Below are 56,006 nucleotides of genomic sequence, written 5' to 3' on the forward strand. Positions count from 1 at the left end.
TGTTCTTGTCCTCGTCGACGACGTGGCAGGCCTTGCATTTGGCGAAGACCTTCTCACCCGCGGCGGCATCCTGTGCCTGAGATTGGCTCATGATAAACGTCGCAACGGACACGACGGCGAAAAACGCGATTGCACGCATGGCATTTCCTCATTGATCGTCAAGGTGCCCTGGACGATTTGCGCATGCCTTTGTTTGATCATCGGCATGCGTCGATTATGGCAGAGCGAAAGCTTCTCCCCTGTGGAGTTGCGACGCCTGCATCTTGGAAGCTACCCGGCAGATGAGCGATGTCAACCATACAGAGGTCCAGTGAACCGCAGGCACGGCGAGAAGTGCCCGGCACGGGAGATGAGGGCAGCGCAAAACCGGAAGCGATTGCCCTGGTCGCGAGCTCGCGATTCGTTGCTTTGTGGCGGCATTTGTGCTATTGACTTGGCAATGGCGCTGATTTGCGCCAACGACCCGCCCGCCGAGGCGGGTTTTGTGTTTTCAAGTATCGCCGGCGTCCTTCCCGAATTCAGAGGAGCTCGGCTCCGGCGCCCTATCCATTCGACTTTGTTGACGGCCATCGGGCGAACGCGTAGCCTCAAACCATTCCGGTTTTCCACGGGCACCTCGGGACTCCGGCAGATGGCGATTTTGTCCAGGCTCGCAGATCGGGCCGGATCTCGCCGAAGCGGGCGTCTTTAAGCGCGCAAGAGGTGCTGAATGGATATGGTCGACCTCATATTGACGGTTTGCCTGATTACCAATCCGGGCAATTGCCGAGACGAGCATCTCTATTTCGAGAGCCGTGGCTCTCTCGTCCAATGTATGGTCTTGGCGCCCAGCGAAATCGCGAAATGGTCGCAGGAACACCCGACCCTCAAGGTCAAGCGCTGGAAATGCGCTTTCCCGAACAAGGACCGTGCGATCTGATCGGCGCCCCGGCCTGTTACGGCCCCGGGAGGAGACATCATCATGATTTCGCGTCGAGGAACGCTCCGTCTGGCGGCTCTTGGAACGGCCGCAGCGCTTGTCTCAAAACCCTCCTTCGCCACGAGCAAGGTTCGCATCGGCGTGCTGAAGTTCGGCACCGTGAGCTGGGCGCTTGACACCATGAAGCAACACAAGTTCGACGCAGCCAACGGCATCGATCTGGAGATTATCGATTTCGCCGGCGAGGATGCAACCAACGTCGCTATGCTGGCCGGCGCGATCGACAGCATCGTCTCCGACTGGCTGTGGGTCTCGCGCCAGCGCTCGGAAGGCGTCGACCTCACGTTGGTCCCCTATTCGACCGCCGTCGGGGCAATCATGGTGAAGGAGGGGACGCCGATCCGCACGATCATCGATCTCAAGGGAAAAAAGATCGGCGTCGCTGGCGGGCCTCTCGATAAAAGCTGGCTGCTGATCCAGGCGCTGGCCAGACGCGATCACGGCCTCGACCTGCCGGCAACCAGCGACATCGTCTTTGGCGCGCCGCCGCTGATTTCGGAAAAGGCGATGCAAGGCGAACTCGATGCGGTGCTCAACTTCTGGCATTTTTGCGCCCGCCTCGAGGCCAACGGCTTTCGTCGGCTGATCGGCGCCGATGATGCGGCGAAAGCCCTCGGGGCCTCGGGCGCCGTGTCGGCGCTCGGCTATGTCTTTCATGACAAATGGGCGAACGAAAATCCGGCCGCCGTCCGGGGCTTCATCAAGGCTTCGGCGCAGTCCAAGGACTTGCTGGCCAGATCCGACGATGAGTGGCTGCGCCTTGCGCCGATTATCCGCGCACAGGGCAAGGAATTGGCCAAACTGCGTGACCGCTATCGCGAGGGCATTCCCAGACGCCCCGTCGCCGAGGATGCGGCCGACGCCGGCAAGCTCTACCGCGTGCTGGCCGAGATCGGCGGCGAAAAGCTGGTCGGCCGCGCGCCGGAAATGGCGCCAGGCACGTTCTGGCAGGAGCTCCCGCAATGAGCGCACCTGATACCGGCGATCGCCCGCCGGGCGTCGTGGCCGATATCTCCAGCCAATCCAGCCTTGCAACGGCGCTGACACCCGTGCTGACGGTCGCGGTCTCTCTGCTCGGGCTTTGCCTGCTGTGGGGTCTTGCGGCAAATGCCTGGCCGAGCCGTGCCTTTCCAGGGCCGGGACAGGTTTGGCAGGTTTTGCTCGCAGAGGCGGCGAACGGCGACCTTTTCTACCATCTCGGCGCGACACTCGGCCGGGTTGCCGCGGCATATGTCGTCGCGATGGTTGTTGGCTCGGTCATAGGCGTTCTCCTCGGCAGCCACCGCAGCGCAGACCGGTTCTTCAGTCCCTGGGTGGTTCTGTTCCTCAACATTCCCGCGCTGGTGGTCATCGTGCTCGCCTATATCTGGTTCGGCCTCAACGAAGCGGCGGCGATTGGCGCGGTTGCCGTCAACAAGATCCCCAATGTCGTGGTGACGATGCGCGAAGGCGCCAGAGCGCTTGATCCGAGTTACGCCGAAATGGCCGCCGTCTACCGCTTCGGTCTTCTCGACCGTGTCCGCCACGTCCTGCTGCCGCAACTGCAGCCCTATCTTGCCGCCGCCTCACGATCCGGCATCGCTCTCATCTGGAAGATTGTCCTGGTGGTCGAACTGCTCGGCCGCTCCAACGGCGTCGGCTTCCAGATCTATCTTTATTTCCAGCTCTTCGACGTCGCCGCCATCCTTGCCTATACGCTGGCTTTCGTGGCGGTGATGCTTGTCATCGAACTCCTTCTGGTGCAGCCCGTTGAACGACATGCAACCCGTTGGCGCCGTCGTCCCGCTTAGGGTCGACATCGCCGAAAAGACCTTCAGGTCCGCGCAAGGCGTCTCGATCACGGCGCTCCAGGACCTTTCCTTCGAGGTCCGGCAAGGCGAATTCGCCTGCTTGCTGGGACCGTCGGGTTGCGGCAAGACCACGACGCTGCGCATCCTGCTTGGATTGGACAACGACTTTTCCGGCTCATTCCAACTGCCTGAAGGCGGCTCCAACCGGATCGCCGCAGTATTCCAGGAGCCAATCTTGCTGCCGTGGCGGACAGTGGAGCAGAATGTCAGGCTGGCGCTGCCGAAAAGCCTGAGAACGAAAAATCTCGACGGGCTGTTCGACACGCTCGGCCTCGCCGGCATGCGCTCGCTCTATCCGGCCGAGCTTTCGCTCGGGCTTGCGCGCAGGGCAGCACTTGCCAGGGCCTTCGCCACCGAACCGGCGGTGCTTTTCCTGGACGAACCCTTTGCCTCGCTCGACGAACGGACTGCCGAGCGGCTTCGGCACCTGCTTTTGACCGTCTGGTCGGCGCGGCCTACGACGGCCCTGATGGTAACCCACAATCTGCGCGAGGCGCTGATGCTGTCGGATCGCATAATCGTTCTTACGCAGCGGCCGGCCCATGTGCTCGGCATGTTCGACGTAAAGCTGCCGCGGCAATATCGCAATCCACAGGTGATGAGCGACCTCTTGCGGTCGTTCCATCAAAAATTCCCAGGCGTGGCCTGATCGCCTTACGGTTCGGAATGCATAGTGGGGAACGCCATGCCGATCGACAGGGTACGACGCAAGCTTGTGAACGGCTTCGCCTGCACCGCGGTCAGCGCCGCGATGCTGCCCTGTTGCCTCGGGCGGGCCGCTCTCGCCGCGGCCGGCCTTGAATTCAAGCTCAGGAAAATCGCCGACGGCGTCTTCGCTTTCCGGGGCGTCGATGCATTGATGAGCGCCGCCAACCAGGGCGCGATCTCGAACCTGGGCGTCGTCGTCGGCACCGACGCTGTTGCCGTCATCGACAGCGGCGGCAGCCTGATCGAGGCGAACGCCTTCATCGCCGCGATCGGCAAAATAACCGCCAGGCCGGTTCGCTACCTGATCAACACCCACATGCACCCCGACCACATCTTCGGCAATGCGGCATTCCGGGAGATCGGCGCGACCATCGTCGGCCATCGCAATCTGCCGCGCGCGCTCGAGGCACGCGGCGCGTTCTACCTGCAAAGCTTCCGCGAACAGATCGGCGACGCGCTCATGAGAGGGGTCGAGATCATACCGCCGACGATGCTGGTCGATGATCGCCTGCAGCTCGACCTCGGTGGACGCGTGCTCGAATTGCAGGCATGGAAAGCGGCTCACACCGACAACGACCTGACCGTCTTCGACAGCGCGACCCACACGCTGTTTGCCGGCGATCTCGTTTTCATAGGTTCCTTGCCGACGCTCGACGGATCGCTGCTCGGTTGGCTTCGCCAGATGGATGCGCTCGCCGCGATCGGCGCCGTGCGCGCCGTTCCGGGTCATGGCCCGGTGCCGGCCGACTGGCCGGAGGCGCTGACGGCGGAGCGGCGCTATTTCGAAGTTCTGGCGCGCGATATTCGCAAGGCGATCGTCGACGGGACGCCGCTCAGCGAGGCAGTCAAGACCGCCGGCGCAAGCGAACGGGGCAATTGGCATATGTTCGACGACTACAACGAGCGCAATGCAACGGCCGCCTTTGCCGAAGTCGAATGGGAATAGATCACACCGACAAGCGTTGGACGGGATGAAGTGGATCGATTTGCCAAGGCATCGTCAAAGGCCTATCCTCGACATCGGCCTGGGCACCACCTCTCTGACATTGGTGGAGGCATCGAAATGCAGAACCATTCTTACCGGAGCCGGCAGCTCGCCTTGCCGCTCGCAGCCATTTTTGCCGCGATCATCCTGGCCGTCGGCACGCTCTTTGGCTCCTCCGGAGCCGCCCACGCGCAACAAACAGCCGCGTCTTCGGACAGGATCTGGCAGGATTTGAAAGGCGACGTGTTCGGCGATCGGGCAATTCTGATCGATACCGGCGTCGTCAGGGTCGAGGCGCCGAAGCGGGCGCAGGATGCCGCCATCGTGCCTGTCGACGTCTATATCGACCCGGCCAAGGCACCCGACGGCATCAAATCCGTCACCTTGATCATCGACGTCAATCCGGCACCGGTGGCGGCGACGTTCCAGATCGGCAAGGACGCCGGCGTGACGCATCTGTCGACGCGCGTGCGCGTCAACGACTATTCCTATCTGCGTGCCATAGCAGAAACCCAGAGCGGTGAACTTCACATGGCTCAGACCTTCGTCAAGGCGTCAGGCGGATGCTCGGCCCCGGCGGTCAAGAACCAGGACGAGGCGATGGCGACAATGGGGCAGATGAAGCTGCGCCAGTTCCCGCCGCAAGAGACGATGACAAAGGCGCAGGAATTGCAGCTGATGATCCGCCACCCGAACAATTCGGGCCTGCAGCGGAACCCGTTGACCCAGCACTTCATCCCCGCGCATTTCGTTCAGAAATTGTCGATCTCGCAGGCAGACCGGCCGATCCTCTCGATGGAAGGCGGGATATCGATTTCGGAAGACCCCAATTTCCGGTTCGATTTCACGGCGCACGGCACTGCCCAAATCCAGGTCGAAGCGATTGATACGGACGGCAAGGTGTTTCGAGATCAATGGCCACTGGAGGCTACAGGACTCTGAAGCCTCGATACCGTATGCAGCGGTTGTCTCCCGCCGTCGGCGCTCCTACACGGTCTAAAAGCAGCGCACGTCGGCTTCCGCCTGCGCGCGCTTCAGTTCCGTGCTTGCGGCTTTTGCCGGCGCGCTTTCGCGAAACAGTCCCGAACGCTCCCCTGTCGTCAGGGACATGCTCTTGAAGGTCTCGGCCCTTTCATAATCCTCGAACGGAAGGATCGAGGCGATGACGTCGATCGAGCAGGAACAGCTTTCCAGCGCCTGACGTGTCCGGCCATTCGTCTGCATGCAGCCGAGCACATAGTCGACAACTGTCGTTGTTGGATAATCTCCGGCGGCACCGGCCGGATTGGCGAAGGCCAGCAACAGCGGCAAGGTCGACAAGCCGACATATCTGAGCATGGGGAACCCTCCGTTGGCGCGGACATGATAGATCGAGCCCGATGGGTCGAGCCCAATGGGTCGAGCCCATGGATCGAGACAGGATCACCGCACCAGTTGGCCTCGTGCCATCACCCCCGTCAAGTTCTCTTGCTGGCCATATAGTACCAAAGGAGCAAGGCCGTGCCGGCCGACAAAAGGCCTCCCAGACAGCACGATCATCCGCTGTGAATCGTGGTGCTGACCTTCATTTCATGTCTCCTTCACTATCGGCACCCGGAGCGACGGGCGCATACTTAACATCACACGAACCAATGAATATTCATAAATAAAAATCAATACATTCCGCCAAAAAAATACGCAAAATTGGGGAAGTTATATAAATCCAGCCTCGTTCACAGTCGATCAATAGCTTTCTGTATGGATTTTTTCATATCTATTTCTCTATATTGCAGTGCAACATAGCCAGAAGTGATTTTTCTTGCCTTCCGCCTGGGGATGACATAGCTTCATCCTGTTTCCGGCTTCAAGGGCGTCACCGTCATTAGGGAGCGGCGACAGTCTTTCGTAGGCCAAGTGGGATGGGCAGTAACGGTGCCCTCTGCTCATTCGGCTTAGGTCGTGACACGCTGCCGGAAATACTTCCCCCACATGAATCGCTTGGGCAAGCCCTCGTGGGCTCGACGGACGATTCGTCATTGTGAACCCTGGGAGGACTTTGATGCGTGTACTTGCGAAAACTGCCTACCTACTAACGACCGCGGCGCTCATGTCGTTCGGCGCGGTCCACATGACGTCGGCCAATGAAGAACTGATGAAAATGGCCGAAAATCCCAAGGACTGGGTGATGCAGACGGGTGACTACGCCAACACCCGCTTTTCCAAACTTAACCAGATCACCAAGGACAATGTGAAGAACCTGCAGGTCAAGTGGAGCTTCTCCACTGGCGTGTTGCGCGGCCATGAAGGCGGGCCGTTGATCATCGGCGACGTGATGTATGTCCACGCGCCGTTCCCGAACACAGTCTATGCTCTCGATCTCAACAATGACGGAAAGATCCTCTGGAAATACGAGCCCAAGCAAGACCCCAATGTCATTGGGATCATGTGCTGCGACACGGTCAATCGTGGCGTCGCCTATGGCGACGGCAAGATCATTCTCAACCAGGCTGACACCACCGTCGTCGCGCTCGATGCCAAGACCGGCAAGGTTGTCTGGTCGGTCAAGAACGGCGAGCAGACCGACGGCGGAAAGGGCGAATCCGGTACGTCAGCGCCTGTGGTCGTCAAGGACAAGGTGCTCGTCGGCGTCTCCGGCGCTGAATTCGGCGTTCGGGGCTGGCTGGCTGCCTACAATCTGGCAGACGGCAAGCTCGCCTGGAAAGCCTATTCGGAAGGTCCGGACGCAGACACCCTGATCGATCCCGAAAAGACCACCCATCTCGGCAAACCTGTCGGAAAGGATTCCGGCACGAACACCTGGGAAGGCGAACAGTGGAAGACAGGCGGCGGCACGACATGGGGATGGTATTCCTATGATCCCAAGCTGAACCTGGTTTACTATGGTACCGGCAATCCCTCGACATGGAACCCGGTGCAGCGCCCAGGCGACAATCGCTGGTCGATGACAATAATGGCTCGCGATGCGGATACTGGTGTTGCCAAATGGCTCTACCAGATGACCCCGCATGACGAGTGGGACTTTGACGGCATCAACGAGATGATTCTCGTCGACGGCATGGAGGTCAACGGTGCCAAGCGCGACGTGCTGGTGCATTTCGACCGCAACGGCTTTGCCTACACCATGGATCGCGCCACTGGCGAACTTCTCGTCGCCAAGAAATACGATCCGGCAGTGAACTGGGCGACGGAAGTCAACATGGACCCCAGCAGCGACCAGTATGGCCGCCCGCAGGTCGTGGCCAAATATTCGACCCAGCAGAACGGCGAAGACACCAACACGACGGGCATCTGCCCGGCGGCGCTTGGAACCAAGGACCAGCAACCGGCGGCCTATTCGCCGAAGACCGGCCTGTTCTACGTGCCGACAAACCATGTCTGCATGGACTATGAGCCTTATAAGGTGAGCTACACTGCCGGCCAGCCTTACGTGGGCGCCACCGTGTCGATGTATCCTCCCCCTGGAGAAGACCACATGGGCAACTTCATTGCCTGGGATGCTGCCAAGGGCGAGATCGTCTGGTCGAAGCCCGAGAAGTTCTCGGTGTGGTCGGGCGCGCTGGCAACCGACGGCGATGTCGTATTCTACGGCACGCTCGAGGGCTACATCAAGGCGGTCGATCATGACGGCAATGAACTCTACAAGTTCAAGACCCCGTCCGGCATCATCGGCAACATCACGGCCTACGAGCACGACGGCAAGCAGTACATCGCCGTTCTGTCCGGCGTCGGCGGATGGGCCGGTATTGGTCTGGCAGGCGGACTGCTTTCGCCTGATAATGCCGCTGCCTGGCATGGCGCCGTCGATCAGGGCCGTGAGCAAGGCGACGAGACCGCGGTCGTTGGGACTGCTGGTCTGGGCGCGGTCGGTGGCTACGCAGCACTTGCCGACTATACGACGCTAGGCGGCCAGCTCACCGTCTTCGGTCTCCCGGACTGATACACGGGAACCTAAGGCACGCCTCGGGGTCTTGTGAGAAGACCAAGGCTTGAAAAGCGAGAGCCCGGATCACCGGGAAGCCAGGACCGGGCTCTCAATTTCGCCGCGCACCCAAAACATCGATCAATGCCGCTTCACGACAGCAAGACCGTGTGCAGGCGCAATGAAGGAAGAGTCTGAATGTCCGTTCGCCTTGTAATTTCCGCTCTCGCTCTGGTTCTGCTGCCGCTGGCAAGTTCAAGTCTCGCGCAGGCCTCGGACAGCGCGGAAAAAGCCAAGGTGGCGACGGAAGAGGACGGCAAGTATTTCGACGCGGAGGGAAATCCGACCTACAAAATCGAAAACGGAACCGTCGATTGGTACACATTCAGCGGTTACCGCCGGTATCACTCCGATTGCCATGTTTGTCACGGACCGGACGGCACAGGTTCGAGCTATGCGCCGGCCCTGGTCAACAGCCTGAAAACCATGGATTACGCCACGTTCCTCTCGATCGTCGCCGAAGGCCGCAAGAATGTCGGCGGCGGCAAGGAGAACGTCATGCCAGCCTTTGGCGACAATAAGAACGTCTATTGCTACATGGATGATCTCTACGTCTATCTGCGTGCCCGCGCCGACGGTGCGGCGCCCCGCGGCAGGCCGCCGAAGAAAGCAGACAAGCCACAGGCAGCGAAGGATGCCGAAGCATCCTGTATGGGTGGATGATATGATTGACCGTGATGCGTCGAAGCTGCGCTTTGTCCTGCCGATGCTCGGCGCACTCGCCTTGCTGACTTCGAACGCCCAGGCGCAGGACGCCGGCCTTGGTGCCGCGGGAGAACTGGTCGACCCCGACATTCTGCGCGTCTGCGCCGATCCTTCGAACATGCCTTTCACCGACGAGAGCGGCGAAGGCTTCGAAAACAGGCTGGCCGAACTGGTTGCCGCGAAAACGGGCCGCAAGTCCGTCGCCTATACATGGTTTCCTGTTGTCGCTGGCTTCGTGCGCAACACGCTGGCGGCCAACCGATGCGACATCATCATGGGTTACGCTCAGGGCGATGAGCTGGTGCAGAACACCAACGCCTACTATCGCTCCTCCTATGTGCTGGTGCACCCGAAGGGCAACGGCATGGAAGGCGTCGAGACGATCGAGGATCCGAAACTCACCGGCAAGAAGATCGGTGTCGTCGAAAGCACGCCGCCGACTGCCAATATGGCCGCCAACAAGCTCTTGCGAACGGCAAAAATCTATCCGCTGGCGGTGGATACGCGCCTCACCCCTTCCATGGGGGAAGTCATGATCAAGGACATGCTTGCCGGCAAGATCGATGCGGCTGTCATGTGGGGACCGATGGCAGGCTACTACGCCAAGGAACTCGGCGCCGATCTCACGATCGTTCCGCTGGTGACGGAAAAAACCGGCTCGCGCATGTCCTACCGCATCACCATGGGCGTGCGTCCATCCGACCAGGAATGGAAGCGGACGCTCAACCGGGTGATCAGGGAAAACCAGGCGGAGATCAACAGGATCCTGCTGGACTACAATGTGCCGCTGATCGACGAACACGATAATCCGATCACGCAATGACGAAACCGGTATGAAGGGAAAGGAGACGATTTTGCTGGTCGCTGCGGGCCTTCTGGGTCTGACCCCACCGATGTGGGCTGGCGATGTCGCCGAGCCCGGCGGCTACCGGATGAACGATTATCGGGCGCCGGTGCCGCAGACGCTGCGGGGCGCAAGCGTGGTGACGACAGCAGAGGCGGAGGCGCTGTGGCGGGAGAAGAAGGCGGTGTTCTTCGACGTCATGCCGAACACGCCGAAGCCGGCTAATTTGCCGGCAGGAACGATTTGGAGAGACACGATCAGAAAGGACATCCCGGGCAGCACCTGGCTGGCCAATGTCGGTTACGGCGCTATCTCCGAGGAGACCGCCAACTATTTTCGCCAAGGCCTCGCGGCCGAAGCCGGTGCCGACAAGTCGCGCGCGATTTTGTTCTACTGCATGACGAATTGCTGGATGTCGTGGAATGCTGCGAAACGGGCCGTCGAGTGGGGCTACAGCTCGGTGATCTGGTATCCGCCCGGCGCCGATGGATGGGAACGTGCAAACCTTCCGCTGGAGGAGAAGAAGCCTTACGTGATCAGCAATTGAGCATGAGCATATTGTTACTTTCGATCGTCTTGTTTTTCGAGTTTTAAGAACCTACCGTTTCATTTGTCCATTTTGAGAGCTGATGGACGAGCCATTGCAATGGTGCCCAGCAATGGTTGACTGAGAAAAGGATCGGCCCCTTCGGGCTGGTAGAAGAGGAGAAATGCCATGAAGAAGAGCTGGACGAAACCGACCATGTGCCAAGTTGCTGCGGGCTTCGAAATTTCGCGGTATCTGCCTGCTGAAATTCCTCCCAAGAAGTAGGCCGCAGAGGTGCGTGTCCCTGGCAACGGGGGCACGCACTGCCTTGCCGCGCGAGGTCTTCGTGAAAGGCTTTGGCGCGTTCAATACGGGCGAGAAGCCATTCGCGGTCGAAAAGTTGCTGTTGGTTGAGTGAGCCGCAGAGCGGGCATTGCAATGCGCTTGAAAATCATCGGCTCGGCGGCAGGCGGCGGCTTTCCGCAATGGAATTGCAACCATCGCCTGAGCCGCGCGGCTCGCACCGGGATGGCCGGCGTGCATTCGCGAACCCAATCAAGCATCGCCGCGTCAGTGGATGGGGCCGGCTGGGTGCTCTTCAACGCCTCGCCCGATATTCGCCAGCAGATTGCGCAAACGCCTGAATTGCAGCCCGCGCACGATGCGCCGCTGCGTTCGACACCTATTCGTGCGGTGGTGCTGACCAATGCCGATGTCGACCATGTCGCCGGCCTGCTTAGCTTGCGTGAGCGGCAGCCCTTCGCCATCTACGCAACGACAAAGGTTCTGGCAACGCTGGAGGCGAATTCGATTTTCAATGTTCTCGATCCGACGCTCGTGCCACGACGCATCTTGCCGCCGGCGGAAGAACTGGCGATCTGCGATGCAAACGGCAACGACACCGGCGTGATTGTCGAGAGCTTTCCGGTGCCCGGAAAGATAGCGCTCTATCTTGAGGAAAGAGGCCAGCCGGATGCCAATTTCAGCTCCGAGTCCGGAGACACGATCGGCGTCCGTATCGCCGGTACCGGCAGTCGCGGCTCCGTCTTCTATATCCCGGGCTGCGCGCGCATCGATGCGACCCTGCGCACGCTTCTAGCCGATGCCGCCTCCCTCCTGTTCGACGGCACGGTCTACACGGACGACGAGATGATTGCTGCCGGCGTCGGCCAAAAAACCGGGGCGCGCATGGGGCATCTGGCAATGTCGGGAGACGCGGGTTCGATCGCCGCCTTAGCCGATGTAAGGATCGGCCGCCGTGTCTTCGTCCACATCAACAACACCAACCCCGTTCTGGACGAGAATTCCGCCGAACACGCAGCGGTCAAAGCGGCCGGCTGGGAAGTCGCCGGCGACGGGATGGAGATGGAATTTTGAGTGATTTCCACGACGCGGCCAGGAACGGCCTGTCCTTCAGCGAGCTCGAAGCCGTGCTGCGTCAGGTCGGTGCCGAGCGCTATCACAACCGCCATCCTTTCCATCACAGGATGACCAGTGGTGCGCTGTCGAGGACCGAGATGCAGGCCTGGGCGCTCAACCGCTACTGCTACCAGGCTGTCATCCCGCGCAAGGATGCCATGATTCTCGCAAATGCCGAGGACCCGGCGTTTCGCGCCGCCTGGCGCAAACGCATCGAGGACCATGATGGCGAGGACGGCTGGAGCGGCGGTATCGCGCGTTGGCTGCATCTGGCGACCTCGCTCGGCCTCGACGCCGATGCGGTGAAGAGCGAAAGGCTGGCGCTGCCGACGACACGTTTCGCGGTCGGCGCTTACCTCTCCTTTTGCACGAACCGGACGCTGTTCGAGGCGGTCGCGTCGTCGCTGACCGAGATGTTTTCGCCGCTCATCATCGGCGAGCGGGTGCCGGCGATGCTGGCCAAATACGATTACATCACCGAGGATACGCTGGCCTACTTCACCCGACGGCCCGAACAGGCCTCGCGCGACGCCGACTTTGCCCTCGCCTACGTGCTCAGCCATGCCGACACGGCGGAGCGCCAGCAGCAGGCGATCGATGCGCTGGTGTTCAAATGCGATATACTCTGGGCCATGCTCGACGCGCTTCAACACGCTTATGCCGAGCCGGGAAACATCCCGCCCGGCGCCTTCCGTCCGGAGACAGCCCGATGATGGCGCTGCGCGAAAGAGCTTTGGTGTCGTCACGATCGGTGCCTTCGCTGCCGAAGCACGTGCGCATACAGTACGATCCCGTGCGGCAGGCCTTCGCCGTGCTTTCGCCGGAAAAAGTATTTTGGCCGAACGACATCAGCCTCGACATATTGCGCCGCTGCGATGGACGGTCCACGGTCGGCCACATCATTGCCGACCTTGCCGCGGATTATGACGCCGAACAGGAGGCCGTGGCGGCCGACGTCGTCGCCTTCCTGCAGGAATGGTCGGACAAGCTGCTGGTGAAGCTATGAGCGAGCCCCTTCTCCCTCCGATCGGCATGCTTGCGGAACTGACGCATCGCTGCCCGCTGCAATGCCCTTATTGCTCCAATCCGCTCGAATTGCTGAAGGCCAATCGCGAACTCGATACACAGACCTGGCTCGACCTGTTCTCGCAGGCCGCCGATCTCGGCGTTCTCCAGGTGCATCTGTCGGGCGGCGAACCGACGCTGCGCCGCGACCTCGAGCAATTGATCGCCGGGCTTTCGGCGCGCGGCGTCTACACCAACCTGATCACCGCCGGCGTCGGCATTGCCGAAGGCCGCATCGAGGCGTTTGCCGAAGCCGGGCTCGACCATCTGCAGCTGAGCTTCCAAGGCGCACGTCCGGCGACCACCGACCGCATCGGCAACCACAAAGGCGGCCACGAAAAGAAGCTGGAGACGGCACGCCGCGCGCGCGTAGCCGGCCTGCCGCTTACCATCAACGCGCCGATCCATCGCCACAACATCGAGGAGGTGCCGGAATTCATCGATCTGGCCCTTTCGCTGGGCGCGGAGCGGCTCGAGATCGCCAACGTGCAGTATGCCGGCTGGGCGCTGACCAATCGCGATCAACTGATGCCAGAGCGTGCTGCGGTCGACCGTCAGGCGGAGATCGTCGCGGCGGCGCGCGAACGGCTCACCGGCATCATGAACATCGATTTCGTCACGCCGGATTATTTCGCCATCTATCCCAAGCCGTGCATGGGCGGCTGGGCGCGCGACGCCTTCATGGTGGCGCCGGACGGCACCGTGCTGCCATGCCATGCCGCACAGACCATCCCGTCGCTCAGTTTTGAGCGTTTCGGACCGCGCAGCTTGGCCGAGATCTGGACGGATTCGCCGGCATTCAACGCCTTTCGCGGCACCGACTGGATGCAGCAGCCCTGCCGCAGCTGCGAGCGGCGTGAGATCGACTGGGGCGGCTGCCGCTGCCAGGCGATGGCGATCGCCGGCGATGCCGCCGCGACGGACCCGGCTTGCGCGAAATCGCCGATCCATGCGCGCATGGCAATGCTGATCGACGAAGCCCAGCGTGCTGCGGCAGTTCCTTCGAACGACGAACAATTCGTCTACCGGCGGATCGGCGTCGTGACCGAGCCCGCCTGACGCGCGCTCTTCTATTCCACCGTCTCGCACTCGCGCACCGCGTCGGCGAAAGCCAGTGCATCGCGATTGACCGCGACATTGTGCACGCGAAAGATCGAAGCGCCCTTCAGCCGCAAGATGACGCTGGTCGCCGCTGTGCCGACGTCTCGCCCCTCGTCGCTTCCGCCGACCAGGTGACGGGCAAGACGCTTGCGTGACGTGCCGACCAGCAATGGAAAACCGAGAGCGCGCAATTCACCGAAGCGAGCCATAAGCTCAAGGTTTTCCTCTCCGTCCTTGGCGAAGGCGAAGCCCGGGTCCAGCACGATCCGGTCGTCCGGGATGCCGGCGTCGCGCGCGATCTCCAGCGATCTGTTCAGAAACAGGAACTGGTCGGCGATCACATCCGCCAGTTTTTCGCGGCCGCGCCCGGTGTGCATTATGACGAGGCCGGCCCCGGTTTCCGCCGCGACATGCGCGATGTCGGGCTCGCGCTGCAGGCCATGCACGTCGTTGACGATATGTGCGCCCGCAGCGACCGCCAGTCGCGCCGTCTCGGCCCGATAGGTGTCGACCGAAACGACGGTGCCGCCGTCGGACGACAGCGCCTCGATGACCGGGAGGATTCGCGATTGTTCCTCGCGCGCCGAAACGGCGCCGGCTCCGGGCCGGGTGGATTCGCCGCCGACATCGATGATCGCCGCGCCCTCGCCGATCATTCGCCGCGCCTGCTGGAGCGCCGGCTCCGGCCGATCGAATTCCCCCCCGTCGGAAAAACTGTCCGGCGTAACGTTCAAAATCCCCATCAGCAACGATTTCGCGCCAATGTCGAGATGCCGTCCATGAGCAAGGTGCCAGCGCGTCATGCATCAACCTTCCGGCATACTAGAAGCCATTCGCGACACGATTGTCACTCACACGAGTCCGGTTTCCCCATCTACCTATGCTCGCGAAACAAAAAGGAGCCTCGCAATGACCAAGGAAACGATCAGCTTTACTTACACGACCTATATTGTCTCGACACCGGGAAAGGTGTTCGAGGCAATAACGAAACCGGACCTCGCACGGCACTACTGGGGCCACGAGAACGTCTCTGACTGGAAGCCGGGTTCAAGATGGGAACATATCCGCGCCAATGATGAACGGACCGTCGAACTCGTCGGCAAGGTCGTCGAGGTCTCCCCGCCGACCCGTCTCGTCATCACCTGGGCAAACGCTTCGCAGGCATCTGATCCGGCGAGCTACAGCCGGGTGACCTTCGAGCTCGAGGAATACGAGGCCATGGTCCGGCTGACCGTCACCCATGACGAACTCGAAGCCGGCAGCGGGATGGCGAACGGCATCAAGCGCGGTTGGCCGATCGTCCTCTCCAGCCTGAAATCCTTCCTCGAAACGGGTCAGGCGATCGATGTCTTCGCCAAGCCGCGCGCGTCCGAACTGGCGGCCTGAACCCGGGAACTAGGAGCGAGCAGATGAGTACTCTCTACACCGGCGGATGCGCGTGCGGCGCGGTCCGCTACGAGGCAAAGGCAGCCCCGATCTTCGAAAACCACTGCCAATGCCGCGATTGCCAGAAAAGAAGCGGCACCGGCCACCAATCCTATCTGACGTTTCCGTCGCGGGCAGACGTGAAGATCACCGGCACGGCGACGGACTGGCGCGTTGCGGGTGACAGCGGCAACGATAACATCCATTCGTTCTGCCCGGTCTGCGGAACGCCGGTCTACCTGAGCTTCGCCGCCATGCCGGAGCCGATCGCGGTTTATGCCGGAAGTCTCGACGATCCGAGCCGGTTCAATCCGACCGTTGTGACCTACGGCAGCCGCGCCCTCCCCTGGGACAAGATGGATACCGCGCTGAAGACGTTCGAGAAGATGCCGCCAGGCTAACCGGCCCGGCGTCAGGGCGGACGCGCACTATCTTCAGAGGGCGGATCTGCGCCCACCGCAGGCGCGGATCGAAGGCACGGCAGTCAGAAAGGAAATAGCGCACCTGTCACCGTAATTCGCGGTTGTGCCCATGACACTCACCGCTCAGCGATTGCCGTACTCATCATGGCGGCGCCACCATGCCTGGGGGAACTCGAGCCCGTTCTCGTTCCTTCCCCACGGAGCCAGGTCGAGGAAACGGTAGACCCCCATAAGCGCCTCGGTGCCACGGGCGTAGGTGGAGTAGGTGTGGTAGACGGCACCGTCCTGGAGCGCGAAGACGCTCATTCCCTCCTTCTGCGGCTCGGCCCTGTCGACATGCTGATAGTTATAGTCGGCGCCGTCTCTCTGCTGCTCTTCGGTGAAGGCGGCGCCGAAGTCGCATTTGAAATCGCTCCCGAGCGACGAAACCCACGGAAAGCGCCAGCCCATTTGCTGCTTGTAATCCTGGAGCTCCTGCAACGGGGCGATCGATTCGCAAACGAGGGTAATGTCGCGGCCGTTCAAGTGGGGGATGACGCAGTCGAAGTGATCGGCGATCAAGGAGCATCCGGTGCATCCTTGGCGCTCATCGGTGAGCCGGTATCCGTAGCCGAACATGAAATGATAGACGAAGAGTTGCGAGCGCCCTTGGAAAAGGTCGGCGAGCGAGGCGCTTCCCTCCTCGGTCTCCAATAGATACTCCTTATCGATCCGAACCCACGGCAGGTCCTGTCGCTGTCGCGCCAGCTCGTCGCTCTGCCGCATGAGCCGTTTCTCCGCCTCGAGCAGTGCGAGCCGCGCTCCCAGCCATTCTTCGCGTGTTCCGGTCTTGTGTTTCGTCATCGCTCCTGTCTCCTTACTCGGGGGGCTTCCTTTCCGTTCCTCGAAGCAACTTGTTGCGTCAGGAGATAAACTTAACGCCGGAGGCGAAACATGGTAGCCAGATGTGGGGTGGGTTTCCGATGGACTCCCTGATCACGGATGCCAATGATGTCACTTTGGCCTTCGAAGACTACAAGCTGGAAATGGATAGCGCTCCCGCTCGAACACCTCTGCTCGATGCGTTGCGGACCGCAGACTGAAAAAGAAGGACGGAGTCACAAGGCGAGGTGCTGATGTTCCCGCGCGGCGGGCATTTCCTGCTTGAGACGCACGCCGAACCCGGCGCCCTCCCTCTTGATGGAGTTCATCAAGCGAACACAGGGGGAGCGGCGACGGCACCTACAACGGCCAGCCCATGTCGACCCGAAGATCCTGCAGCCCGCCATGTCCGCTGATAACCGAGCAGCTGTCGACAACAAAACCTCGACTTTCACGCGCCTGTGGGCCGTGTGGAACCTGCGCCAAACTCGTGAGTTCCAGATAACGTCCAATCCGTCCGGCGCTTTGGCTGATCTTCGACCTCGAGCTCAGCCAGCCTGGCATGGCATCGCCGCTCTTGCGAGTTGACGCTGGCCATCCAGCGTCCCGAGACGCCGACAATGAACCGCCGAAGATGAACGAGAAAGAAGCAGCGGAAATTGAGCGCAACGAGATGTCGCGAACCCTGATTGTCATTGGTTTGATTATAGTCGCCACAGGCCTATTGTGGCCCTGGTTGTCTCGAATCGGTCTGGGCAGACTGCCTGGCGACATCGTGATCGAACGTGAGAACTTTACGTTTTATGCTCCGATCGGCACCGGAATATTGATCAGCATCGTTCTCTCTTTTGTTCTGTGGCTACTCAACCGGTAACGAGTCCGGCGAGCCTGCGTCTCCGGAGGGAACGGACGACGCGGGGAGCAACCCGATCTGGCAGCAATAGCGATTGCGCCTTATCTCGGCGAAGGCGGTTTTTCCGCTGCTCGGCAACAGAAACTCTTGAATAGGACACGGCTTTCACCAATTCGATTTTGCTGGGCGAGTCACCCGGCGGTACAGACGGCGGGACCTATACAGCCCCCTCGTCTACTTCGGAGGATGCGGCTGTGAGCGCGAGATTCTGTACGAGATACGTGTGTTGTAAGGGAGGCCTGAAATGCGCCGGGATTATCGCGACTGGGATGCTGTGATGCTTTGGTGGGTATCGGATTCATTCTGATCCTATGGTCCACGTCGATTCTCAAGGCCCTAACCGAGTGATTCAGAAAAGGGCGGGTCCTTGGCCGCCTCCTATGTTGAATTCGTATTGGCAGAAGCAGCCGCACTTCGCAGATCCGCATTCGTAACCTATGGTATCCGGGCCCTCCCTTGGGACAAGATTGATACCGCGCTGAAGACGTTCGCGAAGATGCCGCCAGGCTAACCGGCCCGGCGGCAGGGCGGACGCGCACTATCTTCAGGAGGCGGATCTGCGCCCACGACGGCATTACGGATCGAAGGCACGGCAGGCAGCAAGGAAAATAGTGCACAGTCACCGCAATTCGCGGTTGTGCTCATGACACTCAGCGATTGCCGTACTCGTCATGGCGGCGCCACCATGCCTGGGGAATTCGAGCCCGTTCTCGTTCCTTCCCCACGGAGCCAGGTCGCATCTGACCGGCTGCGCATGATCTGCGACCACGAAGCCGCTGATATCGCCAGCGTTCGGAATGTCCAGCACGAGGCTGAAGCAAGGTTTGAGCGGCTGCCGATGTGCTGGGCGAGCCGTGAGATCCAGTCGTCAGGCTAGTGCGGGTGAAAGTTGCAAGCCGTCGTTGTGTGTCGGAACCTAGCCAGCAGGCAACCGCTCATCTCTGAATCGAAGTGCGCCTCGCCGAATGCAGCGTCCAGGCGTGCCACCGTGGCGGCGATGCGCCAATCTTCCATGACCGTGATGGACGCATGTCAGGGAGGAGGCGGCCCGGTCCTGTTCGCGCTATAGATGCAGCGGTTGGCGATTGAGCAGCATGGAATCGCCGAATTCATGCGTGCGGTATCGGTACGCGGTGAGGGTTGCGGAGGCCTTGGCGAGCAGAGCATCGTCGGCAAAGGCACGCAGGAGCTCGAAATGGCTTTCGCCGGGCTGGTGGACGCCTGTGAGAATAGCATCAACCACGTGAAGCCGCGTGTCCCGCGCGATGCGCCCTGTCGCAATGCCATTTCCGGCACGCACATTCCCGTCGGGACTGGCGGCCGCCTCAAGCGCGCGCACTACACTCGTGCCGATCGCGATGATGCGGCCGCCGCGGAGCTTCGCCCGCGCAACCTGCGCCGCGGTGCGCTCGGGGATGCGGTACGGCTCGTCGAAAGGGAGTCGCGAATCGAGCGCGGGATCGCCGGTGGAGGAAACGCCCGCGGCATGGGTGAGTGATGCGAAGCCGACGTCGCGCCGACGCCAGGCTTGGAGCGTGCGCCAGTCGAGCGCAAAGCCTGCCGACGGCGCCTCGAACGCGACCGGCCCGGCGGCAATCTTCGTCCAGATATCCCACAGGGCCAGCGGTTCGGGAACATGCGCGTATTGGATCGGCCGGCCGTGCCGCGCCAGGCCTGCAAGCACCTCTGCGCGGTTGTCTGGGAAGCGCAGCTCGACAAGGCGAGGATGGTCGAGGAGGCGCTCTACGACGGCTTCCAGCGGGCCAAGCCGGAGGCGGTCACCTGGTGACAGCGGCGGCGGAGGCAGCCGGTCTTCCGTGCGCGTGCGGTGATCGCCCGCGCCGAAGGCAATAGCCACGAAGCGGGTTGGATCGGGAAGTGACAGCCAACCTGCCAGGCGAATCTCGATCGCCTCTTCGCTGGGGACATGCGTGCCGTGCAAGCTGGCAGGCAAGGTCGCGGCGTCATTGGCGACGACCAGATCGCCGGGATCGAATAGCGTCGCGAGTCCAGCGCGCGGCAGGTCGCGCATCGCGCCGTCTGCCTCGACGACGAACAGCCTGGCGGAGCGCCGATCGGGACGGTCGGCGGCAATCATCCGCGCGTCCCGGCGAGAGTCGTTGTGCTGACCGGCAACGCGTCGAGCATCCTTTCGATGATCTCGGCAGCAGCCACTTCGGGGCGCTTCAATGTCGACGGATCGGCGTCAGGAAGCGCCAGCGCGTGCAGCGGGGTGTCCATATCGCCAGGGTCGAGCGCGAGGAGCCGGATGCCGTCGGCTTTCGCCTCCTCGTCCCAAATCGCCGTGAGATGGGCAAGAGCAGCCTTGCTCGCGCCATATGCGCCCCAGCCGGGATAGGCGTTCACCGCTGCGTCGCTGGAGATGTTGATCACCAGCGCGCCACGGCCCTCGCGTGCGGACGCGGCAAGCGCACCGAACAGGGCTTTCGTTAGCCGGAACGCGCCGACGAGATTGACCGCGAGCGCTTTTTCCAGCTCCTCGCACTCGGTATCTGCAAGGAGCGCCAGAGGAACAGGGCCGAGGCTCGACGCATTGTTGATCAGGACATCGAGCCCGCCGAGGCTCGCGGTGACTTGCAACGCGATCGGGTAGATGTCTTCCTTCTTGCCAACGTCGCCGATAATGCCGTGCGCGCCCGTCTCGTCGGCGATGCGTTCGACGTTCGCGGTGGTGCGGGCGACGAAGGCGACGGACGCACCCTGCTCGGCTAGCTGCCGCACAAGCGCCAGTCCGAGGCCGGACGTGCCGCCCGTGACCGCCACGCGAAGTCCCTGAAGATCGATATTCGTCTGCATTGCCGGTGCTCCTTCAATCTGCACCGTTGCTACAAGTTCAAGTTAACTTGAAGTCAAGCGGGAATCGTGCTTTCTTTCACGCATGGATTCCATGCTGACCATCACCGACGTGGCGCGACGCAGCGGCGTCGCCTCTTCGGCCCTGCGTTTCTACGAAGAGCGCGGGCTGATCGCTTCCGAGCGGGCCGGCTCGGGGCATAGACGCTATCCGCGCTCGGTGCTGCGCCGGATCGCCTTCATCGTCTTCGCGCAGCGAATTGGGCTGACGCTTGAGGAGATTGGCGCCGAGCTCGCCAAGTTGCCAGCCGATCGCGTGCCGTCACGTCGGGATTGGTCGCGTTTGTCGGGCCGGTGGACCAAGCGCATCGACCAGCGCATCGCCGAGTTGCAGCGTCTGAGGTCCGGGCTTACCGAGTGCATCGGTTGCGGCTGCCTGTCGATCGACCGGTGTAGCCTTGCGAACCCTGCCGATATGGCAGGTCGCAAGGGGCCGGGGCCGAGGTATTGGCTGGGATAAGTTGGCGGCGTGCCTGTCACTATTGCAGGCTCGACACCGCAAGACTTCGCCGAGTGCGAGACGCTGTGGCCCGGTAACGGCTCCCGCGAGCGGCGAACGCACTCGTCGCGGCGAGCACATCTCGGCGCGTGATGATCACGCTCGGGCAGGTTTGTTACTGACGCGCGGCATTACGGTGACAGTGCACTTTTTGCCATGTTTGCTCGGCTGTCGCTGTGTGTAGATTGAACGCATGGCTCGACTTGCATCGCCGCGCTGCCGATGTCGGCATCTGGGCGGCCGGTGGGCAGCGAACCACTTCTGGCCGGATTGCCGAGCAAACCGGAAAAGCCGTGAAATCGGGAAAACGCGGCAGGTGGGGAAAAGAAAATGGTGCACTGTCACCGTAATTCAAAGCGGCGAGAAGTTGCAGCCAGGATTACGATCCTAACGCCAGACCAAGCGTTTGGCGCGCCTCGTTGACGGTGGCCACGCGCCGGCCAAGCTTCTCGACTGAGGCCGCCGCAAGTTCGACGAGCTCCGCGTTGCTACGCGCCAGGCGTTCCCTGGTGATCCTGATATTATCCTCAAGTCCGGTACGCACTGCGTCTGCTCCGCGGGCCAACGCCCAGTTCATCACGATCGTTTGGTTGCGGCCTATTCCGGCCGCCGTCCAGGTAGATTGTGGAAACAGGAATTTCGCTTCCCTGAGGAGCACGTCGAGCAATCTCTCCTCCGCAGGCAGTGCGTTTTGCACGCCCATGACAAACAGGATGTGCGGGCGTTCACCTATAAGTCCGCCGTCGGCCAGCCGCCTGGCAGTGTGAAGGTGCGAGAGGTCGAAGATTTCGATCTCCGGCAGCACGCCATTTGCCTTCATCGCGGTTGCGAGATCACCGATCAGGGCGGGATGGTTCTCGTAGACTATGGATGGGAAGTTGACCGAACCGGTTGAAAGCGAGGCCATGTCCGGCTTCAGATAAAGTGCCGAGCCACGCGCGGCAGGATCACGACCGCGCCCGCCGGTCGAAAACTGGACGATCATGCCGGGGCAGTGCCTACGCACCCCCTCCTGAACGGCAGCGAAGCGCGTTGGTTCAGACGATGAACTCTGATCGTCATTGCGCACGTGGATGTGCACCAGTGACGCACCTGCTTCAAAGGCTTCCTGGGTCGACTCGATCTGTTCGGCCACGCTGATTGGCACCGCAGGATTGTCTTCCTTGCGCGGCAGCGAGCCGGTGATCGCAACGGCGATGATACAGGGTTCAGGCATGGCGATACACTATCGGTCGACCTCGTCCATGAGCCAGCGGATCGCGAGCGGATACCCCTTGGCGCCAAGCCCAGCGATCACGCCGGTGGCGACCTTCGATACTAGCGACCGATGATAGATCTCCTCGCGGCGATGGATGTTCGAGATATGCAGTTCGACGATCGGGCCCGGAAACATTTTGAGCGCATCGAGCACCGGGATCGAAATGAAGCTCAAACCCGCGGGATTGATCAGAATGCCCGCACCTTCGTCGATCGCCTCATGGACCCAGTTGACGATTTCGCCCTCGATGTTCGACTGGTGAAAACGGATCGGACGGTCGCCGGCGGCGTCACGGCACATCCCCTCTATTTCTGCGAGTGTCGTCCTCCCATAGATCTCCGGCTCGCGCATGCCGAGCCGGTTGAGGTTTGGGCCGTTGAGAACGAAGATTGGCTTGGTCATGGTCCTATCCTTGATAGCCTAGCAGGCGCGGCAGCCACAGCACCAGCGATGGGAAGAAGGTGATCAGCATCAGGGCGGCAATCATGGCGTAGAGAAACGGCATTACGTCGTGCACCAGGTCGCGCAGCGGCACCTCTGCGATACGGGTCATGATGAACAGCAGCAACCCGTAGGGCGGCGTGACGAGCCCGAGCATGATGTTGACGACGACCATCACGCCGAAATGCACCATGTCGACGCCGAGCGCCTTCGCCGTCGGAATCAGCACCGGCACGATTACCAGCAGGATAGTCGTCCCCTCCAGCACGCAGCCCAGGATCAGCAGCAGGATGTTGACGAGGATCAGGAAAGCTATCGGCGAAAGATCCCAGGACTGCAGGATCACCGACAGGGACTGCGGAATGTTCTCAACCGTGACAACGTAGTTGAACACCAGGGCGCCGGCGATGAGCATGCCGATCGAGGCCGTGGTGCGGGCGCTGTTGAGAAGCGCATGGTAGAGCTGACCCGGCGTCACGCTGCGATAGATCGCGACCGAGATGAGCAGCGCGTAGCCGGCGGCGACCGCCGCGGCCTCGGTCGGGGTCATCACGCCGCCCCTTATGCCGACCAGCAGAACGACCGGCAGCATCAGCGCCGGAAATGCGCGCAAGGTGATCCCCGGAAATTCCCTGAGCGGCACCGGCTGCTCGACCGGAAAGTTTTTCCGGCGCGCGTCGATGGCGACGATGATCATCTGCGACAGGGCGAGAAGAAGGCCCGGCACGATACCCGCAATGAAGAGGTAGCCGATGGATGCATCCGAGATTAGCGCGTAGATGACCAGCGGAATTGACGGAGGAATGATCGGGCCGATGACGGAGGTGACGGCTGTCAGCGCAGCGGCATAGCTCGCCGGGTACTTGCCATCCTTAGTCATGAGTTTCTGCATCATCTTGCCGGTGCCCGCGGCATCGGCGATAGCCGAGCCGGACATGCCGGCAAAGATGATCGACTGCAGCACGTTGACTTGCGCCAGGCCGCCGCGGAAACGGCCGACGACGGCGTTGCAGAATTGCAGCAGCCGGTCGGTCATTGTTCCGGCGTTCATTAACTCCGCGGCGAGAATGAACATCGGTACGGCAAGCAGAATATAGCTGGTGTAGAGCCCGTTGAGGAGCTGCTCAGCGGACGTGCCCATGTCGAGCCCTGCAAGCCAGAGATAGAGGATCGACCCAGCGATCATCGAGTGACCGATCGGCAGGCCGAGCAAGGCCAGCGCTGTGATCGCAACGACTGACAGCGAAAAGGGACTCGCGAGATTCATACGCCGGAGCTCGCTTTCGTGGGGTCAAATTCCGCCGGTGCTTCGCCGCGCAGAGCACGCCACGCGAGCCATAGGTAGCGGGCGATCACGGCGACCACGAAGAAGAGGTAGATCGAGAACAGCCAGTCGAAGCGTATGTTGAGGTAGGCGGTGCTCTCGACCTTCATGAAGGTCACGTAGCCGAAGACGGCCGGAAAGGACCAGCCATAGAGCGCGACGAGAGCGATTGCGAAGGCGAGCGTCATTGCTCGCCTTATGTCCGGACCGACTGCGGCGTAGAGGAGATCAAAACGGATTTCCTCTTCTTCACGAACGACGAACGCTGCGCCGAACAGCACAACCCAGATCCAGAGCACGACGGTGAGCTCGTTGCTCCAGCCCGTCGGCCAGTTGAGAAGATAGCGAAAAACAACCTGCAGCAGAAACGCGGCGAACATGGCGCCGATGGCGATGGCGATGGCGTTCTCGGCGCGCCGGTAGAGCCAGCCGCCGACCTTTCGCAATCCCGGGTTCATCATGCCTCCCTGGCGGCCAAACGAGTTGAGGCCAGCCGGTCACAAGCGGAGCGGCCGGCGAGTTTTGTCGCGTCAAAGCGCGTTGATCTTGTCGACCATCCCGGCAGGCCATTCCTTGGCGAGGTCAGAGGCAAGATATTGCTCCTGCACATGCTTGCGGAATGCTGCGACATCGGGCTCGTAGATCTTCAGGCCCTTGCCCTTGAATGTTTCAACGAGTTCCTTCTCGCGCGTCAGGTGTTTCTCTGTCGAGAAGTCGATCGCCTTGTCCGCCGCGGCCTGGACCTTTGCCTGCTTCTCGGCCCCCATCTCGTCCCACACCTTTTTCGAGATGCTGAGAAGGTCGAAACCGACAAGGTGCGAGGTAAGTACGATCTGCGACATGACCTCGTAGAACTTCATATTCTCGACGTTGGGCAGAGGGTTGTCCTGCCCGTCGATTGCGCCTGTCTGCAGGCCGGTATAGACCTCGGCGTAGGCCATTGGCGTAGGGTTCGCGCCGAGCGCCTGGCCGAGGAATTGCCAGGCTTCACCACCCGGCATACGCAACTTGATGCCGGCCAAATCGGCGGGAGTCTTGATTTCCTTGTCGGGCTTCAGGCCGACCTGGCGCAGGCCGAAATAGGTGGGGCCGAGCACCCTCACGCCGAGCTGGTCCTCGGTCATCTTCTTCAGCTCCGCCCCGGCATCGCTGGCAAAGAACGCCTTGAGGTGCGCGGCGTCACGGAACAGGTAGCCGGCGGTGACGATAGACCAGGCCGGAATTTGCTTGGAGATGTCCTGCGGGGCGACGTTGCCCATCTCAAGATTGCCGCGCTGGATGGCGACAAGTTCGGTGCCCTGCTTGAACAGGTTGCCGCCGTAATAACCCTCGAAGGCAAAGTCGTCCTTGATAGCGTCGGCGAACATTTTCATCATCTCGGCCCGGATGTCCTGTTCCGAGAACACGGCCGAGAAACGCAGCTTCGGCTTGTCCTGCGCGAAGGCGGGGACAGCGGTTCCGGCGGCGAGAGCGCCGGCGGCGACCATAAACAGGCGTCGGTTCATTTCAGCTTTCATGTCGATTTCCTCCCTGTGGTCTTCATATGATTATAGGCTTCATTGCCTTCATGCGGCGGCCTCGAAGTGATCTGCCATGGCGCGGCGGTCGGCCTTGCGCCCGGTGAAGAGTTCGAACGCGCGGACGGCCTGATAGATCGCCATGCCGATGCCCGGCAGCGTTCTGCAGCCGATCGTACGGGCCGCGACCAACAACTCCGTTTCGGTCGGAAAGTAGATTATGTCGGCGACCCATTTTTCGGTTGTCAGAAGAGCTGTGTCGAACGGTGTTCCGGGGTATTTCGCCATGCCCACCGGGGTCGTGTTGACGATGCCGTTTGCCATGCGCACGGCTGCGGCCGGGTCCGGCCACGTCTCGACGCGACCGCCAAACAAGGCGCCCATGCGCGACGCAAGATCCGAGGCGCGACTGGGTAGGCTGTCGAGGACGAACAGCCGGCCAACGCCCATTTCCATCAGGGCGTTTGCGACTGCGGCGCCCGCTCCGCCGGCGCCGAACATTGCGACGCAGCCCATCGATGCGCCAGTCATCGCTTCGCGAAAACTCTCCGCGAAACCCCAGCCGTCGGTGTTGTGGCCTTCCTTGCGTCCGCCAGTGAACACGACCGTATTCACCGCGCCTATTGCGCGCGCTTCCGGCGACAACGCATCCAGGACGGGAATGGCAGCCTGTTTAAACGGATGAGTGACGTTGAGACCCTGAAAGCCCGCAATTTGCGCCGCCGCGATCAAGTCGCCGATCGCCGCGTCCGGAAATCCGAGCCTGTCGAAATCGAGCAAAAGGTACGAATAGCCGATGCCAAGGCGCCGGGCTTCACGCTCGTGCATGCCGGGAGTGCGCGATGACTGAATGCCGCGTCCGACAAGGCCAATCACGACCTTTTCGCTGTCGCCGCTGGCGGCGCTCTTGTGCTCGTCCGCAAGACGGCAAAGGAGGTCGACAAGGCTGTCGCCCATCTCCGGAGATTCCTCCCTTTGCGGGCCGCCTCCTGGCCCACATGCGGCAATTCCTGGATCGCCCTTGTGTTCACGTCAAACGCGCCGATAAATAAGTCCGTCGCGATTTGCGAATGATGTACTAACTGGTTAGTTTAGTCAATTGCCGGCTGGCGCCGAGGCGGGAACCCAAATTGCATGGCCGTTATCAAGAACGAACGAAAGCCGAAGCCGGACACGAGCACGACGCGTATCCAGGACCCTGAGGGCACGCGCCGCAACATCCTGGAGATCGCCTCCAAGGAGTTTGCCCTGAACGGCTTGTCGGGCGCGCGCATAGACGAGATTGCGGCCCGTACACGCTTCAGCAAGCGCATGATCTACTACTACTTCGGCGACAAAGAGGGCCTCTACCTGCGCGCGCTCGAGAACGCGTATCGCCAGGTGCGCGAGGGCGAGGCCCAACTTGATATCGAAGGTCTGCCCCCCGTGGCGGCACTGACACGCCTGGTGGAGTTCACGTTCGACCACCATCACCGACACGAGGAATTCATCCGCATGGTGATGATCGAGAACATCCATCACGGCCAATACCTCGAACAATCGGATGCGATCCGCGAACTGAATGTGACTGCGATCGACCATATCTCTCGCATCTATTCGCGCGGTGTCGAAGAGGGGGTCTTCCGGCCGGGACTCGACGCGGTCGAACTCCATTGGCAAGTAAGCGCGCTGTGCTTCTTCAACGTTTCCAATCGCACCACCTTTTCGATGATCTTCGGACGCGACTTCGGCGCGCCGGCACAACTCGAGCGGCTCAAACGCAACAGCGTGGAGATGCTGTTGCGTTTTGTCGCCAAGGACGAAGCTCCCGCAGAACGCTGAGCGCGCCGAAACTTGCGATGCTGCCAGCGTTGCCCTAATTATGTACGAACTGGTTCGTTCATAACAAACCAGGGAGGAGGCGCGTTTGAAGACTTCGATCGCGACGGTGTCGATCGCCGGTGACCTGGCGGAGAAATTCGCGGCAATTTCCGCCGCGGGCTTCGACGGTATTGAAATCTTCGAGAACGATTTCCTCGCCTTTGACGGCTCACCGCGCGACGTCGGCCGAATGGCTGGTGACACAGGTCTGATCATAACGCTCTTCCAGCCGTTCAGGGACTTCGAGGGTTTGCCGGAGCCCCAGCGCAACCGCGCCTTTGATCGTGCCGAGCGCAAGTTCGACGTCATGCAGGAACTCGGCACCGACCTGATGCTGGTATGCTCGTCGGTGTCGCCGGTCTCGCTTGGCGGGATCGACCGGGCGGCCATGGACTTTCACGAGCTTGGCGAGCGCGCCGCCAAGCGCGGTCTGCGCGTCGGCTACGAGGCATTGGCCTGGGGGCGTCACGTCAACGATCATCGCGATGCGTGGGAAATCGTGCGCAGGACTGACCATCCGAACGTCGGGCTGGTTCTCGATTCCTTCCACACGCTGGCCCGCAGGATTGAACTCGGCTCCATCCGTTCGATACCCGCGGACAAGATCTTCATTGTCCAACTCGCCGACGCGCCGCTGATCGAAATGGACTTGCTCTATTGGAGCCGGCACTTCCGCAACATGCCAGGCGAAGGTGATCTGCCGGTGCGACAGTTCATGCAGGCGGTCGCGGCAACCGGTTATGACGGCTATCTGTCGCTCGAGATTTTCAACGACCAGTTCCGTGGCGGGTCGGCAAAAGCGATCTCCGTCGACGGACGGCGTTCGCTCGTATGGTTGATGGATCAGGTGCGGCGTGAAGAACCGGCACTTGACATGGCTATCCCGCCCATGCCCGACCGCATCGGGGTTGGAGGGGTCGAGTTCATCGAGTTCGCGGCCGATCGCCAGGACGCCGGACAGCTTGGATCGCTGTTGCGCATGCTCGGCTTTGTCGAGGCCGGTCGGCACGTCTCGAAGGAGGTCACGCTCTACCGCCAGGGCGAGATCAATGTTGTCATCAATACCGAGCGGCAGGGCTTTGCCCATTCTTCTTTTGTTGTCCATGGCACGTCGGCATACGCGATGGGCCTGAAGGTCGAGGACGCCGCTGCCACGGTTGCGCGCGCCGAGGCGCTGGGCGCGGAGGTCTTTCACCAACGGGTCGGGCCCGGCGAGTTGTCGATCCCGGCGATCCGCGGCGTCGGCGGCGGACTGATCTACTTCCTCGACGCCAAGACCGACCTGGCGAAGGTCTGGGACATAGAGTTCACGCCGGTCATGCCGACAAATCCCGGCAATGGCGTCGGCCTCACCCGCATCGATCATGTCGGGCAGACCATGGCACAGGAGGAGATGCCGAGCTGGCTGCTGTTCTATGTCTCGATCTTCAGGACGACCAAGACCCCCATGGTTGACATCGTCGACCCGGCTGGCCTCGTGCGCAGCCAGGTGATCGAAGGTCTGGACAAGCGCTTCCGCCTCACGCTGAATGGCGCCGAGAGTCACCGAACGCTGGCCGGCCATTTCATCGCCGAAACCTTTGGTTCCGGCGTCCAGCATCTGGCACTCGCGACGGATGACATCTTTGCGACGGCGGCGAAGCTGCAGGCCAACGGCTTCGAACCGCTTCAGATATCGATGAACTACTACGACGACGTAGAAGCGCGCTTCGGTTTGGATCCGGAGGTGGCCGATCGGTTACGCTCAGCCAACATCCTTTATGACCGCGACGACAACGGCGAATTTTTCCAGCTCTATGCGCCGACATTTGGAGAGGGGTTCATTATCGAGTTCGTTGAACGGCGCGGCGCTTATGCAGGATATGGTGCGCCGAACGCACCATTCCGCATTGCCGCGCAAAAACGGCTGATGCGGCCCAAAGGAATGCCAAAGGTATGACGGGTATGAACTTTGCTCGCATTAATGGCGCGACGATCCACTACCGGCATCGTCCCGCAGTTGGCAGGCCGACGGTCGTCTTCGCGAACTCGCTCGGCACGGATATGCGCATCTGGAACGAGGTCGAGCGAAGGCTCGCCGACGACTGTACGTTCGTTGCGTTTGACAAGCGCGGACACGGCCTGAGCGAACTGGGTGGCGCGCCGCAAACAATCGAGACCCATGCGACGGACCTTGCAGGGCTGCTCGACCATCTTGGCGTAAAGCGCGCGGTGATCTGCGGGCTTTCGATCGGCGGCGTCATTGCGCAATGCCTCTACAAGACGCGGTCGGATTTGATCGAGGCGTTGATCCTTTGCGATACGGCAGCGAAAATTGGTACGGCCGAGATGTGGAACGGGCGCATCAACGCGGCCCTGTCGGAGGGCATAGCGAGCTTTGCCGACGACGTGATGCGAAAATGGTTCACGCCGGATTTCCATAAGAATCGCGGCGAGGAACTTGCGGGTTATAAAACGATGCTGACGCGCCAGGATCCGGCCGGCTACACTGCTGCCTGCGCGGCTATCCGCGACGCCGATTTCACCGCTACGACCGCCGCGATCAAAGTGCCGACACTCTGCATTGTCGGCGATCAAGACGGATCGACGCCGCCTAAACTGGTGGAATCGCTGGCCCGCTCAATCCCCGCCGCACAGTTCGAGGTCATCGCCGGTGCGGGCCACATCCCATGCGTCGAGCGGCCGGAAAGGCTCGCCGGGCTAATCCGTGGCTTCCTGAACGACATGCGAAGAGAGCGCAAATGAGCAAGCCACAACACGGCGACCGATACGTCGAAGGGATGGCGACGCGCCGTTCGGTGCTGGGTGACGCCCATGTCGACCGCGCAGAGGCGGCCAAGACCGAATTCGACATTCCTTTCCAGGAACTGATCACGGAGGCTGCATGGAGCCACGTCTGGTCGCGGCCGAACATTACCAAGCGCGAGCGTTCTATGATCACCATCGCGCTGCTCGCCGCGCTGAAGCAGGACGAAGAGGTTGCGATGCATATCCGCGCCAGCGCCAATACCGGGGCGACGCGCGACGACATACGCGAAGCGCTGCTGCATGTGGCAATCTATGCCGGGGTACCGGCGGCAAATCATGCGATGAAGATCGCCAGGAAGACGTTCGACGAAATGGACGCTCAAGCCGGCAAATCATGACCAACTCGCGCTTTCCCGCCAACCGCACGCCGGAAATCGGCACCTTCTTTCAGCGCGACCGCAACTGGCATCCGCCGGCCTTCACGCCAGCCTACAAGACTTCCGTGCTGCGCTCGCCGCAACGGCCGCTTCTTTCCCTCGACAACACCCTGTCGGAGCTTACGGGGCCGGTCTTCGGCCACAATATTCTCGGTGAACTGGACAATGACCTCATACACAATTTTGCCGGGCCGGGCGAAAGCGCGATCGGGCCGCGCATCCTCGTCTATGGCCGCCTACTCGACGAGCGCGGCATCGGCGTCGCCGGTGCGCTGCTGGAGGTATGGCAGGCCAACGCCGGCGGACGCTATCGACACGAGAAGGAGACTTATCTCGCGCCACTCGATCCCAACTTCGGCGGCTGCGGCCGCACCATCACTGGCGAGGATGGCTCCTATTGTTTCCGCACGATCCAGCCGGGGCCGTATCCCTGGCCCAACGGACCCAACGACTGGCGTCCAGCTCACATCCATTTCTCGATCTTCGGGCACGGCTTCGCGCAGCGCTTGATCACCCAGATGTATTTCGAGGGCGACCCGATGATCTGGAGGTGCCCGATCGTGCGGACCATCAACGACCGCCGTGCGATTGAAGGCCTCACCGCCGCGCTCGACATGGAGGCAACGATACCGATGGATGCGCGGGCATACAAATTCGACATTGTACTGCGCGGCCGCCGCTCGACGCTGTTCGAAAACCGCATCGAGGGCAACTGATGGTCCAGGCTCTCGGTCGGCTGAAGGAAAGCGCCTCGCAGACCGCGGGACCCTACGTCCATATAGGGCTGACGCCCAACTTTGCCGGTATCTCGGGCGTCTATGAACGCGACCTTGGCACCGCGATGGTCAACGACAAGACCAGGGGCGAACGCATCAGGGTCAACATCCGGGTGATCGACGGCGCCGGATCGCCGCTGAAGGACGCGCTTGTCGAGATCTGGCAGGCGGACGCCGCCGGCATCTACAATTCGCCCTCGGATCTGCGCGGCTCCGCCGACCCGAATTTTACCGGCTGGGGCCGGCTGCCCACCGACATGACGACGGGCGAATGCATGTTCGAAACCATCAAACCCGGTCGCGTGCCCTTTTTTGACGGCCGCAAGATGGCGCCGCATCTGACTGTCTGGATCGTCGCGCGCGGAATCAACATTGGCCTCCACACCCGCATGTATTTCAGCGACGAGGAAACGGCCAACGCCGAGGATCCCGTCCTGATGCGCATTGAGCAAAGAGAGCGCGTGTCGACGCTGGTCGCGCCGCGCGACGGCGACATCTATAAGTTCGACATTCATCTCCAGGGCATTAACGAGACGGTCTTCTTCGACATATGATCGCAGCATTCGACAATCCCCTCCTGTCCGGGCTTCTCGGCGATGAGAAGATGGCGACGCTGCTCGGCGTCGAGGCCGAACTTGCGACGATGCTGCAATTCGAGAAAGCGCTCGCCGACGCAGAAGGTGCACTCGGCATCGTCCCGGCGGCTGCAGCAAGCGCAATCGGACGCGTCCTCGACAACTTCCGGCCGGAAATCCAGGCCCTGAGGGACGGAACGGAGCGCGACGGCGTCATGGTGCCGGAGCTCGTGCGGCAGATTAGGCATGCTGTGGGAGAGCCGCATTCGGAGCATGTGCATTTCGGTGCGACTAGCCAGGACGTGATCGACACGGCCATGATCCTGAGAATTCGCGCCTGTATCGACCTATTGGAAGAACGGCTTTCGGCTCTGGTGGTCGCCTTCGCCGATCTCGGCCATCGGTTTGGCGATCGCCCGCTGATGGCCCGAACCCGAATGCAGGCAGCGATTCCGATTTCCGTAGCCGACCGCGTCACAAGCTGGCGCGAACCGCTCGTGCGCCACCTCGAGCGGCTTCAATCGGTGCGAGGATCGGTTCTCGTCATCCAGTTCGGCGGCGCCGTCGGGACACTCGAGAAGTTCGCAAACAAGGACGCCGCCATCCGTGCCGCGCTGGCCCTGCGGCTAAGCCTCGGCGACGCGCCGCAATGGCACAGCCAGCGCGACCGCATCGCTGAACTCGCCAACTGGCTGTCGCTTGTGACGGGCGGCCTCGGCAAATTCGGGCAGGACATTGCGCTGATGGCGCAGGCAGGCGACGAGCTCCAACGGGCGGGCGGCGGTTCATCGTCCGCCATGGCGCACAAGCGCAATCCCATCGACGCCGAGATGCTGGTGACGCTTGCCCGCTACAACGCAGTCCAATTGTCGGGAATGCATCATGCGCTGATCCATGAGCAAGAGCGCTCTGGTGCAGCCTGGACGCTGGAATGGTTGATCTTGCCGCAGATGCTCATGGCGGCTGGAGCATCGACCTGTGTTGCGGACAGGCTGGTCCGAACCATAGCGGCAATCGGAGGCAAGGTTGACTGATCCCACTAGTCTAGAACTCGGTTAACCCTGCCCGGGGTGGGGTTGGAGAATGACTGGGCGTCCCGGCATGACCCTTGGATCGTGCTCGTGCGAGAAAAATCAAACTGAGTACTGCGGGGAAAGCGAAGCTCGATTGGCCCACTTCACAGCAAAGTTGGCCATAAGGTATTGGGGGCCCGGAGGTGTGCCGGGAACGTTGATTTCATGGCTTTCTCGTGGGCCAAAATCAGAACTCTTCCCGTATCGTTCGGTATAGTTCCGCGACAGCCAAACAGTCGAAGATAGCGACCCTATCCTCCCTCGCGCCAACAGCCGCCGATCTTGCCCTCCTGGTGCAACAGACCGGAGCGTACCGAACACCTCGCCGGCGCGCTCGATCGGATACGCAGCAGCGCGACGTCCATACAATTGCGCTGCAGGCTGCCTCGCCATTGATGGACGCGGGGTCACGCCAGCGCGCGGCGCCACCCGCCGCCCAAGTGCCGATCCCGATGCGCGGTACCGAGCGGCGATCCCAAAGCTCCATCATCTGGATGCCCCGCCTCCATTATCTCAACGACGCAGGCTGGCGTGGCGGGCATGCTCGCGGATCTCTTCGCGAGAAATGCCAGCATCCGCCAGTGTGCTGTCTGGGGCCTGCGTCAAGCTTGCAAGCGTCTGGCGATAGGCAAGCCAGCGGGCGAAACGGTGTCGAAGTTTATACAACATGATCGTCTCCTTTGGCGCAGAATGCCCGCGCGCTTGGGTTGGTCGAAAGCGCAAAGCATCTGCGCGAAGCGCTGTGCGATCGAAAGGATTACGCTGGCTTTTTGGCCAGCCGAGGCGGCTTGTCACTGTCCCTCCAAGCAGGATTGTCCAACGTCTCCAATGCCTGCATACTTGCGTGTGATGCCCGCTTCGCGCTACAGCCACGGTCGCAAGGAGTTTTTCATTTCTGTAAAATGGATATCGACTGGGACGATCTGAGGTTGTTTGATGCGGGCGCACCAGCCGCTGTTTCGCGGCGAGACGCCGATCCGGTAAGCCTCACGCGTCGATCGGCCGCCAGTTGAGCCGCATGCTGGCACTCATGCCCCGGCCGGGCTCCAGCGCCGTCCGGCCTAGGCCGTCCCAGTCGGGTCATGAAGGCTCGGATGAGCCCTGACGCCCCTTACTGCGCAATGGGGAGGGAAATCCTGCGCAGGGCGCGATCACGCCCGGTCTATGTAGCTGCGCCCCACCCATGCGCCGCCTATAACACGAAGAAGTCGTCCACTGTGAGGAATGTGCTCGGGTCCACGGCGGCAAACTTGACAGCCGCCGCTCCTCCTGCCCCGTCCACATCGAACAGCAGATCGCCGGTCTGCTTGTCGTAAACGATGTGGTCGCTGTCATCCATGGCGTGCTTGCCGACGACGAAAACCGCAGCGAAAAGCGAGCCGGCCGACAGCCCGACGAATGCGGAGCTGTCCAGCCAGAACACATCGTCGAGCGCATTGAAGTCTTCTATCCTGTCGTAGTTCGCCGGCCCAAGTGCGTCGAACACGAAGACATCGCTGCCCCCCTCGCCGGCCAGCCGGTCGCGGCCGGCGCCGCCGTTGAGGTGTCGTCGCCAGCACCACCTCGCATGTCGTCGGAGCCGGCGCCGCCGTCGAGGACGTCGTCGCCAGTGTCACCGCGGACGCCGTCTGCGCTCTCACCACCGCTGATCTCGTCATCGCCAGCGCCGCCCTTCAGCCAATCGGTGCCCGCGCCTCCAATGATGTCGTCCGCGCCCGCGCCGCCGAACAGCTGGTCGTGGCCGGCACCGCCGTCGAGCGTATCGTTGAACGGGGTGCCGCTGATGCGGTCGCCCCCGCCCAGCGCGGCGACGAGCACGGCATGATCATGGCTTGCGTAGCTCGCGCTGTTTTTGGCGTCGGTCAGGGTAATGGATTCGGCCGGCGGAGTGACGGTGATCGTAATCGTCGCCACATTGCTGTTGCCCTGGCCGTCCGTAGCGTAAACCGTAAAGCTGTCGGTGCCGATGAAGCCGGCCTCCGGTGTGTAGTCGAACAGGTTTCCGCTCAGAAAATCCGCATGATAGTGCAGGGTAGAGCCATAATGACCCTGGTGAAACGGGTAGTAGTTACCGTCGAAACTCGTCTCCTGCTCCAGGGTGCCGCTGTCCGGCCCGTCCAAGACGATAAAGTTCAAGAGATCGTAGTCGGCATCTGTCGCGCTGAACTTGACGTCGTCGAGAGATTGCGCCTCCGAAATCGACAAGTCCAGGTCGGCAACGGTGGGCGCGTGATTAACGAAGGTGTCGGACTGAAGCACGCCCCCTTTCAAGATGATCTGGTGCTGACCGTATTGGGTGTTTTCGCCGCCGAAATATTCGTTCGCCCCGATCCATGTCACGGTAAGGTCGTCGGGGCTGTCGGCGCTGATCGAGACGATCTGGACCGACTGGAAGGCCGCCTGGTCGGACACGGTGCGGAGAAAATTGCCTTCGTTGTCGAAGACCTGCGTTTCCACTGTCGTCCAAGTTTCGGTCCTGCCCTCGTGGGTGAAGCTGGTGATGGTGAAGAAGCCGTCAAAGACATCGACCGAAGCTAGTTCGATCCCACCGAAAGGGAAATCCGGCTTTGCGCCTATCGGTCCGATTACGTCGCCGTCTGTTTCCGTAATGCTGAAAAGGACCGAGTCAGGGGTCGGATTGGGATTCTCGGGTTCGTTCCATACGATGAGTTCACTGCCATTGCTTAAGGTCGGCATCTTCCTTGCCTTTGCGCCTGGACGTGCTGCGGATGCCCCCAATTCCAACAGTAACATGTTACGCGAGACGGATCGGTGACAAACCCAACCGCCCTTCGCCTTCTTCGAATGTGGTTAATTCCGAACTGTCTGATTGGATTCGGCAATGGGTCGACGCTGGCGAAATCCAGTTGGCGATGCGGCGAGCCGACGAGATGCGGTCGTGCTGAGGCATCAGGCACTGCGGACGCGAAACGATCTCTGCTCCAAAAGATAGTTCGCAGCACCACCCTCAAGCCCGGATCATTGACCATCGAACTGGATCGCCGCTCGCTGTCGGAATTGCTTCTCGACCGGAGTCTACCGGGAGATAGCGCCCAGGTCACTTCCATCGAATGTGCAATCGGTATGAGGCGGCGTGGCGTCGAAACCCGGATCGTCCTTACAGACGGATCTCACGGCAACCGAGAACCTGACGGCGCTTTGATTGACCTTTTGCGTCGAGCCCACTTATATCTCGGCCAACTTACGGACGGAGCCGGCCGCAGCCTCACCGACGTTGCCATGCTCAACGGCACCGACACATCCGAGGTCAGCCGCCTCCTGCCTTTCGCTTTCCTTGCCCCGAAAATTGCTGCCAGTATCGTTGCAGGTGATCAACCTGTCGAACTAACGGCGCACAGGCTCTCGCGCGTCTCTGACCTGCCACACGCCTGGACCAGCCAGGGTGCCCTCCTCGGCTTCTGACACAATCCGGCGTGCATCTGGCGGATCAGCCAACCATCGCTTTGCCAAACAGTTGGCTACGCTATTCGCCCGACAGAGACGGACGGCCAAAGTCAGGTGTTTTGGACGCTCACTGCGGCGTCTCAGCCAAGTGTTGCCCCAATACCGGGCGCTCACCCACGGAAATGCCGGAGCTATTCTGAGACGGATGGAAACCCCGGAAATCGGGTGGACTGGATGGTAGGCCGGAGGACATATTAAGACTGTTGATTTCGTTGTGTTTTTCGTGGCCCGAAATCGAAAAAGCTCCCCGTATCATTCCGTTTGGTTCCGCGACAATTAGTATCGATGAAGACGCGCCCTTTCGGTTAGGAAGGCCGGCCATCGCCGCCGATAACTTTGTCCAGTTCGCTGCCACGAAGACGATTTCGGCGTAGAACGGCTGTAGGCCTGGGCCGAGGTCGGAATGCCCTGCCCCGGCGGCTAAATAAACGCCGCCAAGTACCCGGCGCAGAACTCGGAACGATGACGTCTTGCACCGTAGCATCGGTTTCTTCAAGGTAGGGCAACAACGGACATAGATGTCGTTGCTTGCCGATTTGACCGGAAGGCCACTCATGATTCGACGATTGGGAGCCAGGAACCTGGCGCGCCTGGCACGACGTCTCGGAGATCTGACGGCGATGTTAGTCCTGATTGCCAGGCCGCTCGTCTTTGGGATCGCCCTCTTGTTGGCCGGTCCGGCTCAGGCGCAGGCGCCGGCGACCGTCCCGCCTGAAAGGGTCAAACAGCTATTCGACCTTCTCGACGATCCGTCGGTGAAGGCCTGGGTGGCCGAACAACGAAATCAGGACGCCGGGTCAACCGGAGCGCCCGCCGAGGCAGGAGCTTCGCCGACCGACACATCGTCCGACGCCGTTGCCGCACCAGGCCAGATGAATACGATGGCATCCTCGACGCTCGATCGGATCAGGCATCATATCGAAACAATCGTGCAAACTTTGCCCCTGCTGCCAGGGCAGTTCGCGCACGTTCGGGCAAAGACCATGGAGGATATGTCCAGCAAGGGGTCTGCTGGCGTATTCATGCTGATTGCGATGTTCATCGCAGCCGGCCTGGCGCTCACTTGGGCAACCTACAAGTTCACCCGTCCATTTCGTCTTTGGATTATCGCGCAACCGAAGGATACGCCCATTGGGCGAGCCAAGAAGATTGGTGGTCGCGCGCTTTATTCCAGCATGCTGATCGTCTCGTTCGCATTGGGCAGCGCCGGCGCGTTCATGCTCTTCGACTGGCCAATGCTTATCCGCGAGATTGTACTGACATTTCTGATGGCGGCAGTCGTTACATGGGGTGCGCGCATGTACGTCATGGCCGTGCTCGTCCCTTCCTTCATGAACGTCGAGAACGCCGTCGAGGTTCGTGCTTTGCCGATCACCAACGAAGCGGCTGACCATTGGTCCTATTGGCTACCCCGGATCGTCGGCGTCTTCGCCTTCTTCGGCGCCGCGTTCATCCTCTTGCCCGGTCTCGGCATCGATCAGGACGGAATGATGGTCCTGTCACTGGGCGCCGATTTCGTACTGCTTTTGCTCTTTCTGCTTGCCGTTTGGCGTCGGCCAAGAACGCAGCGAGACGGTGCGCACCACTCGGGGGCGACATGGTTATTGACTGCTTATTTCGTCGCTCTGTTCCTGCAGCGCATCGCCGGCCTTTATGTATTCTTCTGGTTTACCTTCGCCGCATTCTTCCTGCCTTTGGCAATCGTGCTGACGCAGCGCGGGGTTAATTTCGTCCTGCGGCCGGGTTCGGAAGATTTCGGCCGGCCTACGATCCCGGCGGTGACGATCGCTGTCGTCGATCGCGGAATCCGGATGATTTTGATCCTGGCGGCGGCCTACTTTCTCGCGCGTGTTTGGGGCCTGAACATGCAATCCATGCGGGACAGCGATACGACGACGACGTTAATATTGCGCGGCTTGATCAATGTCGTGGTCATTGCCCTCGCAGCCGATTTCGGCTGGTCTATCATCAAGGCTTTGATCGAGCGAAAGCTGGGCATCGAAATACCGCACGCGGTGATCGGCGACGAGGAAGTCCGGACCCTCGATCCGCATCAGGCGCGGCTGCATACGCTGTTGCCGATCATCCAAAACATTCTGCTTGCATTGATCGTCGTGATGGCAGTGTTGATGATGCTCGCCTCGATGGGTATCCAGATCGGCCCGCTGATCGCCGGCGCTGGCGTCGTCGGCGTCGCCGTGGGTTTTGGCGCACAAACCATCGTCAAGGACGTGATCTCAGGCGTGTTTTATCTGCTCGACGATGCTTTTCGCGTCGGCGAATACATTTCATCGGGCAGCTACAGGGGTACGGTGGAGAGCTTTTCGTTGCGCTCGGTGAAGCTGCGCCACCATCGTGGACCGCTCTTCACCATACCGTTCGGCGAACTCGGGGCAGTCCAGAACCAGAGTCGTGACTGGGTTACCGACAAATTCAACATCACCGTTGGCTATGACACCGATATCGACTTCGCGCGCAAGTTGATCAAGCGAATCGGCCTCGAACTGGCAGAAGATCCGGAGTTCAAGCCCTGGGTGCTCGAGCCGATCAAGATGCAGGGCGTACAGGAGTTCGGCGAGTACGGCATCGTATTGAGGGTCAAGGCCACAACCCGACCCGGAGGCGCCTTCGGTATGAAGCGCAAATTCTATGTACGCATCCGCCAGGTCTTCAAGGAGCAGGGCATCGAACTCCCATTTCCGACCGTCCAGGTCCAGGGGCTACAGAACCCACATGGGGCAGAAAATGCGCCGTTGGAGATCACACCCGAGTTGGAAATGGCCGTCGCGCAGTCGCACACCAATCGGCGCAGAAAAAAAGCTAGCACAACGGAGTAGGAAAGCTGTGACACCTGCCGGTCACAGCGCGGCTTTCCACGGCGAGGATTTCGACAACGACGTGCGCATTGCGCTGCTCGTTCGGCCAGCCGCCGGCATGGCAATCGACGCCTGGAAAGTTGTATTCGCACCCAGGTCCGCACCAGCGCAAGTCACGCCATGTGCCAACCAAGATCGTTGCCAACGCGGCGCGGAGGCGATCCGCCGCACGTCGGGATGCGCAATGGCTCGTCAGATCCGCTTTAGCTCGAGCGCATGGCGATGCCTACGCAGCGGATAAACGCGAGATGTGCGTTCGCGCTCCCCGGTTAGCCGAGTCCTTGTCAAGGTTGATGATGTTCGATGTTTGTTCTATAGCAAGCTGTCGGTTGTGGTGGTCAGTTCAAAAAATTGATTTGTGCGGCACACCCGCTGCCTAGATGTTACGGACTTCGCATGAAGGGCCGACTACGAGGGGTAACCATGGTTCACACTGAACGCCTCCGCCACGATTCTCTGGCCGCCCCCTCCAGCAGAAACGTCCCTGCAAAATGGCTCGCCGCCGCGGCCTTCGCGGCGATCGGCTTGCTCGCGGCCCCGGCCGCACAGGCGCAGGAAGCGCCTCCCGCGCCCGTCGTCACGGTAGCCAAGCCGCTGGTGCGCGATATCGTCGAGGACGATGAGTTCGTCGGCCGTTTCGAAGCCGTCGACCAGGTTTCGCTGCGCTCCCGCGTCGGCGGCTATCTCGACCAGGTCCATTTCCAGGACGGTACGCTGGTCAAGCAGGGCGACCTCCTGTTCACCATCGACCAGCGGCCGTTCAAGGCGGCGCTGAACCAGGCGCAGGCGCAGGTCGACTCGGCCAAGACCCTGGTCGAGTTCAGCAAGATGCAGTTCGAGCGCGCCGAGACCCTGTCGCGCGAAGGCAACATACCGGTTTCGACACTGGACGACCGCCGCCGCGAATATCTCGCCGCCCAAGCGCAACTGGACGGCGCGGAGGCGGCACTTGAAAACGCAAGTCTCGATCTCGAATTCACCGAGATCAAGGCGCCGTTTTCCGGCCGGGTCGACCGCCGGCTCATCTCGCCGGGCAATCTGGTGCAGGCCGACCAGACCGTGCTGACCACCATCGTCTCGATCGACCCGATCGACTTCTATTTCGACATCGATGAGCGGACCTACTTCTCTTATGCGCGCGACGCCCGCGAGCGCGGCGGCGTCATGCAGGAGGGCGCCGGCGGCGTCGATGTTGTCGTCCGTGTCGCCGACCGTGATGAAGCGACGTTCAAGGGCAAGCTCGACTTCGCCGAGAACCGTCTGGACGAAGCTACCGGCACGATGCGGGCCAGGGCGCGCTTCGACAACAAGGACGGCGTGCTGCAGCCGGGCATGTTCGGCCGCATCAACGTGCCCGGCTCGCTGCCGCATCCGGGCGTGCTTCTGCCTGATGAGGCGATCGGCGCCGACCAGAACCGCCGCATCGTCTTCGTTGTCGACGAGGCAGGCCTGATCTCGGCCAAGCCGGTCCGCACCGGCCCGCGCATCGACGGCTATCGCGTTATCCGCGAGGGCCTCACCGGCGAAGAGACAGTGGTAATCAACGGGCTGGTGCGAGTGCGGCCGGGCGTCACCGTCAAGTCCGAGATGACCACGTTGCCGCCCAAGGGTGAAGCCGAAGGGCAGACGCAATGAACTTCGCCCATTTCTTCGTCAACCGCCCGATCTTCGCGGCGGTGCTGTCGATCGTGCTCGTGATCGTCGGCGGCATCGCCTATACGCAGCTTCCGGTCGCGCAATATCCCGAAATCGCGCCACCGACCATCGTGGTGCGCGCCTCCTATCCGGGCGCCGACGCCGAGACGGTCGCCGCGACCGTGGCGACGCCGATTGAACAGGAAATCAACGGCGTCGAGCACATGCTCTACATGTCGTCCTATTCCTCCGGCGAAGGCTCGATGTCGCTCACCATCACCTTCCGCCCCGGCACCGATCTCGACGCGGCGCAGGTGCTCGTCCAGAACCGCGTCTCGATCGCCGAAGCGCGCCTGCCGGAAGAGGTGCGCCGGCTCGGCATCACCACGGCGAAAAGTTCGCCCGACCTGATGATGGTCATCCATATGCTGTCGCCCGACGACACATATGATCAGCTCTACGTCTCGAATTATGCGCGTTCGCGCGTGCGCGACGTCCTGCTGAGACTGGACGGCGTCGGGGATGTGCAGATCTTCGGCGAGCGCGAATATTCGCTGCGCGTCTGGCTCGACCCGGAAAAGCTGTCCGCCTACGGCATGACCGCAGGCGACGTAGTCCAGGCGCTGCGCGACCAGAACGTCCAGGTGTCGGGCGGCTCGATCGGCGCGCCGCCGATTGGCGACGGCTCGGCCTTCCAGTATACGGTCACCACGCAAGGGCGCTTCGAAGACGCGCGCGACTTCCGCTATGTCATAGTCAAGTCGACCGAGGACGGCCGCTTGATCTCCCTGCAGGACGTGGCGCGCATAGAGCTCGGCGCCAGGGACTACGTCACCAATTCCTATCTCAACAACAAGGCGGCGGTGGCGCTCGGCATCTTCCAGCGGCCGGGCACCAATGCCTTGGCCTCGGCGGAAGAAATCCAGAAGACCATCGCGGAGCTTTCGGAGGATTTCCCGGAGGGGCTGGCCTACGAGATCATCTACAATCCGACCGAGTTCATCGCCGAATCTATCAACGAGGTCTATGTCACCATCGCCGAGGCGATCCTGCTGGTGGTGATCGTCATCATCGTGTTCCTGCAGTCATGGCGCATGGCGATCGTGCCGATCGTGGCGATACCGGTCTCGCTGATCGGCACGCTTGCCGTGCTGCTCGCCTTCGGCTTCTCGCTCAACATGCTCACTCTGTTCGGGCTGGTGCTGGCGGTCGGCATCGTTGTCGACGACGCCATCGTGGTTGTGGAAAATATCGAGCGGAACATCCGGCTGGGGCTCGCTCCGCGCGCCGCTGCGCACAAGACCATGGATGAAGTGGGAAACGCGGTCCTCGCGATCTCGCTGGTGCTGATCTCCGTCTTCGTTCCGGCGGCTTTCATTCCCGGGATTTCCGGCCAGTTCTACCTGCAGTTCGCCATCACCATCGCGGTCTCCACCGCGATCTCCGCATTCAACTCGCTGACGCTTTCGCCGGCCCTCGCTGGCGTGCTTTTCAAGCCGCACAGCGAGGAACATTCGAACTTCTTCCTGGCAAGGTTCGGCCGCGCTCTGGCGAACGGGTTCAACAACGGGTTCGACAGGATGGCGCACGGCTATGCGTGGCTGGTGCACAGACTGGTCGGCACGACTCTGGCGCTTGCCGCCATGCTGCTCGTCTTCGCAGGCCTGCTCTACGCGACCTATCACATGCTGCAGACGGTGCCGCGCGGCTTCATCCCGAACATGGACCAGGGTTATGCGATCGTCGTCGTGCAATTGCCGGAGGGCTCTTCGCTCGCCCGAACGGACGCAGTCATCCAGAAGGCGTCGGATATCATCCGCAAGACGCCGGGTGTCGCCAACGCCGTCGCCTTCGCAGGATTCAACGGCGCGACATTCACCAACGCCAGCAATTCCGGCGTGATCTTCGCGCCATTCAAGAGCTTCGAGGAACGGCTCGAGAGCGGCGATACTTCCGACAAGATCATCGGCACGCTGTTTGGCAGCCTGCAAAGCATCCAGGAGGCCTTCATCATCGCGCTGCCGCCGCCGCCAGTGCGGGGCATCGGCAACTCCGGCGGCTTCAAGATGATGCTCCAGGAGCGCAACAGCGCCGACATGCTGCCGATTCTGGCGCTGGCCAACGAAATCGCCGGCAAGGCCAACCAGACGCCCGGGTTGATGGGCGTCTTCACCACCTTCTCGGCGTCCAGCCCGCAATTCTTCCTGGCGATCGACCGCGACAAGGCGCGTATGCTGAACGTGCCGATCCCCAACATCTTCGAGACGCTGTCGATCAATCTAGGCACCGCCTATGTCAACGATTTCAATGCCTTCGGTCGCGTCTACCAGGTGCGGGCGCAAGCCGACCAGGCTTTCCGCATCGATCGCGACGACATATTGAAGCTGAAGGTGCGCTCGGCGGCCGGCGACCTGGTGCCGCTCGGCACACTGATCGAGATCCGCGACGTCACCGGTCCCTCGCTCGTGCAGCGCTACAACATGTATGTCTCCGTGCCGCTGCAGGGCAATGCAGCGCCGGGTGTCGCCACGGGCACGGCGCTCGACCTGATGGAGGGGATCGCAGCCGAATCGCTGCCGCAGGGCACTTCCTTCGAATGGACTGAACTCGCCTTCCAGGAGCGGCAGACCGGCAACACGGCGGTCTTCATCTTCGGCCTGTCGGTTCTGTTCGTCTTTCTGGCGCTCGCCGCGCTATACGAAAGCTGGATTACGCCCTTCGCCATCGTGCTTATCGTCCCGCTCAGCGTGCTGGCGGCCCTCCTGGGCGTCGCCTTCCGCGGTCTCGACAACAACATCCTCGTGCAGATCGGGCTAATCGTGCTCATCGGCCTGGCGGCGAAGAACGCGATCCTGATCGTCGAGTTCGCGCGCCAAGGTGAGGAGCGCGGCCTTGACCCCGTCGAGGCGGCTGTCGAGGCCTGCCGGCTGCGGCTGCGGCCGATCCTGATGACGGCATTCGCCTTTATCCTGGGCGTGGTGCCGCTGGTGATCGCCAGCGGGCCTGGCGCGGAAATGCGCCAATCGCTCGGCACGGCCGTGTTCTCCGGCATGCTGGGCGTGACGTTGTTCGGCCTCTTCCTGACGCCGGTCTTCTACGTTGCTCTGCGCAGGACATTCCGGCGCAGGCGGCCTGAAGCCGGCCCGACCCTGGCTTCCGAGAGCGGCGCAGCCGAGTAGACGCCGAGCCGATGAGGCGCCGAGCTACCCCAACTCGAACCGAAAGGCCGCAGATCTGGTGTCTGGCGCTGCGCTCCCTCGCCTGCTTGCATCGGCGCTACCTCCTCGGCCGGTCGCGCAGCGCATTGGAATTCGCCGGTCGTCTCCGCATGGCCGCCTACGGCCGGAACAGCCGTTTCCATACGAGATGGACCGGCAAGTAGGCGACCAGGGGCAGGAGCACCATGTACAGGCCGAGATACATGCGTGGCGGCAAGATCTTCTGCGGCTCCGGACCAAACCCGTGCACCCAGTTGATGTTCTCGTCGGGCCGGGTGAACCAGTAACTTGCAACCAGTACCACCCAGGCGAGAGCGGTCTGCGCTTTTGAACGCGCGGCGGTCGTAGCCTTGCCGGATCAGCATGAAAATAATGATGACCGGCATGAACAAATGAAAGCCGGACAGCGCCCTCGCATATGCGGGCTCGCTTGGATCGAACATGTAGGCAGCGAGCCCGGTCAGCTTGCCGCCGGTCACGAAGTCCGCCAACCAGGCGAACTCGAGCGGCAGAACGCCGACTGCCATCATCGAATAGAGGAGTCGGCTGCCGGTCCACAACGCGATCAGCACGGCAAAGAGCGCAATATCGGAGAACCACAGGAAATTGCCGGGCCGTATCGCAACCAGTATACCGGCGTGAGCACGGCGACAAAAAGCGTATAGGGCAGAGTGATCCAGAGCGGGTATTTGGGGATCGGGGCTTTACTGCGCTGCTTTGCCGCCATGGCTGGCCCTTTCGCGGACTGGCGCGGCGGCAAAACGCCAATCGTAGGCGCAAGGACTGCTCTCGAGCCATCAATGGCTTCGCCGCCTGGGCTCAATCAGCTTTATCGATCCTGGATCCTTTATGCTCGCGAAGGTCTCGAAACCGACTGAGGTGAACGCGCGGATCTCGGGGATAAATGTTTGCAGCCTCATAGCGTTCCATGGGCCGCCGCTTCAGCCGCCCGTCGGGCTAAATGGAGGGCCGAAGTCCTCGTCGATCAGCCGCTCATTACTCGGCCTCAGCCTCGCCGTAGCCACCGTCAGCCAAGCTGACGAGCCCCTCACGGTCGCGGGTTCGAGTCCAATGCGTGGGCAGAAAATAGAAAAAGTAATGACACTTAAGCGATGGATTTGGTGGGCCCGGAGGATGTTTGGAAATGATGGAAATTCAAGTACTTGGAGATCAGTGGGAGAAATTTTCGTTCAAATCTCTTCCAATGTTTTTCGATGTTTTTCGATGTTTTTGTCCCACCACCAACGATGTAACGCGATGCCCGTTCGCAATGAGTCCTGCATGCTCTGCGGGACGAAAAACGCGTCAGAGAAGCAGCCGCTGGTGCGTTGTCGGCAAGATGCGGATCATATCCGCAGTAGGATGAACCTGCCGGGCCGGCGTGTCTATCTTCTGAGGCTGACCGGTGCTGGCGGCGCGCTCGATGGCAAGCAGGGCGCGCACGTCGGCAAGCCCCTCTCCCCCATCCGGTTCAGGCGGTTGTGCGTTCAGGATGCAGTCGGAGAAATACGCGGTCTGTCCGGCGAAATGGTCTGTTTGCGGGAACGTCTTTTCGGTACTGATGTCGCGATGCCGAAGCTTCATTCGCACGGCAGTCTCGAAACGGAAGCCCGGGTCGGCCGTTACGCTCCCCTTCGTTCCGGCCACATGGTAAAAATCCGAATTGTCCGCGCCGAAGCTGGCAATGAACTGTGCAAGCCGGCCCTCGGGGAAGCGCAGCGTCACGGCAATGCTCTCCTCGACCGCCCCGACGACGGCGCTGCCGTTGCCGAAACTCTTTACCGCGACTGCCTCGATCGGCTCGGCGGCAAAGATATGGCGCGCGGCATTCAGGCAGTAGACGCCGATGTACTGCAAGGGACCGCCCCAATAGCCGGGTTTGAGACGGTGATTGTCGGGCGACGCCACGAATGAGAAGACCGCGGCAAAGATGCGGGGATCGCCGATCTCGCCGCTGCGGATATGCTCCAACAGCTCGACAGTGCCGGGCTCGTTGTGCAGCCGATACGCGGTCATCAAGTAGGTACCGCTCTCCTTGGCGGCGGCGATCATCGCCTCGCATTCCGCCTCGGTTGTGGCTAGCGGCTTCTCAACAAGCGCATGCTTGCCGGCTCTTAGGGCCTGGATCGCATAGTCGGCGTGCAAGGAGTTCGGCAATGCCACATAGACCGCATCCGCGACGTCCGATGCGAGCATCTGGACGTACTGCTCGTAGCTGAAGACATGTTCCACGCCGTAGAATTCGGCGAGCTTCGCGGCGTTTTTGGCCGAGCCGCTGACGATCGCAGTGATCGTCGAGTTTCCGGTCTGGGACACACTCGGCAAGAAGGCTTCCTGTGCAATCCAGCCCGCGCCCACCACGGCATATCGTATCTTTCTCAATTGGTCCTCCGGATGGGATCACTCCCGGCACTTGTCCTCAATGATGTGGCCAGCGGAGCGTCTCAGATGCCTGACGGCGCGGTCGATTTGAGCCAGTCGCCCGATGGGTTTGTTGTCGCCTCTCAGGGGGCAAAGGCGGGCGAGAGTCTCCCCTCGCCCGCCGCAGAGTTGTGCGCCTCGCCTACTTTGCGATGCAGGTGTCGGCGGTTTCGGGGGTGCAGACGTCGAGGCCGGTGTAGGTCGGGTCGTCCGGCGCCGGCTTGCCGTCCTTCATGTCCTTCAGCGCCAGCATGGTCTTGTAGCCCATTTCGAACGGCCGCTGTCCGACCTGGCCTAGCGACAGGCCTTCCTTCATCTGGTCCATCTGCACCGGCAGCGTGTCGGCGACGACCAGCGCCAGCTCCTTCTTGGCAATCTTATCCTTGTACGGCTCGACCGCAGCGCGATTGGCATCCGGTATGAATTGCGGAAAGCCGCCTGTCGGGACGAAGGCGTCGAGGTTTGGCGTCTTCGCCATGAAGTCCTGGAACTGCTGAACCGACAGAGGGAAGTCGTCGTTGGTATAGAGCGGGCAGCCCGGCGCTTCGGTCCAGCCGTTCTGGCCGGTCAGGGCATCACCCGGCGAGGCGGCCGACTCCTTGCCAGCCAGCGTATCGCGTATGCCCTTCATGCGCTCATTGTGGTTGGCCGCGGCAGCACCGCCCGACTGGATGCAGATGGTGCCGCCGCTCGGCTTGATGGTCTGCACGATCTTGGCGAGATTGACGCCGATCTCGTAATTGTGGGTGCCGACATAGGCAACACGCAGGTCCTTGTTCTCCGGCAGCACGTCCGAGTCCCAGGTAAGCACGGGAATACCTGCTTCCTTGGCGGCCTCGAGCGCGACGGCCATTGCCGCGGCGTTCGAAGGGGCCACGGCGATGCCGTCGACCTTCTTGGCCACCAGATCCTGCACGATCTGCACCTGCTCATCGCCGCCGCCATGCTCGCCGGGGCCGATATACATGCATTCGAAGGCGCCGTTGGCTTCCGCTTCCGCCTTCTTGCAGCCGTCACGGGCCTGGTCAAAGAACGGGTTGTTCATGTTCTTCGGCACAAGCGCGAAGACATACTTTTGCTGCGCATAGGCCTGCCCTGCCATCAGCGCGGAAAACGCCACAGCAGCCGTCAAAACATATTTCTTCACTGGTTCCTCCACATTGTTACTGACAAATGCCGGCAGCCGCGCCGCCGGATATCTAGCCGCGTTTCCAAGCGAACATGCCTGCCAGCATCGCCATCAAAGACTTTCCGCTGGTCTGCATGCCCAGAAGCACGGCGAGAATAATGAAGGCGCCGACGAAGGCACCCTGCCAATTCGAATCGATACCGGCCATCAGCAACGCGTTGCGGATGACTTCCAGGAAGGCCGAGCCGATCACCGCGCCGAACGCGGTGCCGTATCCGCCCATCAGGCTCGCGCCGCCGATTACGGTGCCGGCGATGACGCGCAACTCGTAGCCGGTGCCCATGGCGTTAATGGCCGAGCCGCTGTAGCCGAGCAGCAGAAGCGAGGCGATGGCAGCACAAAAGCCGGAGAAGACGTAGGCTTGAAACTTGACCAGGTCCACCGGCACGCCGGTCAAGCGGGCGGCGTGCTCGTTACCGCCAATCGCGAAGAGGTGGCGGGCCCAGGCAGTAAAGATGAACACAAAGCCGACGATGAACGACAGGATCAGCATCACCCAGAAAAGCGAGGACAGTTCCGGTATCCAGTGCGGCACCCAGCCGTCCGGCGTGTGCCGCGGCCACTTCGCCTGCCCGATCGCCTTCACGATCGGCGCGTCGGGGCCGAACTGGTAGAGCATCTGGTTGCCGGACAGCACAACTGCCAGCGAGCGGGCGATCGACAGCAGGCCCAGCGTCACCACGAAGGACGGCATGCCGATATAGGCAACGAAGAAGCCGTTAAAGGCTCCACAGGCGATGCCCGCGAGCAGACCCGCGCCAAACGCCACGTACCAGGGCTGGTGCCAAGTGAGCAGCAGGCCGGCGACGATGGCGACCAGACCCATCACAGAGCCGACCGAGAGATCGATGCCGCCGGTGATCAGCACCACCGTCATACTCAGCCCCATAATGGCGATAGGCGCAAAATTGCGGGTGATGTTGGTAATGTTGTCGGATGTGCCGAAGCTGGGCTCCAGCCACGTCATAAAAACCACCAGCACGAACAGCGCGATTGCGACCCAGAAGGCCTGGCTGGCCACCATCTTCTGGAAAACGGTTTGCTCTTTTATGCCGACCACATCGCCGATCGACGCATGGCCTTCTGTCAGCGTGTCGGTTTGACTATGCATCACGGATTGCTCCCGTAATCAGGCCGGTGATCTCCTCCGGCGATGTCTTCTCCGTTGCCTTGTCGGCCACTTTCGAGCCGCGCCTCAGCACGATGATGCGGTCGCAGACCGCGAAAACATCCGGCATGCGGTGGCTAATGAGCATTACCGACACACCCTGCGATTTGAGCCGCCGGATAAGCTCTAGAACCTCCGCCACTTGGCGGACTGAAATCGCCGCGGTTGGCTCATCCATCAACACCAGCTTGGAGTTGGAGAGCCGGGTGCGGGCAATGGCGACTGCCTGCCGCTGACCGCCTGACATTTTCTTGACCAGATCGCGCGGCCGCGTCTCCGACTTCAGCTCCGCGAACAGCTTTGCCGACCGGTTGATCATCGCCTGCTTGTCGAGCACGCGGAGCGGCCAAAACCCTTTCTTCATTTCGCGGCCGAGAAAGACATTTTGGGCGGCCGTCAAATTGTCGGCCAAAGCCAAGTCCTGGTAGACGACCTCGATCCCCTCGCCCCGTGCCTCGATCGGCTTATGGAAATGGCAGACCTTGCCGTCCACGGCGATCTCGCCATCAGAGGGCGGGAAGTTCCCCGCAATCAGCTTCACCATGGTCGATTTCCCGGCGCCATTGTCGCCCATCAGGCCGACCACCTCGCCGGCCGCGACCGAAAGGCTGACATCTGACAAGGCGCGGATTGCACCGAAGCTTTTCGAGACGCTTCGCACGTCGAGTACAGACATGGCTCTCCTCCCTGTGCGACGTCGGTTTGAGCACTCAGCCGACGTGCTTTTCTCTTATTGCAATTATTATTGCAAGATTTACAAATATGCAACGTTTATTTCAGGTGCATCGAGGGGCGGTGACGAATTTCTACCTCGCATCCGTCTGTTCTCAGCCACTTGCTCTCCCGGGCCGAGGCCTGAATTGCCTCCACCAATTCCTGGATGCGTTGGCCGGCCCGGAAGCCGAAAGGCTCGTCTCGCTTCCCGGCGATCGCATCGACGAACCGCGCCACCTCGATAGCCTTCAGATCGTTGAAGCCGAGCTGGTGGCCCGGTGCGACGCAGAAGAGTCCATAGGGATCGTGATCCGGACCGGCCTCGATGCGCCGAAAGCCACGCCGACCGCCCGGATCGGCCGTGCTGTAAAAATGCAGCTCGTTGAAGCGCTCCTGGCTGAAGACGAGCGCTCCCTTGGCGCCATAGACCTCGAAATCGTGCTGCATCTTGCGGCCAGTGGCGACCCAGCTGGCTTCGATGCTGCCGGACGCGCCGTTCGCGAAGTGTAGAAACGCGCGACCGATGTCGTCGACCTCGACGATCCGGCGCCCGCCTCGACCATCGGGCCGGCTCGCGACGACCGTGACTGAATCGCCCAAGACTTGCTCTATCGGGCCAAGCAGATACTCGGCTGTGGCCAGTGCATGGCTGCCCAGATCGGCCAAGGCGCCGCCGCCGACAGGGTCGTGCCGGAACGTGAACGGGCCTTCCGCATCCGCCATGTAGTCTTCGGCGTGAATGCCGCGATAGCTGCGGATCTCGCCCAACTCGCCCTCGCGGATCATGTCCCGCGCCAGCGCGAACAGCGGACTGCAGAGATAGTTGAAACCGACTTGCGTTCTGACGCCGGCCGCTTCCGCCGCTTCGGCCATTTGCTGGGCATCCCCCGCGAGCGGCGCCAAAGGCTTCTCGCAATAAACGTGCTTGCCAGCGGCAATGGCGGCGAGCGCCATCTCCTTGTGGAAGGCGTTCGGCGCCGTGATATCGATCACGTCGATCTCAGGATCCTCGACCAGACGCCTCCAGTCTCCGCTGGCCCGCGTGAAACCCAGTGTCGATGCGGCCTGTGCTGCGAGCTCGTCGGTCCTGTCCGCGACAGTGTGAAGAACCAGTTCGTAGGGCAGATCAAAGACACGCTGTGCAGCGGCAAAGCCGAAAACATGGGTTTTGCCCATGAAGCCCGTGCCGATCAGGCCGATTCTGAGTTGAGGTTTCTTACCGGCCATTCAACTCGGCTCCGTTTACCACCAGCGCCGAGTCGATCCGCCCGGCGAAAAAATCGAGCACATTCTGCACCGACGAGATCGCCATGCGTTCGCCGCATTCAGCGGTCAGGCCGGCGATGTGCGGGCTCAGGACCACCTGGTTCAGGGCAAAAAGGGGGTTGTCGGTTGCTGGCGGTTCGTCGTCGAAGACGTCGATACCAGCTGCGGCAATGCGGCCGTTCTGCAGCGCCGAAATCAGCGCTGCCTCGTCCACGACGCCCCCACGCGCGGTGTTCACAAGGATGGCGGTGGGCTTCATGACCGCAAGCTCCTGCGCACCGATTACTGGCCGGTCGGCTTTCGGCACGTTGACGGAAACCGCATCGGCCCAGCGAAGCCCGTCGCGCAGGTTGCTAGCTGGCGCAACTTGCCCCTCCGGCCAGCCTTGTTTTTCGAGAAACGGATCATGCGCCCGCACGTCCATGCCGAACGCAGCCGCCATGCGCGCCAAGTGCCGCCCTATTCGGCCATACCCGACAATCAGAAGCCGTTTTCCGGAGAGCTCACACGCCTCCAGTCTGTTCCGCCAGCCCCAGTTGCCTTCACGCACGGAGCGGTCGGCCCGGATCGCCCGCTTGGCCGCAGACAGAAGCAGCATCATGGCGTGTTCTGCAACCGAGACAGAATTGACGTCGCCCACGACGGCCAGCGCGATCTTTCGCTGATTGAGAGAGGCCAGATCCACGGCGTCATAACCGACGCCATGGCGGGAAACGATCTTCAGCTTTTCCGCCAGCGCGACGGTCGGCGCCGACAGCGGCTGGGTGCGGATAACGAGACCGTCGGCCTTGCCGATCAGCGGAGCATAGCTCGGCTCGGAAACCTCCTCGACATAGTCGTAGGTGACGCCGGGCGACGCATTGAGAAGTTCGATGCCGCTCTGATGAAGCTTTCCGGCGACTAGGAGGTGTGGCATCAATAGCCGCCCTTGCCGCGTTCAGCAGACACGGCTTTCGCGCCTGTCAGGTCACGAAAGCGGGCAACGCTCGCCTGAGCCGCGGCTGCGAGCAGTCGGGAGTCGCCCGAGACGGTCGTCATGTCGAAGCCCCATTCGATGGCGCGTGCGGCGTAGTCGGCCGTGCCACAATGGAGGGCAGCGCGTTTGCCATGCCCCTTGCAGGCCGCGACTATGGTGCGCAGCGTCTCAACCATCTCCGGCTCCTCACGGTCGAAGCCCGGCGTGAGACGGCCCTGGTGCAGGCTGAAGGTGAGGTCAGCGGGGCCGACATAGATGCCGTCGAGGCCTGGCGTCGCGGCGATCCCCTCGAGATTGCGCATCGCGTCGGTAGTCTCGACCATGGCGAACGCCAGGATCTCGTCATTGGCCTCCGCCGCGTAGTTGGCGCCCGCCGAGAAGTTGGCGCGAGTCGGGCCGAAGCTGCGCTGGCCGGCGGGCGGATAGCGCAGGTAGCTGACGAACTCGGCCGCCTGTTGGGCCGTGTTGACCATCGGACAGATAACGCCGTAGGCGCCGGCGTCCAGTACCTTCATGATGATGCCCGCCTCCAGCCACGGCACGCGCGCCATAGGCACGACGCCCGAAGCGCGCATCGCCTGGAACATCGGAAGCAGCATCGAATAGTCGAGCGCGCCGTGCTGGACGTCGATGCTGACGCTGTCATAACCCTGCGCGGCCATGATCTCGGCGGTGAATGGATTGCCGATCGAGAGCCAGCCATTGATGGTCGGCCTGCCGTCGGCCCAGATCTGCTTGAGCTTGTTCTTGATCAAGGCCACCTCCTCAGAACACGATCTGCGCGAGCTTGGTGTCGAGGTAGTCGCCGATCCCCTCGCTGCCGCCCTCGCGACCCATTCCGGAATAATTCGTGCCGCCGAACGGCGCTTCCGATGCGGCGAGAGCGAAGCTGTTGATGCCCACCATGCCTGCCTTCAGTTCGGCAACGGCGTGGCGCGCCCGTTTCGGGCTCGAGGTGAAGGCGTAGGCGGACAGCCCCATCGGTGAAGCGTTCGCGCGCTCCAGAACCTCATCGTCCGATGAGAACCGGGTGATCGCCGCGATCGGGCCGAAATTCTCCTCGGCAAAGACCCGCATGTCGTCGTCGACATCAGTCAGCACCGTGGGCTCATGAAAATGGCCGGCATTGAACGCCGCGGCGCGATGACCGCCCGCGACCAGCTTAGCGCCTGCCTTCACTGCGTCCGACACGGTGCTCTCGACCTCGGACAGCCGGCCGGCATTGATCAGCGGCCCCATCTGCACGGACGGGTCGAGCCCGTCGCCCAGTTTCAACCCCTGGGCTCGTTGAACGAAGCCCTCGACGAAAGCGTCGTGCAGTTTTTCGTGGACGAAGAACCTGTCGGGCGTGACGCAGACCTGCCCCGCATTGGCGTATTTGGTTGGCACGGAAGCGCCGAGGGCGGCGTCCAGGTCGGCATCGTCGAAAACGATCAGCGGCGCGTTGCCGCCAAGTTCCATGGAGACCTTCTTCACTGTGTCGGCGGCATCGCGGATCATCTGTTGGCCGACACGCGTCGAGCCGGTGAGGGAGACCTTGCGCACTGCCGGCGAGGCCATGATGGGCGCATAGGTCGTGCCCGTGGGTCCAACGACCAGGTTGACGGCGCCGGCTGGCAGATTGCCGGCGCGGATGCAGTCGACCATTAGCATCGCCGTCCCCGGCGTCTGGCTTGACGGCCGGACAATGGTCGAGCAGCCGGCCGCCAGTGCCGGCGCCACCTTGCGGGCGACCAGCGCTGCCGGAAAATTCCAGGCAGTGAAGGCGGCGGCGATCCCGACCGGCTCGTGCAGAACTTCGAACCGACCGCCGGGCACGCGCGATTCGATGACGCGCCCATAGATCCGGCGGGCTTCCTCGGCGTACCAGCGAAACTGGTCGATCGCGAGCCCCCATTCGCGCTCGGACTGGGCAATGGGTTTGCCTGTCTCGCTGGAGATCATGCGCGCGGCCTCGTCTTTGCGGCGGATCATCTCGTCCGCGACGGCATGCAAGGCGGACGCGCGTTCGAAACCGCCCTTGGATTTCCAGGCGGAAAACCCACGGGCTGCACTATGCAGCGCTTCTTCCGTGTCGGCGCACGTGGCGACGGGAACCTCGCCCAATGGCTTTTCCGTCGCCGGACTCATGACGGGTGCTGTTCCACCGTCAGACGCCTTGCGCCACTTGCCATCGATGAACAGTCCGAAACTCGCGTACATGGCTTATCCGATCTCGCTGACCTTCACAGAGCGGCCTTCGACCGCCGATTTCATCGCCGCTTCGGCAAGAACCAGCGCGCGACGCCCGTCCTCGAAGCCGACCTGCGGCGCCTCGCGCTTCTCGACGGAGGTGACGAAGGCGTCGATCTCTGCATCGAAGGCTTCGCGGTATCGCTCGATGAAGAAGTCGAGATAAGGCGCGGCGGCTTCGGTTCGCGCGACCGAGTAGCGGCGCAGTTCGTGAGGCTTCCTGTTGCCGCTGATCACCATGCCGGTGCTGCCTAGCAGCTCGACGCGCTGGTCGTAACCGTAGGTCGAGGTGCGGGAATTGTTGATGTGGCACTGCTTGCCGCTTCCCGTGCGCATCACGACCATGACGCTGTCGTAGTCGTTCAGCTCCGCCATCATGGCCGGATCGATCAGCCGTCCGCCGACGGCGAATACTTCCTCCGGCTCCTCCCCCAGCATGAAGCGGGCAAGATCGAAATCGTGGATCGTCATGTCGCGGAAAAGCCCGCCCGCAGCCTCGTAGTAGGAGCGAGGCGGCATGCCGGGATCACGCGAGGTGATGATGACCTGGTGCAATTCGCCGATCTCGCCGGATCGTGCGGCGTTCCACGCCGCACGATGACCGGGATCGAAACGCCGGTTGAAACCGATCTGGACCGGCACGCCCTTGGACCGGATCGCGTCTGCGCAGCGGTTTACCCGCTCCAGGCTGAGGTCGATCGGCTTCTCGCAGAGCACGGGTTTGCCAGCGGCTACAGCCTTTTCGATGTAGTCGGCATGCGTGTCGGTCACCGTGGCGACAAGGACCGCGTCCACATCCGCCGAGGCGAATACCTCGTCGGCCGACGCCGAAGCGCGAACGCCGTGCCGCGCCGCGACAGCCTCTGCTGACGATTTGTCGATGTCATACACGGTCGCCAATTCCGCACGAGGATGCGCCGCGATGTTCGCGGCATGCATCCTGCCGATCCGGCCACAGCCAAGCACTGCAATCTTGAGCAACTAATCCTCCCGGTTTCGAATTTTTGCAATGATCGTTGCAAACATATTGATTTGTCAATAGTCATTCCGTATAGAGTTGGAAAGACCGTCGTTAGGGAGGAGAAAAAGATGACCAGGGCCACCGTCCGTCTGACCATGGCGCAGGCACTCGTGCGCTATCTGTGCAACCAGTTCACGGTCGTCGACGGCGAGAAAGCTCCGCTGTTTCCCGGCGTCTTTGCCATCTTCGGCCACGGCAACGTGACCTGCCTTTCCGAGGCGCTCGAGGCGGTAAAGGATGTGCTGCCGACCTGGCGCGGCCAGAACGAACAGTCGATGGCGCTGGCGGCGGTCGGCTTTGCCAAGGCGAAACGCCGGCGTCAGGTCATGGTGGCGGCGACCTCCATCGGCCCTGGCGCATTGAACATGGTGACGGCAGCGGGTGTCGCCCATTCGAACCGGCTGCCGGTGCTGATGCTGGCCGGCGACACCTTCGTCAATCGCCGGCCCGATCCGGTCATGCAGCAGGTCGAGCACTTCGGCGACCCGACCATCAACGTCAATGACGCCTTCAAGGCGGTCACGCGCTACTGGGATCGCATCGTCCATCCCGAACAGATCATCTCGTCGCTGCCGCAGGCGGTTGCGGTGCTGCTCGACCCCGCCGATTGCGGGCCGGCCTTCATCGCCTTGCCGCAGGACGCGCAAGAGATCGCCTGGGA

The 56,006-nt window shown here is 61.7% G+C and carries 57 protein-coding genes and 1 pseudogene (1 of these 58 running past the window's edge); 32 read left to right on the forward strand and 26 right to left on the reverse strand.

The window, feature by feature from the left end; translation table 11 throughout:
• A pseudogene (locus tag ACWUKX_RS18630) lies at positions 1-139 on the reverse strand (c-type cytochrome); the annotation flags it as partial.
• A 570-nt stretch (positions 140-709) separates the two neighbouring features.
• Here ACWUKX_RS18630 and ACWUKX_RS18635 point away from each other — a divergent pair.
• From ACWUKX_RS18635 to ACWUKX_RS18660, 6 genes are all read left to right on the forward strand, one after another.
• Positions 710-919, forward strand: coding sequence for a hypothetical protein (locus ACWUKX_RS18635; protein ID WP_065010914.1), 210 nt, complete (start codon positions 710-712; stop codon positions 917-919).
• A 39-nt stretch (positions 920-958) separates the two neighbouring features.
• The gene (locus tag ACWUKX_RS18640) at positions 959-1,945 is read left to right on the forward strand and encodes an ABC transporter substrate-binding protein (protein ID WP_456008454.1); all 987 of its coding nucleotides are present in this window, start codon (positions 959-961) and stop codon (positions 1,943-1,945) included.
• On the forward strand, positions 1,942-2,769 hold the full coding sequence (locus tag ACWUKX_RS18645; RefSeq protein ID WP_456008317.1) for an ABC transporter permease: 828 nt from the start codon (positions 1,942-1,944) through the stop codon (positions 2,767-2,769). The genes ACWUKX_RS18640 and ACWUKX_RS18645 overlap by 4 nt, the downstream gene beginning before the upstream one ends.
• Complete coding sequence (locus ACWUKX_RS18650) at positions 2,738-3,478, forward strand: ABC transporter ATP-binding protein (protein ID WP_456008456.1); 741 nt, start codon at positions 2,738-2,740, stop codon at positions 3,476-3,478. The genes ACWUKX_RS18645 and ACWUKX_RS18650 overlap by 32 nt, the downstream gene beginning before the upstream one ends.
• 36 nt (positions 3,479-3,514) lie before the next feature.
• Positions 3,515-4,483: a quinoprotein relay system zinc metallohydrolase 2 gene (locus tag ACWUKX_RS18655; protein ID WP_456008319.1), complete on the forward strand. Its 969-nt coding sequence runs from the start codon at positions 3,515-3,517 to the stop codon at positions 4,481-4,483.
• A 117-nt stretch (positions 4,484-4,600) separates the two neighbouring features.
• Positions 4,601-5,464 (forward strand): quinoprotein dehydrogenase-associated SoxYZ-like carrier, encoded by an 864-nt coding sequence (locus ACWUKX_RS18660; protein ID WP_456008320.1) that lies wholly within the window; start codon positions 4,601-4,603, stop codon positions 5,462-5,464.
• 54 nt (positions 5,465-5,518) lie between these two features.
• Here the strand turns inward: ACWUKX_RS18660 and ACWUKX_RS18665 are convergent, their stop codons facing one another.
• Positions 5,519-5,860 (reverse strand): hypothetical protein, encoded by a 342-nt coding sequence (locus ACWUKX_RS18665; RefSeq protein ID WP_455846877.1) that lies wholly within the window; start codon positions 5,858-5,860, stop codon positions 5,519-5,521.
• A 700-nt stretch (positions 5,861-6,560) separates the two neighbouring features.
• Between ACWUKX_RS18665 and ACWUKX_RS18670 the strand changes: the two genes are divergently transcribed.
• From ACWUKX_RS18670 to ACWUKX_RS18685, 4 genes are all read left to right on the forward strand, one after another.
• Positions 6,561-8,459 (forward strand): methanol/ethanol family PQQ-dependent dehydrogenase, encoded by a 1,899-nt coding sequence (locus tag ACWUKX_RS18670; protein WP_455846876.1) that lies wholly within the window; start codon positions 6,561-6,563, stop codon positions 8,457-8,459.
• A gap of 180 nt (positions 8,460-8,639) precedes the next feature.
• On the forward strand, positions 8,640-9,164 hold the full coding sequence (locus tag ACWUKX_RS18675) for a c-type cytochrome, methanol metabolism-related (protein ID WP_456008321.1): 525 nt from the start codon (positions 8,640-8,642) through the stop codon (positions 9,162-9,164).
• Between the two features lies 1 nt (position 9,165).
• Positions 9,166-10,029, forward strand: a complete 864-nt coding sequence (locus ACWUKX_RS18680; protein WP_456008322.1) for a quinoprotein dehydrogenase-associated putative ABC transporter substrate-binding protein — start codon at positions 9,166-9,168, stop codon at positions 10,027-10,029.
• A gap of 10 nt (positions 10,030-10,039) precedes the next feature.
• Entirely contained in the window at positions 10,040-10,597 is a 558-nt protein-coding gene (locus ACWUKX_RS18685) for a PQQ-dependent catabolism-associated CXXCW motif protein (protein WP_127317116.1), read from the forward strand.
• Positions 10,598-10,656: 59 nt separating this feature from the next.
• On the opposite strand, the gene ACWUKX_RS18690 is transcribed toward ACWUKX_RS18685, so the two are convergent.
• Entirely contained in the window at positions 10,657-10,794 is a 138-nt protein-coding gene (locus tag ACWUKX_RS18690) for a hypothetical protein (protein WP_164547143.1), read from the reverse strand.
• 220 nt (positions 10,795-11,014) lie between these two features.
• Here ACWUKX_RS18690 and pqqB point away from each other — a divergent pair, with 220 nt between their 5' ends.
• From pqqB to pqqE, 4 genes are read left to right on the forward strand one after another with little or no spacing between them, the layout of a single operon-like run.
• Positions 11,015-11,953 (forward strand): pyrroloquinoline quinone biosynthesis protein PqqB, encoded by a 939-nt coding sequence (pqqB, locus tag ACWUKX_RS18695; protein WP_456008323.1) that lies wholly within the window; start codon positions 11,015-11,017, stop codon positions 11,951-11,953.
• Positions 11,950-12,708 carry a pyrroloquinoline-quinone synthase PqqC gene (pqqC, locus tag ACWUKX_RS18700; RefSeq protein WP_456008324.1) on the forward strand — a complete coding sequence of 253 codons (759 nt, stop codon included), beginning with the start codon at positions 11,950-11,952 and terminating at the stop codon, positions 12,706-12,708. Before pqqB ends, pqqC begins: the two co-directional genes overlap by 4 nt.
• On the forward strand, positions 12,705-13,001 hold the full coding sequence (pqqD, locus tag ACWUKX_RS18705; protein ID WP_127208872.1) for a pyrroloquinoline quinone biosynthesis peptide chaperone PqqD: 297 nt from the start codon (positions 12,705-12,707) through the stop codon (positions 12,999-13,001). The genes pqqC and pqqD overlap by 4 nt, the downstream gene beginning before the upstream one ends.
• Positions 12,998-14,119, forward strand: coding sequence for a pyrroloquinoline quinone biosynthesis protein PqqE (gene pqqE, locus ACWUKX_RS18710; protein ID WP_456008325.1), 1,122 nt, complete (start codon positions 12,998-13,000; stop codon positions 14,117-14,119). The genes pqqD and pqqE overlap by 4 nt, the downstream gene beginning before the upstream one ends.
• 11 nt (positions 14,120-14,130) lie before the next feature.
• Here pqqE and folP read toward each other — a convergent pair whose 3' ends face one another.
• Positions 14,131-14,964: a dihydropteroate synthase gene (gene folP / locus ACWUKX_RS18715; RefSeq protein ID WP_456008326.1), complete on the reverse strand. Its 834-nt coding sequence runs from the start codon at positions 14,962-14,964 to the stop codon at positions 14,131-14,133.
• 106 nt (positions 14,965-15,070) lie between these two features.
• Here folP and ACWUKX_RS18720 point away from each other — a divergent pair, with 106 nt between their 5' ends.
• Together ACWUKX_RS18720 and ACWUKX_RS18725 are read left to right on the forward strand one after the other, a co-directional pair.
• Complete coding sequence (locus tag ACWUKX_RS18720) at positions 15,071-15,547, forward strand: SRPBCC family protein (protein WP_456008327.1); 477 nt, start codon at positions 15,071-15,073, stop codon at positions 15,545-15,547.
• Between the two features lie 23 nt (positions 15,548-15,570).
• Positions 15,571-15,987 (forward strand): GFA family protein, encoded by a 417-nt coding sequence (locus tag ACWUKX_RS18725; protein ID WP_456008329.1) that lies wholly within the window; start codon positions 15,571-15,573, stop codon positions 15,985-15,987.
• A 144-nt stretch (positions 15,988-16,131) separates the two neighbouring features.
• Here the strand turns inward: ACWUKX_RS18725 and ACWUKX_RS18730 are convergent, their stop codons facing one another.
• Entirely contained in the window at positions 16,132-16,851 is a 720-nt protein-coding gene (locus tag ACWUKX_RS18730; RefSeq protein ID WP_456008331.1) for a DUF899 domain-containing protein, read from the reverse strand.
• 652 nt (positions 16,852-17,503) lie between these two features.
• On the opposite strand from ACWUKX_RS18730, the gene ACWUKX_RS18735 reads away from it, so the two are divergent.
• Positions 17,504-17,743, forward strand: a complete 240-nt coding sequence (locus ACWUKX_RS18735) for a DUF2905 domain-containing protein (protein WP_342586922.1) — start codon at positions 17,504-17,506, stop codon at positions 17,741-17,743.
• A 1,102-nt stretch (positions 17,744-18,845) separates the two neighbouring features.
• On the opposite strand, the gene ACWUKX_RS18740 is transcribed toward ACWUKX_RS18735, so the two are convergent.
• Positions 18,846-19,880, reverse strand: coding sequence for an S-adenosylmethionine:tRNA ribosyltransferase-isomerase (locus ACWUKX_RS18740; protein WP_456008333.1), 1,035 nt, complete (start codon positions 19,878-19,880; stop codon positions 18,846-18,848).
• Positions 19,877-20,599 (reverse strand): SDR family NAD(P)-dependent oxidoreductase, encoded by a 723-nt coding sequence (locus ACWUKX_RS18745; protein ID WP_456008335.1) that lies wholly within the window; start codon positions 20,597-20,599, stop codon positions 19,877-19,879. The genes ACWUKX_RS18740 and ACWUKX_RS18745 overlap by 4 nt, the downstream gene beginning before the upstream one ends.
• An 82-nt stretch (positions 20,600-20,681) precedes the next feature.
• On the opposite strand from ACWUKX_RS18745, the gene soxR reads away from it, so the two are divergent.
• Complete coding sequence (gene soxR, locus ACWUKX_RS18750) at positions 20,682-21,116, forward strand: redox-sensitive transcriptional activator SoxR (protein ID WP_258123707.1); 435 nt, start codon at positions 20,682-20,684, stop codon at positions 21,114-21,116.
• A gap of 418 nt (positions 21,117-21,534) precedes the next feature.
• Here the strand turns inward: soxR and ACWUKX_RS18755 are convergent, their stop codons facing one another.
• From ACWUKX_RS18755 to ACWUKX_RS18780, 6 genes are all read right to left on the reverse strand, one after another.
• Positions 21,535-22,371: a 3-keto-5-aminohexanoate cleavage protein gene (locus ACWUKX_RS18755; RefSeq protein WP_456008337.1), complete on the reverse strand. Its 837-nt coding sequence runs from the start codon at positions 22,369-22,371 to the stop codon at positions 21,535-21,537.
• A 9-nt stretch (positions 22,372-22,380) separates the two neighbouring features.
• Positions 22,381-22,815: a type II 3-dehydroquinate dehydratase gene (locus tag ACWUKX_RS18760; RefSeq protein WP_456008339.1), complete on the reverse strand. Its 435-nt coding sequence runs from the start codon at positions 22,813-22,815 to the stop codon at positions 22,381-22,383.
• A 4-nt stretch (positions 22,816-22,819) separates the two neighbouring features.
• A complete protein-coding gene (locus ACWUKX_RS18765) occupies positions 22,820-24,121 on the reverse strand; it encodes a TRAP transporter large permease (protein WP_456008341.1) in 1,302 nt (433 codons plus the stop codon).
• Positions 24,118-24,636, reverse strand: a complete 519-nt coding sequence (locus ACWUKX_RS18770) for a TRAP transporter small permease (protein ID WP_456008343.1) — start codon at positions 24,634-24,636, stop codon at positions 24,118-24,120. Before ACWUKX_RS18770 ends, ACWUKX_RS18765 begins: the two co-directional genes overlap by 4 nt.
• A gap of 72 nt (positions 24,637-24,708) precedes the next feature.
• Positions 24,709-25,695 carry a TRAP transporter substrate-binding protein DctP gene (gene dctP / locus ACWUKX_RS18775; RefSeq protein WP_456008345.1) on the reverse strand — a complete coding sequence of 329 codons (987 nt, stop codon included), beginning with the start codon at positions 25,693-25,695 and terminating at the stop codon, positions 24,709-24,711.
• A gap of 48 nt (positions 25,696-25,743) precedes the next feature.
• The gene (locus ACWUKX_RS18780; protein ID WP_456008346.1) at positions 25,744-26,652 is read right to left on the reverse strand and encodes a shikimate dehydrogenase; all 909 of its coding nucleotides are present in this window, start codon (positions 26,650-26,652) and stop codon (positions 25,744-25,746) included.
• A gap of 177 nt (positions 26,653-26,829) precedes the next feature.
• On the opposite strand from ACWUKX_RS18780, the gene ACWUKX_RS18785 reads away from it, so the two are divergent.
• The 7 genes from ACWUKX_RS18785 to ACWUKX_RS18815 all read left to right on the forward strand — a co-directional run bounded on the left by ACWUKX_RS18785 (position 26,830) and on the right by ACWUKX_RS18815 (position 33,125).
• Positions 26,830-27,516 carry a TetR/AcrR family transcriptional regulator gene (locus ACWUKX_RS18785; protein WP_287158738.1) on the forward strand — a complete coding sequence of 229 codons (687 nt, stop codon included), beginning with the start codon at positions 26,830-26,832 and terminating at the stop codon, positions 27,514-27,516.
• 85 nt (positions 27,517-27,601) lie between these two features.
• Positions 27,602-29,494: a bifunctional sugar phosphate isomerase/epimerase/4-hydroxyphenylpyruvate dioxygenase family protein gene (locus ACWUKX_RS18790; protein WP_456008348.1), complete on the forward strand. Its 1,893-nt coding sequence runs from the start codon at positions 27,602-27,604 to the stop codon at positions 29,492-29,494.
• Positions 29,495-29,499: 5 nt separating this feature from the next.
• Positions 29,500-30,300: a 3-oxoadipate enol-lactonase gene (gene pcaD / locus ACWUKX_RS18795; RefSeq protein ID WP_456008458.1), complete on the forward strand. Its 801-nt coding sequence runs from the start codon at positions 29,500-29,502 to the stop codon at positions 30,298-30,300.
• Positions 30,297-30,701: a 4-carboxymuconolactone decarboxylase gene (pcaC, locus tag ACWUKX_RS18800; protein WP_456008349.1), complete on the forward strand. Its 405-nt coding sequence runs from the start codon at positions 30,297-30,299 to the stop codon at positions 30,699-30,701. Before pcaD ends, pcaC begins: the two co-directional genes overlap by 4 nt.
• Positions 30,698-31,456: a protocatechuate 3,4-dioxygenase subunit beta gene (pcaH, locus tag ACWUKX_RS18805; protein ID WP_456008351.1), complete on the forward strand. Its 759-nt coding sequence runs from the start codon at positions 30,698-30,700 to the stop codon at positions 31,454-31,456. Before pcaC ends, pcaH begins: the two co-directional genes overlap by 4 nt.
• Positions 31,456-32,070, forward strand: a complete 615-nt coding sequence (gene pcaG, locus ACWUKX_RS18810; RefSeq protein ID WP_192355342.1) for a protocatechuate 3,4-dioxygenase subunit alpha — start codon at positions 31,456-31,458, stop codon at positions 32,068-32,070. Before pcaH ends, pcaG begins: the two co-directional genes overlap by 1 nt.
• Positions 32,067-33,125: a 3-carboxy-cis,cis-muconate cycloisomerase gene (locus ACWUKX_RS18815; RefSeq protein ID WP_456008353.1), complete on the forward strand. Its 1,059-nt coding sequence runs from the start codon at positions 32,067-32,069 to the stop codon at positions 33,123-33,125. The genes pcaG and ACWUKX_RS18815 overlap by 4 nt, the downstream gene beginning before the upstream one ends.
• A 552-nt stretch (positions 33,126-33,677) precedes the next feature.
• Here the strand turns inward: ACWUKX_RS18815 and ACWUKX_RS18820 are convergent.
• Positions 33,678-33,833 carry a DUF1127 domain-containing protein gene (locus ACWUKX_RS18820; RefSeq protein ID WP_456008354.1) on the reverse strand — a complete coding sequence of 52 codons (156 nt, stop codon included), beginning with the start codon at positions 33,831-33,833 and terminating at the stop codon, positions 33,678-33,680.
• Between the two features lie 11 nt (positions 33,834-33,844).
• Here ACWUKX_RS18820 and ACWUKX_RS18825 point away from each other — a divergent pair, with 11 nt between their 5' ends.
• Complete coding sequence (locus ACWUKX_RS18825) at positions 33,845-34,177, forward strand: hypothetical protein (protein WP_456008356.1); 333 nt, start codon at positions 33,845-33,847, stop codon at positions 34,175-34,177.
• A gap of 179 nt (positions 34,178-34,356) precedes the next feature.
• Here ACWUKX_RS18825 and ACWUKX_RS18830 read toward each other — a convergent pair whose 3' ends face one another.
• The gene (locus ACWUKX_RS18830) at positions 34,357-34,650 is read right to left on the reverse strand and encodes a hypothetical protein (RefSeq protein ID WP_456008358.1); all 294 of its coding nucleotides are present in this window, start codon (positions 34,648-34,650) and stop codon (positions 34,357-34,359) included.
• On the reverse strand, positions 34,611-35,861 hold the full coding sequence (locus ACWUKX_RS18835; RefSeq protein ID WP_456008359.1) for a calcium-binding protein: 1,251 nt from the start codon (positions 35,859-35,861) through the stop codon (positions 34,611-34,613). The genes ACWUKX_RS18830 and ACWUKX_RS18835 overlap by 40 nt, the downstream gene beginning before the upstream one ends.
• A 285-nt stretch (positions 35,862-36,146) precedes the next feature.
• On the opposite strand from ACWUKX_RS18835, the gene ACWUKX_RS18840 reads away from it, so the two are divergent.
• The 4 genes from ACWUKX_RS18840 to ACWUKX_RS18855 all read left to right on the forward strand — a co-directional run bounded on the left by ACWUKX_RS18840 (position 36,147) and on the right by ACWUKX_RS18855 (position 44,319).
• Complete coding sequence (locus ACWUKX_RS18840; protein WP_456008361.1) at positions 36,147-36,587, forward strand: hypothetical protein; 441 nt, start codon at positions 36,147-36,149, stop codon at positions 36,585-36,587.
• A 560-nt stretch (positions 36,588-37,147) separates the two neighbouring features.
• On the forward strand, positions 37,148-39,466 hold the full coding sequence (locus ACWUKX_RS18845; protein WP_456008363.1) for a mechanosensitive ion channel family protein: 2,319 nt from the start codon (positions 37,148-37,150) through the stop codon (positions 39,464-39,466).
• Positions 39,467-39,928: 462 nt separating this feature from the next.
• Positions 39,929-41,140, forward strand: a complete 1,212-nt coding sequence (locus ACWUKX_RS18850) for an efflux RND transporter periplasmic adaptor subunit (protein ID WP_456008365.1) — start codon at positions 39,929-39,931, stop codon at positions 41,138-41,140.
• Positions 41,137-44,319: an efflux RND transporter permease subunit gene (locus ACWUKX_RS18855; RefSeq protein ID WP_456008367.1), complete on the forward strand. Its 3,183-nt coding sequence runs from the start codon at positions 41,137-41,139 to the stop codon at positions 44,317-44,319. Before ACWUKX_RS18850 ends, ACWUKX_RS18855 begins: the two co-directional genes overlap by 4 nt.
• A gap of 157 nt (positions 44,320-44,476) precedes the next feature.
• Here the strand turns inward: ACWUKX_RS18855 and ACWUKX_RS18860 are convergent, their stop codons facing one another.
• Complete coding sequence (locus ACWUKX_RS18860) at positions 44,477-44,662, reverse strand: hypothetical protein (RefSeq protein WP_456008369.1); 186 nt, start codon at positions 44,660-44,662, stop codon at positions 44,477-44,479.
• Between the two features lie 46 nt (positions 44,663-44,708).
• On the opposite strand from ACWUKX_RS18860, the gene ACWUKX_RS18865 reads away from it, so the two are divergent.
• On the forward strand, positions 44,709-45,023 hold the full coding sequence (locus ACWUKX_RS18865; RefSeq protein WP_456008370.1) for a hypothetical protein: 315 nt from the start codon (positions 44,709-44,711) through the stop codon (positions 45,021-45,023).
• A gap of 640 nt (positions 45,024-45,663) precedes the next feature.
• On the opposite strand, the gene ACWUKX_RS18870 is transcribed toward ACWUKX_RS18865, so the two are convergent.
• The 9 genes from ACWUKX_RS18870 to iolG all read right to left on the reverse strand — a co-directional run bounded on the left by ACWUKX_RS18870 (position 45,664) and on the right by iolG (position 55,305).
• On the reverse strand, positions 45,664-46,740 hold the full coding sequence (locus ACWUKX_RS18870; RefSeq protein ID WP_456008372.1) for a Gfo/Idh/MocA family protein: 1,077 nt from the start codon (positions 46,738-46,740) through the stop codon (positions 45,664-45,666).
• A 181-nt stretch (positions 46,741-46,921) separates the two neighbouring features.
• On the reverse strand, positions 46,922-47,926 hold the full coding sequence (locus ACWUKX_RS18875; RefSeq protein WP_456008374.1) for a substrate-binding domain-containing protein: 1,005 nt from the start codon (positions 47,924-47,926) through the stop codon (positions 46,922-46,924).
• A 52-nt stretch (positions 47,927-47,978) separates the two neighbouring features.
• The gene (locus ACWUKX_RS18880) at positions 47,979-49,079 is read right to left on the reverse strand and encodes an ABC transporter permease (protein WP_456008459.1); all 1,101 of its coding nucleotides are present in this window, start codon (positions 49,077-49,079) and stop codon (positions 47,979-47,981) included.
• A complete protein-coding gene (locus ACWUKX_RS18885; protein ID WP_456008376.1) occupies positions 49,072-49,812 on the reverse strand; it encodes an ATP-binding cassette domain-containing protein in 741 nt (246 codons plus the stop codon). The genes ACWUKX_RS18880 and ACWUKX_RS18885 overlap by 8 nt, the downstream gene beginning before the upstream one ends.
• 95 nt (positions 49,813-49,907) lie before the next feature.
• On the reverse strand, positions 49,908-51,077 hold the full coding sequence (locus tag ACWUKX_RS18890; RefSeq protein WP_456008377.1) for a Gfo/Idh/MocA family protein: 1,170 nt from the start codon (positions 51,075-51,077) through the stop codon (positions 49,908-49,910).
• A complete protein-coding gene (locus ACWUKX_RS18895; RefSeq protein ID WP_456008378.1) occupies positions 51,067-52,032 on the reverse strand; it encodes a hydroxyacid dehydrogenase in 966 nt (321 codons plus the stop codon). Before ACWUKX_RS18895 ends, ACWUKX_RS18890 begins: the two co-directional genes overlap by 11 nt.
• Positions 52,032-52,847 (reverse strand): HpcH/HpaI aldolase family protein, encoded by an 816-nt coding sequence (locus tag ACWUKX_RS18900; protein WP_456008379.1) that lies wholly within the window; start codon positions 52,845-52,847, stop codon positions 52,032-52,034. Before ACWUKX_RS18900 ends, ACWUKX_RS18895 begins: the two co-directional genes overlap by 1 nt.
• Before the next feature lie 10 nt (positions 52,848-52,857).
• Positions 52,858-54,294, reverse strand: coding sequence for an NAD-dependent succinate-semialdehyde dehydrogenase (locus ACWUKX_RS18905; RefSeq protein ID WP_456008380.1), 1,437 nt, complete (start codon positions 54,292-54,294; stop codon positions 52,858-52,860).
• A gap of 3 nt (positions 54,295-54,297) precedes the next feature.
• Positions 54,298-55,305, reverse strand: coding sequence for an inositol 2-dehydrogenase (gene iolG / locus ACWUKX_RS18910; RefSeq protein ID WP_456008381.1), 1,008 nt, complete (start codon positions 55,303-55,305; stop codon positions 54,298-54,300).
• A 108-nt stretch (positions 55,306-55,413) separates the two neighbouring features.
• On the opposite strand from iolG, the gene iolD reads away from it, so the two are divergent.
• A protein-coding gene (iolD, locus tag ACWUKX_RS18915; RefSeq protein ID WP_456008382.1) for a 3D-(3,5/4)-trihydroxycyclohexane-1,2-dione acylhydrolase (decyclizing) crosses the window boundary here: on the forward strand, positions 55,414-56,006 show its beginning. The gene runs 1,255 nt beyond the window's last position; 593 of the gene's 1,848 nt are visible here — the first part of the coding sequence; its start codon is at positions 55,414-55,416; its stop codon lies off the right edge, out of view.

The organism is Mesorhizobium sp. f-mel (genome assembly GCF_053850215.1).

Bases quoted from the DNA above. Each gene is read 5' to 3' on its own strand.
- ACWUKX_RS18880 (WP_456008459.1), bottom strand. From the start codon at position 49,079: ATGCATAGTCAAACCGACACGCTGACAGAAGGCCATGCGTCGATCGGC.
- ACWUKX_RS18655 (WP_456008319.1), top strand. From the start codon at position 3,515: ATGCCGATCGACAGGGTACGACGCAAGCTTGTGAACGGCTTCGCCTGC.
- soxR (WP_258123707.1), top strand. From the start codon at position 20,682: ATGGATTCCATGCTGACCATCACCGACGTGGCGCGACGCAGCGGCGTC.
- ACWUKX_RS18770 (WP_456008343.1), bottom strand. From the start codon at position 24,636: ATGAACCCGGGATTGCGAAAGGTCGGCGGCTGGCTCTACCGGCGCGCC.
- ACWUKX_RS18735 (WP_342586922.1), top strand. From the start codon at position 17,504: ATGAACGAGAAAGAAGCAGCGGAAATTGAGCGCAACGAGATGTCGCGA.
- pqqB (WP_456008323.1), top strand. From the start codon at position 11,015: ATGCGCTTGAAAATCATCGGCTCGGCGGCAGGCGGCGGCTTTCCGCAA.
- ACWUKX_RS18890 (WP_456008377.1), bottom strand. From the start codon at position 51,077: ATGGCCGGTAAGAAACCTCAACTCAGAATCGGCCTGATCGGCACGGGC.
- pcaD (WP_456008458.1), top strand. From the start codon at position 29,500: ATGAACTTTGCTCGCATTAATGGCGCGACGATCCACTACCGGCATCGT.
- ACWUKX_RS18845 (WP_456008363.1), top strand. From the start codon at position 37,148: ATGTCGTTGCTTGCCGATTTGACCGGAAGGCCACTCATGATTCGACGA.
- ACWUKX_RS18785 (WP_287158738.1), top strand. From the start codon at position 26,830: ATGGCCGTTATCAAGAACGAACGAAAGCCGAAGCCGGACACGAGCACG.
- ACWUKX_RS18670 (WP_455846876.1), top strand. From the start codon at position 6,561: ATGCGTGTACTTGCGAAAACTGCCTACCTACTAACGACCGCGGCGCTC.
- ACWUKX_RS18675 (WP_456008321.1), top strand. From the start codon at position 8,640: ATGTCCGTTCGCCTTGTAATTTCCGCTCTCGCTCTGGTTCTGCTGCCG.
- ACWUKX_RS18815 (WP_456008353.1), top strand. From the start codon at position 32,067: ATGATCGCAGCATTCGACAATCCCCTCCTGTCCGGGCTTCTCGGCGAT.
- ACWUKX_RS18755 (WP_456008337.1), bottom strand. From the start codon at position 22,371: ATGCCTGAACCCTGTATCATCGCCGTTGCGATCACCGGCTCGCTGCCG.
- ACWUKX_RS18835 (WP_456008359.1), bottom strand. From the start codon at position 35,861: ATGCCGACCTTAAGCAATGGCAGTGAACTCATCGTATGGAACGAACCC.
- ACWUKX_RS18645 (WP_456008317.1), top strand. From the start codon at position 1,942: ATGAGCGCACCTGATACCGGCGATCGCCCGCCGGGCGTCGTGGCCGAT.
- pcaC (WP_456008349.1), top strand. From the start codon at position 30,297: ATGAGCAAGCCACAACACGGCGACCGATACGTCGAAGGGATGGCGACG.
- ACWUKX_RS18690 (WP_164547143.1), bottom strand. From the start codon at position 10,794: ATGGTCGGTTTCGTCCAGCTCTTCTTCATGGCATTTCTCCTCTTCTAC.
- ACWUKX_RS18635 (WP_065010914.1), top strand. From the start codon at position 710: ATGGATATGGTCGACCTCATATTGACGGTTTGCCTGATTACCAATCCG.
- ACWUKX_RS18720 (WP_456008327.1), top strand. From the start codon at position 15,071: ATGACCAAGGAAACGATCAGCTTTACTTACACGACCTATATTGTCTCG.
- ACWUKX_RS18895 (WP_456008378.1), bottom strand. From the start codon at position 52,032: ATGCCACACCTCCTAGTCGCCGGAAAGCTTCATCAGAGCGGCATCGAA.
- ACWUKX_RS18745 (WP_456008335.1), bottom strand. From the start codon at position 20,599: ATGCAGACGAATATCGATCTTCAGGGACTTCGCGTGGCGGTCACGGGC.
- ACWUKX_RS18680 (WP_456008322.1), top strand. From the start codon at position 9,166: ATGATTGACCGTGATGCGTCGAAGCTGCGCTTTGTCCTGCCGATGCTC.
- ACWUKX_RS18885 (WP_456008376.1), bottom strand. From the start codon at position 49,812: ATGTCTGTACTCGACGTGCGAAGCGTCTCGAAAAGCTTCGGTGCAATC.
- pcaG (WP_192355342.1), top strand. From the start codon at position 31,456: ATGGTCCAGGCTCTCGGTCGGCTGAAGGAAAGCGCCTCGCAGACCGCG.
- ACWUKX_RS18850 (WP_456008365.1), top strand. From the start codon at position 39,929: ATGGTTCACACTGAACGCCTCCGCCACGATTCTCTGGCCGCCCCCTCC.
- ACWUKX_RS18855 (WP_456008367.1), top strand. From the start codon at position 41,137: ATGAACTTCGCCCATTTCTTCGTCAACCGCCCGATCTTCGCGGCGGTG.
- ACWUKX_RS18730 (WP_456008331.1), bottom strand. From the start codon at position 16,851: ATGACGAAACACAAGACCGGAACACGCGAAGAATGGCTGGGAGCGCGG.
- ACWUKX_RS18905 (WP_456008380.1), bottom strand. From the start codon at position 54,294: ATGTACGCGAGTTTCGGACTGTTCATCGATGGCAAGTGGCGCAAGGCG.
- ACWUKX_RS18765 (WP_456008341.1), bottom strand. From the start codon at position 24,121: ATGAATCTCGCGAGTCCCTTTTCGCTGTCAGTCGTTGCGATCACAGCG.
- ACWUKX_RS18780 (WP_456008346.1), bottom strand. From the start codon at position 26,652: ATGGGCGACAGCCTTGTCGACCTCCTTTGCCGTCTTGCGGACGAGCAC.
- ACWUKX_RS18820 (WP_456008354.1), bottom strand. From the start codon at position 33,833: ATGTTGTATAAACTTCGACACCGTTTCGCCCGCTGGCTTGCCTATCGC.
- dctP (WP_456008345.1), bottom strand. From the start codon at position 25,695: ATGAAAGCTGAAATGAACCGACGCCTGTTTATGGTCGCCGCCGGCGCT.
- ACWUKX_RS18665 (WP_455846877.1), bottom strand. From the start codon at position 5,860: ATGCTCAGATATGTCGGCTTGTCGACCTTGCCGCTGTTGCTGGCCTTC.
- pqqD (WP_127208872.1), top strand. From the start codon at position 12,705: ATGATGGCGCTGCGCGAAAGAGCTTTGGTGTCGTCACGATCGGTGCCT.
- pcaH (WP_456008351.1), top strand. From the start codon at position 30,698: ATGACCAACTCGCGCTTTCCCGCCAACCGCACGCCGGAAATCGGCACC.
- ACWUKX_RS18650 (WP_456008456.1), top strand. From the start codon at position 2,738: ATGCAACCCGTTGGCGCCGTCGTCCCGCTTAGGGTCGACATCGCCGAA.
- ACWUKX_RS18760 (WP_456008339.1), bottom strand. From the start codon at position 22,815: ATGACCAAGCCAATCTTCGTTCTCAACGGCCCAAACCTCAACCGGCTC.
- ACWUKX_RS18660 (WP_456008320.1), top strand. From the start codon at position 4,601: ATGCAGAACCATTCTTACCGGAGCCGGCAGCTCGCCTTGCCGCTCGCA.
- folP (WP_456008326.1), bottom strand. From the start codon at position 14,964: ATGACGCGCTGGCACCTTGCTCATGGACGGCATCTCGACATTGGCGCG.
- pqqE (WP_456008325.1), top strand. From the start codon at position 12,998: ATGAGCGAGCCCCTTCTCCCTCCGATCGGCATGCTTGCGGAACTGACG.
- ACWUKX_RS18740 (WP_456008333.1), bottom strand. From the start codon at position 19,880: ATGATTGCCGCCGACCGTCCCGATCGGCGCTCCGCCAGGCTGTTCGTC.
- ACWUKX_RS18725 (WP_456008329.1), top strand. From the start codon at position 15,571: ATGAGTACTCTCTACACCGGCGGATGCGCGTGCGGCGCGGTCCGCTAC.
- ACWUKX_RS18685 (WP_127317116.1), top strand. From the start codon at position 10,040: ATGAAGGGAAAGGAGACGATTTTGCTGGTCGCTGCGGGCCTTCTGGGT.